Source organism: Treponema sp. OMZ 855, assembly GCF_024181145.1.
In the GTDB taxonomy this organism is placed as follows: domain Bacteria; phylum Spirochaetota; class Spirochaetia; order Treponematales; family Treponemataceae; genus Treponema.
This window is the reverse complement of the sequence record NZ_CP051194.1, coordinates 286,036-343,706: the sequence shown is the minus strand read 5'-3', so window position 1 is coordinate 343,706 and position 57,671 is coordinate 286,036. Positions and strand designations below refer to the sequence as shown.

Sequence of the window (57,671 nt, the reverse complement as noted above, 5' to 3'; positions counted from 1 at the left end):
GCGGCAGCTTGAAAAACTGGCGGATAATCAGGAAGCGTTACAGGAATTAATCACGATAAAAAAACACAATAAGGAGCAGCTTGCTGAATTCCTCAAGCGGACGCAGGGAGTTGTGATCGATCCTAACTCGATTTTTGACGTACAGATAAAACGGCTCCACGAATACAAACGCCAACTCTTAAACATCCTGCATGTGATGACACTCTATAACAGAATTATCGAAGACCCGACGTATGATCCTATTCCGCACACCTTTATCTTCGGCGCAAAAGCAGCGTCGGGCTATCGGCGGGCAAAGCTCATCATTAAGCTGATTAATACCGTCGCCGACCGCATCAACAACGATCACCGTGTACGGGGAAAATTAAAGGTTGTGTTTGCGGCAAACTATTGCGTCTCGACTGCCGAAAAGATTTTCCCCGCTTCGGATATTTCCGAACAGATTTCCACTGCGGGTAAGGAAGCATCGGGAACCGGCAACATGAAGTTTATGCTGAACGGCGCAATCACGCTCGGAACGCTGGACGGCGCCAATATCGAAATTGTGGAAGAAGTAGGCGCTGAAAATGCCGTTATTTTCGGTATCACCGCCGATGAGATTCACACGATTGAGCACGAGCACAGCTATAATCCGCAAGAATACCTTAACCGTAATCCTGCATTGGCGAGGGCATTGACCCAGCTTATCGACGGGACGTATACGCCGCCCTTTGACAACAGCTTTAGAGAATTGTATGATTCGCTGGTATACGGCGTGGAAGGCCAGCGGCCGGACGTCTATTACGTACTGGCGGACTTCGACGCTTATGCAGCAGCGCAGGAGCGGATTGTCGGATGTTACCGCGACCAGATGAAATGGGCTAGGATGTGTCTTCTGAACATCGCCCGATCGGGTAAGTTCAGTTCAGACCGTACCATCGAAGACTATGTGCGGGATATCTGGAAGCTGGAAAAAGTGAGTGTCAATTAAGGGGAATGTCGAAAAAGAAAACACTTTTAAGACATCGCCAAAAATGGGAGAAAATAGATTATGGAAAGAACATTTGTAATGATGAAGCCCGGTGTAGTTCAGCGGCGGATTGCAGGAGAAGTGCTAAGCCGCTTTGAAAAAAAGGGACTCAAACTGGTTGCCTTGAAACTGATGCGTATCAGTCCCGAACTTGCAAAGAAGCATTATGCCGAACACGCCGATAAGCCGTTCTTCGGCGAACTGGTGCAATATATCACCTCCGGCCCCGTGGTTGCGATGGCTTTTGAAGGCGATGAAGCTGTTGCCATTGTGCGGAAACTCTGCGGAGCAACAAAGGTTTTGAATGCGGAGCCGGGAACCATCCGGGGCGATTATGCTTTGCATACCAATATCAACGTTGTCCATTCGTCGGACTCTGCCGAAAGCGCCGCGCGGGAGCTTGGCCTGTTTTTTCAGCCGGAGGAGTTTTTTAGCTGGGAAGACGGCAATAAAGATTGGTTTTAGCAAAAGCGGGGGTTCAGCTCGTTTGCTTTAACTGATAAACATTGATCACCTTTTAACACTCAATCAGCGTACCCCCGCAGGAATAAGGATTAAAAATGCTTGAAAAAATTACCAATACGTTTAGCGGCATTGTCCGCAAGATAAGCGGCAAGGCAACCATTACCGAAAAGAATATTGAAGAAGCGGTAGAGGAAATAAAAATTGCGCTGCTCGAAGCGGATGTCAACCTCCGCGTGGTGCGCCGCTTTATCAATGCAACAATAGAAGAAGCAAAGGGAGAAACCGTATTAAAATCGGTTAATCCCGGTCAGCAGTTTATCAAGATTGTCCACGATAAAATCCTGTCGTTTTTAGGCGATGAAAAGAAAAGCCTGCAACTGAAAGGCCCCGACACCCAGTCGGTTATTCTCTTCCTTGGTTTGCAGGGTTCCGGTAAAACGACATCCGCCGCGAAACTGGCCGCCCGGTTAAAGAAAGAAGGCCGTAAGCCCCTGCTCGTTGCCTGCGACCTCGTCCGTCCCGCAGCTGTGGAACAGCTCTCCTCTTTAGGGGAGCGTATCGACGTGCCGGTGTATAAAGAAGACACCAAGGATGCGGTACGGGTTGCACAAAACGCGGTTATCTATGCACGGAAAAACGATTTTGATACCGTTATCGTCGATACGGCGGGACGGCTGCAAATTGACGAAGCGATGATGCAGGAGATTGCTGCGGTAAAAAAAGCAGTAAATCCGGTAGAAACCCTCCTCGTCGCCGATGCGATGACGGGACAAAATGCCGCCGAGGTTGCAAAAGCCTTTGATGAACAGGCGGGGCTGACCGGTGTTATTTTAACCAAGTTCGACTCCGATGCCCGCGGCGGTGCGGCGCTGTCTCTTAAAACCGTAACCGGCAAGCCTATCCTGTATGTCGGTATCGGTGAAAAAATTGAAGATTTTGAACCGTTCTATCCCGACCGTATTGCCGGAAGAATCCTCGGTATGGGCGATATTGTTTCGCTCGTCGAAAAAGCGCAGGAAAATATCGATGCGGAAGAAGCCGCCCGCTTGCAGAAAAAGATGGCGACGGAAACTTTCACCCTTTCCGATATGCTCGACCAGCTTGAAAATGTCGAAAAGATGGGTTCAATTGAATCCATGCTCGATATGATGCCGGGACTTGCCGGTCAAATTTCCGCCGAGGATATCGATAAGGCAGGCTTTAAGCGGCAAAAGGCGATTATCCAGTCGATGACGCTTAAAGAGCGTGAAAATCACCACATCATCGGGCCGCCCCGCCGCAAGCGTATTGCGAAAGGTTCCGGTACCTCCGTTGCCGAAGTAAACAAGCTGTTAAAGCAGTTTGAAAAGACCCGTCAAACAATGCGGAAGGTCGCAAAGAGCAAGGGGCTTCAAGCGCGGCTTATGGGACTGATGGGGTAAAAATCTGCTTCCATAAAATTTTTTTAAAGGAGACCTCTATGGACAGTGTATTAAAAAGAGTTTTGATTCCGGCTATTCTCTGTGTAGTCTGCCTCACAGCCTGTACGACATTGCCGTCTAAGGCATTGTACACGGAACCGGCAGTTGCAGGGGTTACGGTTAATACAACAAATAATCAGTTTGACGTTGTATACGCTATTGACTCTTGTGTAATGCCCAAAGCAAAAGACGATTTTATTAGTTTCAAAGTCGATACGATGCTGTATACCTACCGGTTTGATTTTTCCGTCAATAACGGAATGAAAACTATACTCGACCGCTTTTTCACCATAAGCAATATAGCTGATTCCCAGCAGAGGCAAAACGGTCAGCGTTACCTTGGTGAAATGACCCTCTATGCTTATGCATTATCAGAAGAGACGACAAGCAGACTTATTGCCAAAGGAAAAATTGCAAATCATGTACGGTTTAGCTTTTTACTGAAAGACGGAAAAAAATATCTGGTGCTCGATGGTTTTCAGGTACAAACCCTCGATGGAAAATTAGCAGTTGACGACTTTATCGATAGTATTCCGTTTCATTACGGCGATATAAAAAAAGTATATGACTTCTTTAATGATGCGGAAGGACTCGAAGCAACACGGCAAAAGCAGTTGCAAATAGCCCTTGCAGCAGCGCAAGCTGAAAAAGAAAGACAAGCGGCACAAACAGAACCGGGAAACACGGACGTTATCGTAAATTCTGAAAAATCTTCTACCGAAGCCCAGTAAAAACCAGCCATTTTCTTTCGCGTGCTATATAACTTTCTTATCAAGGCTCTGAGAACTGCTACGAACTGATGTTTTTAGCAGTTCTCTACAAAATCTTGACCTTGCATAAGGAGGTTATATGAAGCGTATACTATTCTTACATCAGGCAAAAAATATCGTACGTAAAATTTACAGCGATCTCTTGTTTCCGCAACCGTGCCGTCTCTGCGGAAACATAAGTGAAGCAGGATTGCCGCTCTGTAATCATTGCATTCAAACCGAATTCATACCGTATATCACCGCTGATGCGGAGCACTCACAACAAACCGAAGCCCGCTGTAGACAGTGTGGAAAGATACTTATTTCCGAACATGAATATTGTACCCATTGCAGGCCGGCAGAGGATGATACGGAAAGGCAAAAACCAGCCTGCGATCGTATTTTTACGCTTTTCCCATACATTGGGCTTGGGCAAAAATTGCTGCCTGTGTGGAAGAACAATAATATCCGCACTTTTTCCACGGTATTTGCACCGCTTATCCACCGTTTTCTCACAGGATATCCGGAATTGATGAATATTCCGCTTGTGCCGGTACCGCCGCGCCCTCAAAAATTGCGAGAGAAAGGCTGGGATCAAATTGAAGATCTTGTAAAAGATTTATCGGTTTATCCGGAACTGACGATACATCGATGTTTAAAGCGGCAGAACGGCATTCCGCAAAAGAAGCTGTCCAAGACAGCCCGTGCAGTGAATTTACAGGGAAAAATCGAACTCTCGGAAAATACCGTCCCAGATAGGCTCATTCTGCTCGACGATGTAATGACCACCGGTGCAACACTCGAAGCTTGCGCACGTACATTAAAGGCAGCAGGCTGCACAGAAGTTTACGGTCTCTGCCTCTTTTTTGACTAAAAAGGAGCTAAAAGAAAAGCCTCTAAAAACTCAAGGTTTTTAGAGGCTTTCAACTTCTAAAGACGTATCTTTTAATTACACCGTTACACCTATACTGTTACTTCAGGAGTAGCTTTTGGGGCATTATTGAGCAATAAATCACCTGCACGTTTTTTTCCGGAAAAGAAGGTAATACAAGCACCGGCAATGTAGATTGTCGAATAGACACCACTTGTCATACCCACCAATAAAGCAAGCGCAAAGTCTTTCATATTACCGGAGGTAAAGACATAGAGCGACACAGCCGCAAGCATTGTCGTAACAGTGGTGATAATGGTTCGGCTCAGCACTTCGGTTTGGGCAAGATCCAAAACGTCAACCAAAGAAAGCTTCGGATTAAGCCGGATGTTTTCGCGGATACGGTCAAACACAACAACCGTGTCGTTGATTGAATACCCGACGATCGTCAAAATTGCCGCAATGGTGGTGGAATTGAATTCCATCTGCGTCCACACAATAAAGGTAATCATAATCAAAACGTCGTGAACCAACGCAAGCACGGCGCCTAAAGCAAATGTCCAGCGGAACCGTATGAGAGCGTAAATAAAGATTAAGAACAACGCCATAATTACCAGAACCACCGCTTGGAGAGCAAGTGAACCGGAGAAGCGAGATCCGACAAAGTCGGTACTTAATACGGCAAAATTATCCGCTTCATAAGCAGCTACCAATGCGGTGTTAATCAATGCCCGCAGTTCGGTATTTGCATTGGTGTACGTACCGTTATCGGGTAACCGAATTTGGAACATACGGTCGCGCGCTTCACCGACTTGCTGCACTGAAACCGAAGGAACGGAAGCAAGGGCATGACGCACTTCGTCGGCATCGATCGGCTGTATTTGGCCGGGAATATAATGTGCGCGGAACGGCTCCGTTGTAAGGCGGGAAGTTTCCGAGGTGATAAACACACTTTGCAATGCGGTATCGGCTTTTGCAAGTATTTTTGCCTTTACCCCCTCAATTTGCTGCTGCACAGCCTCGACAAACTGTCCAACGGTGGGGTATTCACTATACTTAAAAGACAGAACTTTATTTTCAGTGTCCACCGAAATAATGGTAACATCAATTCCTTGGGAATTTTGTGCTACCTGTATGTTTTTCTCACCATCATACGTTAAAATAAAGGCAGAAGGCGCAAACCGCACTTTCTCGATAAATCCTGCCTGAAAGTCAATACCGAAGTTAATGCCTTTCGTAAAAAGACCTACAAGACCGGAAATAATAAGAGCGGAGCTCACGAGAACCATAACACCGAAAAGCTTACTGAATTTTATCGTTTTTTTCATACGAGCGACCTCCAAGTAATATGCAGCTTCTTCTGGTGCAATGTTTCCGTGCCGAAATCAAAGATAAGCCGTGAAACAAAAAGGGCAGTAAATACGGAAGAAACAACACCGATTGTCAAGCTGTAAGCAAATCCCTTGATCGGTCCGGTTCCCAATATTGATAAGAACAGAGCTGCAATAAAGGTAGTGATATTGGAGTCCATAATCGCCCAGAAAGCGTGGGCAAAACCGGTTTGAATGGCAGCTTCTCTACTTTTGTGCAAAGCAAGCTCTTCTTTAATTCTTTCAAAGATAACAACGTTTGCGTCAACCGCCATACCGATTGTTAAAATCATACCGGCAATACTCGGAAGCGTAAGCGTAAGATTGAAAGCTGAAAGCACGCTGAATACGATATAAAGGTTCAATATCTGCGCGATACAAGCATTAATACCGGCAGAGCGGTACCAAATCAGCATGAACGCCAAAACAGCGATTAATCCCCATCGCAGCGCCATTAATCCCTGATTGATCGCTTGCTCGCCCATGCTGGCGCCTATTACCTGCTGGTTTTCCAGTTCGAGCGGCACATTAAGCCATGCGGTACGTAAAATCGTTTTAAGGTTTTCCGCCTCCTCCGCACTGAATCCGCTGATAGTTCCCGTACCGCCGGTAATCGGTTCTTTGATATTCGGCGCCGACTTTATCTTATCATCGGACACAATAGCCAGCCGTTTATCTTTATTTACAGTGGTAACCGTTGCAAAGATTTCTGCGCCTTCCTTATCGAGTTCGAATACAACCAGCGGCTCGTTGGTTTGACTGGTTGTCGTGCTTACCCGTTGCAGGTGCTTGCCTTCAAGGGCAGCTTCTTTCTTGATAACGAGGAATCCTTGCCGCTCATCCAAACCGTATGCATCCTTGCTATATACGCCAAGCACCTTGGTGTCTGCAGGGATAATTGAAGGATCGATGAGATTATAATCGGCATCAAATGTCCGTGTAGGATTAGCTGTATAGTAAGAATAAAAAGCCTGCGTTGCATCATCGTCTACAATATGGAATGCCAGCAACCCGCGCCCCATAATAATCGAGTTGATTTTATCGGCATCCGCTGCACCGGGGATTTCAACATAGATACGATCTTCACCCTGCTGTCTAATAACGGGCTCGGTCAGACCGAACTTATCGATGCGGTTGGAAATGGTATCGATGGCTAAATTCATCGCTTCTTTTTTTGCCGAAGTACTGCTATCGCCGCTGTCGCCGGTTACCGCGCTTAAATCGGCTTTGATGATGATGCTCATACCGCCGGAAAGGTCGAGACCGAGCTTGACCGCATTTGCCTGTGCATTTTTAATGCTCAGTATCTTACTCCGGTATGAATCTTCCATAATGGGACTCATTGTTGCCCGTGCTTTATCCTCAGAATTTTCAGGGAATGCTGCCAGCAATGCACCCGCCGTCCACACCGAAGGCTGCTCTTTGCCGAGACTTTTTAAGTTTTTCTTTGCAGCCTTAATGAGCGGATCATATTTTGCCGGAACCGGCTCGGAACTCCCCTGTTTTGCAGATGCAATCAATGCGTCAATGTCGGTTTTTGTCATATTTATGACATAATCTTTAATTTTTTCTCTGGAACCGAGAGCCAGCGCCTTATCGTCTTTACCTGTCCAAAAATACCATTTAAGGGTAGGATATAAAAATGCAAAGCAAAGGCCTAACACAGCCAGAACAATCACGAATCGAGTTCGCTTTCTCATGTCTATCTCCTCGTCTAACGGAAATAAACGTTCATACTGGGGTTAGGCACAGCACGAACGATTTATAAGCCGATACGCTCTTATACGGAACGTTTATTCCGCATCGCCGGAAAAATTGGGCGGCTGCGGTTTTTCGGAGCTGGAATCTTCAGCTTTCTTTTCTTTCTTTTTAAAGAGCGCAGAAAACAGAGAAGTCTTTTCCGGCACATTTGCCAGACGGCTTGCTTTTGTTTTTTCATCCAAAATAACACTGCCGATTGCGGAACGATTCATTTCGAGCTTACAATTATCGTCAACTTTAAGAATGATCGTTGTTTCTTTTACAGAAGACACGACACCGTGAATACCGCCGATTGTGATAATTTTATCACCCTTCTGAACGGAGGCAATCATTTCTTGCGTTTTCTTCTGCTCTTTCTTTTGAGGGCCGATAATAAAAACGTAGAAAATTACAAAGATAAGACCAAGAGCGAGCAGCGGAATAAAACTACCTCCCGATGCGGCTTGCTGCAATAATGGAATCGCATTCATTATTTACATCCTTATTTATGATAAATATCCTTAAAATACTAGCACAAAAAAAATGCGTAGTCAATTCACAGGTTATTCTGCCGGTTATTTTACCGACAGTAATTCAAGTTCAAAAACCAAATAAGCATCAGGAGGAATAACCCCGCCTGCGCCGCGTGAACCGTATCCAAGCTCCGGCGGAATAACAATCGTCCGTTTTTCACCGGCAGCCATTTGTACGGCCTGCTGGTCGAATCCGGCAATAAGCTGCCCTGCACCGGCGACAAACTTGAGCGGTTCGTGCATATCGGAATCATCAAACACCGTACCGTCAAGCAAAGATCCCTTATATTTCATAGTCAGAGTTTTGCCTGTTTGAGCTTTAACGCCCTTACCTTCTTTTACAATTGTATAGAAGACACCGTTTTCATTCTTAACGGCATTGGGAAATTTTTGTTTTATCAAAGCCTCATATTTTTCCCGCTTCTGAGCAGCACGCTGCTTTGCCCGTTCCGTAGCTCCTGCAAGATAGGCATTAAAATCTTTCTGGGTTGCCGTAAACTTCTGGGCTTCGGCTCCCTTGCGGATAATCGATATGGAATTCATACGATCACCCTGTACGATTTTATTGACAACATCTTGGCCTTTTACGACCCGACCAAACACCGTATGTTTTCCATCAAGCCACGGCGTAGGCACATGGGTAATAAAGAACTGCGACCCGTTTGTCCCCGGCCCGGCATTTGCCATGGAAAGGATACCGGCGGTATTATGCTTGAGGTTATCGACAAACTCATCGGGGAAGCGGTATCCCGGTCCGCCGGTACCCTTACCGTCAGGATCGCCGCCTTGAATCATAAAGTTTGCAATGACACGGTGGAAGGTCAGCCCGTCATAAAAAGGCTTTCCTTTCGCTGCATCCAATGTTCCTTCTGCCAACCCGACAAAGTTACATACCGTCATGGGTGTTTCTTTATAGAACAATTCCAAAACGATATCGCCCTTGTTCGTATCGATAACGGCATAGACGCCGTCCTTCTGTAATTCAGCACTTATCGCATTCATTTTTTTTCCTTTTTCAGAATCTCCCGTTAAAATAATTGCAGCAGCAGTCGCTGTCGCGATAATCAAAAAAGTAATCGGTAAAACCAATACCGCAATCTTATTCAACCGCATAGCTCCTCCATCAAGGTATTACACTATTCTCGTATTGCGCAATGAACCATCCGTACACCGCTTCTCCCCGTGTCCTAAACGAATTTTGTACCCGCTCCCTAAAAACGGAAGGAGCGCTAAAATCGGCACGTGTCAGCATATGTATCAGCAGATACTCTCCGAGATCGGTTACCGCAATCGAAGCCTCTAAATTTTCAGGTTCCATTGCTTTAAATATCGAATACTTTAAGACATCGACATTTGTAGATATGAAACCGGCAGAATCGGTGTCAGAACAGAAACGGTAACGATAAATATTTTTATCGAAGGTTAAATCCTTTTGCAGTACATAGACCGAAAAATCCGGTTCCGGATTGTCAACAGGATCGGCAATCCGGCCTTGCGTTTTAGGATCGTCAATAACATACGACGTCTCGTAGAGGGTCCGCATCTTCTTGCGGCTGCTCGAATAATATTGCAGTCCTTCCAGCTTTGAAACAGAGCGGAGAATGCGGGAGATTTTCTCTATGTCTTTTGTATTGCCTTGCATTTTTTTATGCACATACAACGCTTCTATCAAAAAAGTAGGATTGCCCTTGTTCCAGTTTTCCGCAAATGTTTGCGGCACGGCAAAAAGCGGCGCAAGCCGAGGCGCAGCGTTTTCTTTATTATACACCGACCGGAAAAGATGTCCTTGCTTAAGCAATTCTATCCGCTGCTCAGCGGATAAAAACGAATCAAGTACGGAAATCACCGAATCGGGTACATTGCCGACATCCTGTGCAAAAAGAGAACCGGCTGTTAAAAGGGTAAGAAGAATAAGACAACGCCTCATCCGCTACAGCCCCTTATACAGCACACGCACTTGTTTGTATAAGCCGTCACCTTCACTCTTTGTGTCAACATCCCGAATATCTGCAAGCGTACTGTGGATCAGTCTACGTTCATAGGGATTCATCGGCTCAAGCAAGACTGAAGCCTTTGTCGTTACAACTTGATCAGCGGTGGTATAGGCAAGCCGCACCAGCGATTCCTCACGGCGAAGCCGATAATTTTCACAATCGAGCATAATCCGTTCGGAAATACCGATTTTACCGGCATACACATTGGCAATCAGCTGGAGTGCATCCAGATTTTTCCCCTTCTTTCCGATTAAAATCGCAGAATCCTCGGAGGAAAGCCGTATAAGCAGCTTATGTTCTTCGTGTGAAAGGATTTCGATATTTGCGGTATAGCCCATCGCATGAATGAGCTCACCGATAAATTTCACCAAATCAGCCTCTTTCTCCGTAGAAGCTTCGCGTGAAAGCGCCGGTTGACGGGGCGTATCGGCAGTAGGCTTCCCTGCTGCGGCTTTATCGTCAATATGCACACGAATTTTGGCATACCCTTTCTTAAAAAGCGAGTTTTTTTGAATTTCAACAATTTCCACATCAAACTGATCGGACTCTACCCCAAGCTCGGCGATTGCTTTATCTATAGCATCACGTTCGGTTTTTCCTTCAAATTCATAGATCATTTCCGAACCTCCTTTTTCTGCTTCATCATTGCCTTAATGATCATCTGCTGAACGAGCATTAAGAAGTTCGTGCATGTCCAGTAGAGCAGCAACCCTGACGGCGCATTATAGAACATAAAGAAGAAGAATAACGGCATCCCGTAAAGCATAATTTTCATTGTGCTGTTTTGCTGCTGATCGCTTGTTGGAGTTTGCGTTATCTTTCCGAATACCATCTGCGAAATCACATAGACAATCGGTAAAATACGCAGATCCGTCCATCCGAGGAAAGGAATAGGACTGGGGAACTGCAAAATACTGTCACCGACCGATAAGTCCGGTATCCAATGAGGAATAAACATTGCACCGCGGAATTCAAAATAGTTATTAAACAGCCGATACATTGCAAACAAGATCGGTAATTGGATCAATAAAGGCAGACAACCGGAAAGCGGGTTATAACCGGCTTCTTTGTAGAGCTTTGCCATCTCCTCATTCAGCTTCTGCGGTTTTCCTTTATATTTTGCCTGCAATTCTTGAATCTTAGGCTGCATTTTTTGCATCTGCTGCGTTGATTCAGAGCTTTTCTTGGTAAGCGGGAAAAATACAGCCTTTATCAAGATTGTTACAAGGATAATCGAAACACCCCAGTTCGGAATAAGTTTATAGAAGAATTGCAGCAGCCATTTCAGCAATATCTCTAACGGGCGCCAAATACCGCTGGAAACGGCTACGGTATCAATCCGCAGATTATCATAGTTGTAGTTGTTTTTTGACGGAATATTATAGGCACTTAAAATATTTTCAGAACAGGGGCCGAGATAAATACGGTATACGTCGGTTACCTTATTGCCGGTAATCACAGGCCGCGAAAAAAACAGCTGTCCGTCTTGAACGGTATCCGCATTAGGCTGTGCGGCAGAATACAATATCTGTTGTGCGGGAACCGAAGGAATAACGATAAGGCTGAAGTATTTTCCCGAAATACCGGCCCACGGAACGGAATCCGTAATCAACTTGGTCTGATTTGCTTTTAACGCAGTATCTTTTTTCTTTCCGCCTATATAGGAGAAAAAGTTCCGGTATTCGTAGCGGTCTGCTTTGGCATCCCAATCCGGACCGATTTGAGGCATTGTTCTCAGCGTATAGCCTGCATTATCAAAATTCAGCCCTTTCATATCGGCATCGCCGCTGACCGTAACAGCCAGTTCAAACATATAGTCATCAGGCAGAAAGGTGTATCGTTTTGCAAGTGTAAATGAGGATATGGAACCGTCTTGGTTTTTTATCGAAATTGTCTTAAAAAAGCCGACAATCTGCTTTCCATTTACAGTTTCTTCTTTGACATTAAAGAATTGATTTAAAGCGGGCGCCTGAGCACCGCCAAGCGCAATAGAAAACGCTCTATTCCGATCGGTGAGGTTTTTTACCATTTCTACATAAGAATCACCCTTGGAATTATTGCGTTCCAACAGCTTATACGAAATGATATCGCCGCCTCGATTTGTAAGTGTAATCTCCGCAATATCGGTTTTAACGGTAACGGTCTGTTCACCGATAACGGTTTCATCAGGGGTTTCCAGCACTCCGAAATCGGCAGGAGCAGTTTCCGCTACAAAGGTATTTTGCGGGACTTCTGCCTGCTGCTCCGTGGTAGAAACGGCAGTAGACGGCTGTTGCTGCACCGGCGCAGGCGGAAAAAATTTGTATTGCACAAACATCGAAGCTGCAATGACGAGACCGGAAAGCACCATTGCAATAACGGTATTCTTATTCATAAACGAATCTCCTAGGGGACGGGATCATACCCTCCCTTGTGAAAAGGATGACATCTAAGGATTCGTCTTACCGCTAAATACCCTCCCTTAACCGGCCCATATTTAGTTAGGCTTTCAAGGGCGTAATGAGAACAGGTGGGATAATATCTGCAACAAGGCGGAAACAAGGGAGAAATACACTTTTGGTATACCTTTACCCCCGCACATAATAAAAACGTAAAAAAACGCTCAATTGTTTTCAGATAATGGTGTTTCATATTGTTGAGATCGAACAGAGAACATATCCGCTTTTTTAAACAAACAATCCAGCTGAGCCGTACGCAAAGAAAAAGTATCATGCCCAGGGAATACAAGCAGAAGAATATCCTTTCCTATTATGAGCCGGGATTTCATCTGCCGGTACACCTCTTTAGATAAACGGCGCGCCTTATTCCTTTGTACGGCAGAACCGTAATGTCGTTTAAATGTACAAACAAAACGATTATATGGTAACTTATTCGGTAAAACGAACAACTTTGCGCCGTCGCAGCTATAGCGGTGTCCTATTTTAAACATACTTCGTATCCGCACGGCGCCGCAAAGACGCTCTTCTTTAGGCAAACAAGAGCGTTCCATGTGTTAAAACTCTTAGTAACTCTTTTTTTCGTCGGACACGGAAAGCTTATAGCGTCCTTTTGCACGGCGGCTCTTTAAAACCGCGCGTCCTCCGCGTGTTGCCATACGCGCACGAAATCCATGACGGCGCAAACGTTTTGTTCTGCTCGGTTGAAATGTCCGTTTCATAAAACTAGACTCCTTCTATATATAGTTATCAGGCGTATTAACCGCCTAAAAGATCTCGGGATAACGAGGAAAGCAAAATTTCCTTTAGCGGCTGAAAATAAACCTTCCTCAAAATACTAGACAGACGACTATACTATACCACCATAAAAAAGTCAATCAACGAGAAATGATTTTCAGAGCAAAACCTTGAGTAAAATTTCGCGGATCAAAAAAAAGGCATCCTTAAATTAAGGATGCCTTTTCAAACTTAGCAGGGGTAGGACTTGAACCTACGACTTCCGGGTTATGAGCCCGACGAGCTGCCAACTGCTCTACCCTGCGATGTACGGGGTGTAAGATAAACCACAATCGGAAAAATGTCAAGTATTATTGTACATCCAATTTAAACGGGTACTCGACGCGCGATACCGAGGATAGTCAAATCATCGTATTGAATATCTTCTTTTATTTGTTTGTAGTAAAAATATTCATCATAAATAGGATGCGGTGCCTTATCACAACAGTAAATATCATATTGTAGGAAGCACTTACTCAAGAATGCATCAATTTTTTTATCGACCTGCACACAATCAAAAGACTGTGCGGAACTATCCTTATACATTCTAAAGGCTTTCTCAACAGAAATAAGTGCCAGAACGGCATCTTCAATCGTTCCGTTACACGAAGAGAAATCAAAATCCATCTGCTCATACATAAGATCGCTTTGACGTTTTTTGAGCGTAAATTTTTTCCGGGCAAAGACCGCCTCAATAATCTCTTCAACCCTGTCTTTTCCCAATGTTTCGCTGTCGGTACCGATCAGATGGCTGTTGTCGTCTTTATCCTCCGGCAATACAGCAGCTGAATCATTCTTCGGTTTCGAAATCGGCACACGCAGCTTCCGTTTTGACTCTTCGATACCGTCAGTATAAAGAAACAGTATATCTCCGCAATTCAGGTGTATTTTTTCAATCGGATACCCACCGTTAAGACTTATCATCTCTGAAGAGAACACCCCTGCAGCCGACCCTGAACGTAAGGTATAGCTTTTCAAACGTCGTGCCTGTTTGTCGTAGATATGAACGATATTATCGCCTGCATTACAGAAATACGCATCACCGACACGCATATTGATAATACAAAGGCTAAATGCAGCAAAACGCCCCACAAATCCGTGCGATTCGATAACGTCATTAATCCGCATAACGATAGTGCTGAGGTTATAACCGTCTCGTTTATAGTTCCAGTTTTGAAAATAGCTTTGGAACAACGTCGCTACTTCTACCATAATAAGGGCGGCGGGAACCCCCTTCCCTGCAACATCGCACTTTATAACGGCATAATGGAAGGCATCCAATTTTCTATAATCAAAATAATCACCCGAAACACCGTGCGCACCTTCATAATAACCGAAAAATTCGGAATAAACGTCACGATGACTGCCCGTTGTCAGCTTCCTGCCGGAAGAACTAAGATCCAGCGGGATAAACATTTTTTGTATCTCTTTGCCAACCTTTAAATCTTTAGAAATAGCAGCGGCAGCAGCCAATCTTTCCGTCATATCGTTAATCGTCGTACCAAGCATCCCGAATTCGTCCCGCGAGGTAACTTGAACCGACCTACCGGCCAGCTTCTCTTTATCTTCCGTATCACGGATTAACGCAACGTGCGCCGCCAAAAGACCGAGCGGCCGTACAAATAATGAGCTGAGGAACCATGCGGTAGAGATACCTGCAATCAACACGATTAATGAGATCTTCGCAATAATACGAATCAATCGGTTTTGCTGGTCGTTTATTTTTTCCAAAAGACCTTCTACCGAAATATTAACAAATACGATTCCCTGCACACATTCCTGCGGATTATCGGGATTATAATAGATAATCGGTTCGTAGAATAAATATTCCGTCCTTTTTTTTGAAAGACTCTGTATTGAATAATCCGGATATGAACCGAAACCTTGATCGGCCAATGCCGAAAGATTGGATTGCAGTTTTGCTTCCAGATGTCTGATACTTGCCTGAATTTCAGTTTGGCGCTTGAGTATATACGGATCTCGATGTGTATCGAGCGCTTCCATTTCATCCATAAGCAGTTGAATCGAATCGATGTGCTGATGGACGATTAGCGTGGCTTCGCTATTGATATACGTCAACTTTTGCAGGATTTCTTCGATTCCTTCAGGATAAAACTGAGATTCTCCAGGGATATACCGATGAGTATTAATCACTTTAGTGATATCTTGATAGTCAGTTGCGAGAACATAGTGAAGCCCCGTCTGCCCGGGAAGGCTGCTTTTTCCCGTAACAACGACATATTTTGCTTCGGGGAAGGTAACACGATTCAATAATAAAATGTCCAAATCTTCCTGATTGGGATTTGAAAAATGTGTCTGAACTCGCAATTCAAGGTTATCAAGCAATATTTTTGTTTGCAGCAAAAGACTGTTTGAAAGTAAATCTTTATATGGACGGATAATAGCAATAGCGAGAGCCATAGCAACACTGGCAATAACAACAAGCAGAATAGTAACGATGATAACGATAAATTTTATACGGACACTACTCCATAAACTTACCGTTGGTTTGTATTTTTTTATGTTATCAAGGGCCTTTTTGCTTGCTTCCATGCTCGCTCCCGGTAAACTGCTTCATTGTTTTCGTTATTCTTGATTGAATAAAAAATATTATACAGCAAATACGCCACAAACAAAAGAGGGTATCTATAAAAAAAGAAGCAAAATTGTAACAAAACAAACCTTTTAATATAGGAAACCTCTAAAAACATCACCAAGTTTTCAGAGATGCCCTATATTTAAAATTTATTGTGAAATATAGCTGCCCGCAAAATCCATTACGGTAACGGCGCCGTAAGGTGCATTTCCGGTCTTGTTAAAGCCGATACCGACCTTCTTAAACGCTTGTTGTAGAATATTAATCCGGTGTCCACGACTCTGCACTCCGTCATCGATCAAAAGCTGAACAACGATTTCCCGTGCCGTCACACTGCCATACGCGCAATTTTCGCCGCAAAGAATACCCCACGTTCCGTAGCGGCTGATACGGGTAACAAGGTCGGAACCGTCGCTCCCCGTATGCCCCATTCCTCCGGTACGTGCCTGATCATCCGCAAGCCATTGCGCCGAACGGCACAACCCTGTTTCCAAAGTTAGCGGATCCACCGCAGCTGTAGTCTTTAGTACCCGTATACATTCCTGCAACGGTGCGATGCCTTCTTGAGTTAACAGCCGGACTTTTCCCGGTTCGGCATACATATTCCCATCGAAATATCTAAGCCGCGGTTCCAATACTTCGGCCGCATACCGCTTAGGATTTGTTCTTACAAAATTCAGTTCCTTTACGACTTCTTCCGCAAGGTATCTCGTGTCACTTAACGGCGTATCCGGCACCATCATATTATTGCCGGTAGTACAAGAAAACAAAAACAGCACAAATGCTGTCAGTAAAACAAATAGTCTCTTTTCCATATATTATACTGTATTCAATTTGCAATAAATAAGCAAGATTTCCATAGACCCCGGTTATTATATAGGTTATAATTGCCCTCTATGAAACGGCTGTTGATTGTTTTTGCATTTGTTACTGTGATGTCGGTTCATGCGCAGGATTTCCTGTTGGCAGGTACGCAGGACGGATTATATAAGCTTACCTCGGTGTCCGCACAAAAGATTTGGGATACGGCCGCGGTGCGCAAAATTATCAGAAGCGGCAATACATGGTTTTTTCTCACCGATAACGGCATTGCGCGATCGGATAATGTAACGCAGTTTGAGTATATCAACGACGGCCTTCCGATAAAAGTGATAAAAAAGATAACCGGCGGCGAAAAGTCCTTTATTAAAAAGCCTCAGATGTTGAAAGATTTGGAAGCGCATCCGTCCCGCCCCGATACCCTTATTACTGCTACAAACAGTGCTGTGTTTTTAAGTGAAGACGGCGGACGGCATTGGCGCAATCTCGGCTGCCATACTCCGGTCAATGGGTTAAAGGCCGTCTGTGTACTCGATCTGCCGGATGCACAGGGAAATCTGCAGCTGACCGTCCTTGCCTCCCACTCCATCTACGGCGTAGCATGGAAACAGCCGTCCATTTCAGACAAATGGCAGCCTTTAAGCGAAGGGCTTATCCCCGGGCCGGAAAGTGACGAAGAAATTTCCGATATTGTCGTATATACCCACCAGCAAAAACAGGAAGTGTATGCCGCGCAAACATTTACCGGCAAATTGTACCAACTTGATTGGCCGACAAAGAGCTTCCATGCCGTTTCGGAGTGGACGGACAGCATTGCAGGTGCGCGCTGCATCGACGGGCTCAGCCCTGCTGCCGTATCCATTATCGGCTGTAAAAACGGCGGTTTGTTTGAGATACCGCTGATGCTGCCAGCTCCTGCTCCCAACCGGCTAAAAGGAATAGAGCTGAGCCTTAAACGCATCGCTGCAAATCCGCTTTCGGCGTGGATACCGCAGCGGATGACGCGGCTCGGCAAAGCGGTGAGCCTTTCAGAATTGTGGCTGTTCGGCGAGGGTAAAAAAACACGAAAAACGGACTATCTCCGCCGCGCTACGGGACGGAAAGGTGTGTATCTACCGGCACATCAGGCAAGGACAGCCGCCGGTTTGCAGCGTTATTTTGACCTACTTGAACAAAATAAGCTCGATACGCTCGTTATCGATATGAAAGATGATTTCGGCTTTGTCCGCTACGACTCACAGGATGAAGAAATACAGGCAGTGGGAGCGGTGCGTCCCTTTATTCAGCTGGAAGATTTTACTGCAAAAGCGAAAGAACGCAAGGTCTACCTCGTCGCCCGCATCGTTGTGTTCAAGGATAAGCAGCTGTATCGATACCGAAAAAACGTGTATGCAGTAAAAGACAAAAGCGGCAACCCGTGGCAGGGTTATAAAACCGTTGACGAAACGGCAGAGCCGATTGAAGAATATTGGGTAGACCCCTACAACGAAAACGTATGGAAGTACAATACGGCAATTGCGGAAGAACTGATCCGGAGAGGTTTTGATGAAGTTCAGTTCGACTATATCCGCTTTCCCACCGATGGGGAAAATCTCTATGCGGCACGGTACCCTGCGCAGGAGCAGGGCATGGATAAGGAAAGCGCCATCATGTCCTTTCTTGCCTACGCCCGGGAAAAAATTCATGCGCCGATTTCAATCGATATTTACGGGGCGAACGGATGGTACCGCACCGGAGCGCGCACGGGACAGGAAGTAGAAGTGCTTGCCGATTACGTGGATGTGATATGCCCGATGTTTTATCCCAGCCATTTCCGGCAAAGCTTTCTTGCGCAACAACCGGCAGAGGAACGCCCGTACCGCATTTATCAGCAAGGCTCCTACCGGAATAAGATTATTGCGCACAATAAGGTGATTATCCGGCCGTGGACACAGGCGTTTTATATTCCCGTATCCTACGATAAAAAGTATTATAATGAAGATTATGTGCAGCGGCAGATTATCGGCATTAAGGATTCCATTGATGAAGGCTATGCCTATTGGAATAATTCCGGCCGTTACGCCGACATCCGCCCCGACGGCCTCTCACTGCCGAAATAAACTTTCCCTGCTATAGTTGTTCGCCGGAGCGGATTTTTTCTTCAAAGCGTTCCAGCTCTTTACCTTTAAGTCCGCTTTCTTTGCCTTGCAGTAGATTGCGCACAGCTTCCAATTCGGCGCCGGAAAGATGCACACCGGTTAAGCTATGCTTTTCAAACGATTTTGTTGCAAGAGGCGCCACATTTCGGCAAATCTCCAGCAGCACAAAAGCGTAATCGCGGATTTCCTTTTGAGCATGGCTATCGCAACGGAGCTTTAAGAAGTGAAAGAGGTTGTGTAAATCGATTTGCCAATACATTTCCGTGTACGCTGAAAGAGGTAAATTGATACGGGCAAGTTCCCGCGCCAGTTTTGTATCGATAAGCGCACTATATTCACGATAGGCAGTCTCCTGCTGTGCGTGCAAGGCATCCCGTATCTGCGTCCGCACCTCAAGCGGAGCAGGTTCGCTCATACGTCCTTGCCGGTTATCCGTACTTTGGAACGCGATATCCTCGGACGCAGGCAGATAACACTCATCCCGCATAATCGAATACCGTCCGGAAATTTCGTTGAGCCGTGCCGTCCGGTGCCGCACCCACTGCCGCGCAACAAAAATCGGCATTTTTATATGGAAGGTCAGCACAACCTGCTCAAACGGGGACGTATGCTGATGCCGCAACAGATAATCGATCAGCCCCGCATCTTCGCGAACGCTTTTTGTGCCATCTCCATACGACACCCGTGCCGCTTGTACAATACGCGCATCTCCGCCGAGATAATCAACCAACCGGACAAAGCCTTTGTCCAACACCTTATATTCTTTATCAAGAATTTCTTCCGCCGTGGGAACAATACAATGAGCCATATCTTATGTATCGGTATTTTTCTGCTGTGTAATTAATAGACCTATTCCGAAACGGAAGTTTCCGAACAGGTTTAATTAATACCGTCAAGCGGGAGATGTCCCTGCGGCTTAAAATCGCCGAGCAATACACCGAAACCCGCGGTAAACGAGACCGGCGCGTAGCTGTAAAGCGCAATCGCAGTGGGGATTTCCGGAATGCCCGACAAGAATACCGGCGAGAGGCAAGAAAAAATAATATACCGCTTTTTGGGATAGGCTTTATAAAGCTGCTGTAAGACTTTGAGCGATGAATCGTTTGAAAGACAGAAGATAACGGTATCGCTTGCAGCGGTCTTGGTAAAAATACCGTCCGACAGATTACTCGTTTGAGCGGCAGGAAAGCGTTTTAAGCCCGCCTGTAAAAAAGCGGAATATGAACCGGCAAGCAATATCTTTTCTCCGGTTTTTGTTGTATACGGAATATATTTGCCGCGGACAACGGTAACCGCCCGTGCGGCAAGGGAAAGAAAGAAAGCCTGTCCTTCGGCATCGGGCAGCTTTTCGGGAATAGTGTATATATCGGGATACAGCGGAACTGCATTGCCGCTTTTAAAATACCGGAGTTTTGCTTCGATAATTCTGTATGCCGCGTCCTTAACCCGCAGCCTGAATGCTTCGTTGGTTTGCATCCGCTGTAAATTTTCAGTCCAAAATGCATCGTAGAGGCGCGGCGTGGTAGAGGATTCGATAATATCGTTTCCGGCCTCAAGTGCGAGCTGTACCGCTTTGGCAATTGTACCGGCATAGCGGATGGCCCCGTGCATCATCATGTCGTCAGTGATAACCAAGCCTTTAAAGCCGAGCTGGCCGCGCAGCACGGTTTGCAGTAAATACTGAGAAAACGAGGCAGGCTCTCCGTGTTCGGATACGGCGGGAAAGTGTAAATGTCCGGTCATAATTGCCGGTACATCCGCTTCGATGAGGTATTGAAACGGTACCAGTTCGCGGTTATAGAAGGTCTCTTTGGAGATGGCAATGCTCGGCAGCTTTCCATGACTGTCAAGCGCGGTATCTCCATGTCCGGGGAAATGCTTGGCAGTTGTCAGTACGCCTGCCTTTTTACTCCCCTGCATAAAGGCACGGGCTAAAATTCCCGCCGCCTCCGGCGATTGCCCGAAAGAACGCGGCCCGATAATAGAAGATTCATGGTTGGTATAGAGGTCTACCGTCGGTGCAAAATTGAGATTGATGCCAAGAGCCGAAAGCTCCCGGGCAATATAAAAGCCTTCGTAGTAGGCGTCTATCGGATAACCGGAGGCGCCGATGGCGAGGTTACCGGGCGTTTCCGACGTACGTCCTTTAACATGGCGTATCCAGCCCCCTTCCTGATCGGTTGCAACAAAAAGCGGGATACGGAAGCGGGTACTGTTGGCCTTTTTTTGTAAAAGGCTGATAGCCTTTGCCAGTTCAACGCTATCCTCAGTATTCCAGCCGAATATTTTGATACTGCCGAGACTCCGTTCGGTAATCCAGCTCATTAAAAGATCGGTCGGCGCCTGCCCCGCCCATCCGAACATAAACGTTTGAGACAGCAGCTCTTCGTCGGTCATCGCCTCCGTGATCTGGCCGGCAAGTTCCGCGGCGGGGACGGGATCGTAAAAATCGGGCAGCGTTTTAAGGCCGGCGGCTTGAGCTTGAGCATTCAGTTGAGTATTGACCTGCAGTAAAATCGGCAGTGCGGCGCCGAATAGGACGGCGGCGAAAAGATGTTTACGGCGCAAAGCGGTTAACTGTGCAGGCTATCGATGTAAGCTGCTGCCGTATGAGCGGCAATCGCGCCGTCTGCAACTGCAGTAACCACCTGCCGGAAAGACTTAGCGCGCACATCGCCTGCCGCGTAAAGCCCTTCGATAGAGGTTCGCATATCCTCATCGGTAACGATATATCCCGTTGCATCCTTTGTTGCGTCGGGGAATAATTCCGTTTTAGGATTCATACCGACAAAAAAGAAGACTGCATCACAGGCAAGTTCCCGTTCTTCCTGCGTCTTTACATTCCGCAGTACAACGGCCGTTACCTTATCGGCTCCTTTAATCTCCGTGACGGTCGTATCGAATACCGCCGTTATATGAGGATTATTCAATGTCCGGGTAACGAGCGCCTTTTGCGCACGGAAGGTGTCGCGGCGGTGTACCATCGTAACGGTATCCGTCAGATTGGCAAGAAAGAGCGCTTCATCGCAAGCGGCATCCCCTCCGCCGACCACAACGATATGCTTATTTCTAAAGAAGGGGCCGTCGCAGGTAGCGCAGTATGAAACACCTTTCCCCTGTAGCTCTTTTTCGCCCTTTACACCGAGGCTGCGATGCTCCGCCCCCGTCGCAAGGATGACGGCAAGCGCCGTGTAAGTTGCTCCGGCGGTTTGCACGGTAAAGGTTTTATCTCCGTTTTTTGTAACGGCTTCTACCTTGTCGGAAGCAAACTCCGCCCCGAAGCCCGCCGCCTGTTTACGCATATTTTCTGAAAATTCAAAGCCGTTAATCGGTTCGGCATATCCGGGATAATTTTCAAGCGAATCGATTAAAATCGCCTGTCCGCCCGGCGCTTTTTCTTCAAGCACTAATACGTTTAAGTTCGATCGGCACGCATATTGCGCCGCAGCCATACCCGCCGCGCCGGCACCGATAACGATGATATCATAATTTGTATTCATTATTATAGTGTACGAAAAAAGAAAGTCTTGGTCAATTGAACGCGCGCCTTGCAGAAAAGAGAGCAAAATAGTACACTCATGCCTACATTTATGATTCGGAGGTTTTATTATGCGTTTTGTTCAAATAATGAAAGACAAAGCGAAAGAATATCACAATCGCTTGGTTTTGCCTGAAGCGACGGAAGCTCGTACTTTACGTGCGGCTCGTATGCTTGTCGATCAACAAATTCCCGCGGAATTATTTTTAGTCGGAAAGAAAGCCGAGGTTGAAGGAGCCTGCAAAAAGTTAGGTGTATTGACCGATGGTTTTACCATTATCGATCCTGAACATTCCGAATGGACGGAAGATTTTGCTGCAGCGTTATACGAAAAACGGAAAGCTAAGGGAATGACGCCAGAGGAAGCAAAAAAAGAGATGCACGATCCTTTACGGTTTGGCGCGATGATGCTCGCACAAGACAAAGCCGATGCAATGGTCGCCGGTGCGGAAAACACAACAGCAAACGTATTGCGTGCGGGGCTCACTATCGTCGGCGTAAAGAAAGGTGTTAAAACCGCTTCTTCCTGCTTTATCGTGGATACCAAGAGTACCGAGTGGGGAACGAACGGTGTATTGATTTTCTCGGATTCTGCGGTTATACCCAACCCTACCGCCGAACAGTTAGCGGATATCGCAACTGCGGCAGCAGAAAGTTATCGTGCCTTTGTCGGCCATGAACCTGTCGTTGCACTCCTTTCATACTCGACAAAAGGTTCAGGCGGCGATAAAGATGAAAGCCTCATCAAAGTACGCGAAGCCGTTAAGTTGCTGGATGAGCGGAAAGTAAATTTCTGCTATGACGGTGAGCTGCAGCTTGATGCCGCGCTCATACCGGAAGTAACCGATAGAAAAGCGCCCGGCAGTCCTATCCGCGATAAGGTAAACACGTTGATATTCCCCGATCTTAATTCGGGAAATATCGGGTATAAGTTGGTACAGCGCTTTGCAAAAGCAGATGCTTACGGTCCCTTTATGCAGGGCTTTGCAAAACCGTTATCGGACTTGTCCCGCGGCTGTTCGACCGAAGATATTGTTGTAACGGCAGTTGTAACACTCGTACAGGCAGGTAAAAAATAAACGTGAGCCGTTTATTCGTGCGGAGAACTCATTACCCCGACACGCTGTGCGCCGGGGTAGGTTGATTTCAGCAGAAGGACACCGGACGGCCACATCAATACCGCAGCGCAATGTCTGATGCGTTCATGCTGTTGTACGGATTAAAATTCGTTATCAAAAATAGGCGATTCGAATAAACGGTCTAATTCCCGTTCAGAATACCGTTTGGAATTTAAAAAATTTTCTTTTACCAGTTCTCGTGTTTCTTTATCTAAAACCAGCTTCTTTTCATCCCGTAGATAAACGACCAAATCTTCAAATACCGATAAAGGAAGCCACGGGAAGGCAATATCAAAAATATTATACCATGCATAGTATTGCTTCATATTTTCATCGGTTAACAACACCCCTTGATCTTTTAACCGATCGCGGGTTACGGGGTGAATAGTAAATACCTTTTCATTTAATAGATTGCAATAATCCTCGGCAGAGAAAAAGGCGCCTGTTTTTCTAATCAGTTCGGTTTTTTCAACAGATGGAACATCAGCTAAGATAGAAGCTGTTACAAAATTAAGCCCTTCCTGGCTGATTTTGCTTAGTTCCTTACCTTCGCTTTCTGCCAAAGTAAGGCTTTCCTTTAACAGTCCTTTTTCCAAAAGCGGCTTTAAAATATCTATGGCTTCCATAATTTTTAGTATAACCGAAAGAGCAATAAAAAACCAGCCTATCTTCTTTTTGTGCACAATTTTTTTTTACATTTTATACTTTTAGAAAAGACCGGCAGCCGCAGCGCAGCCGCCGTAAAGGGCGGTTGTTCTACGCGGAGCAATACAAAAATACGTCCGGTTCAGTATCCCTGATACTCATCGGAGGGCATCGGCTTTTAAAAGCCAGCGGTAAAACTCCATGCCGCTAACCGGTTTGTCGGGTTCAAAGTTTTTACCGTCTGTAAGCGGTACAACGTCTTCTTCTACCGTACCGACAATAGCATCAAAGTAAACACCGTCCATCATCACATCGGGAATCGGCAGCCGCCGTTTGCTGGTATAATAGCGTGTGTATTTCTTTAAACGGACTTCATCATTACCTACAATTAAGCGCCATAAAAACAGTGCCGCATCTTTTTTTGATGCAAAGTCTTTGAGGACATCCCGCTCCGGATGATACCACCCGTTTTTTTGCAGATAATCGGCAAGCATCGGCGGTTTCCACTCTGCAGTACCGGTTATAAAATCGAGTGCGTTTATAGAATCTTGTGTCAGTATCGCCATTTCTACCAATGAAAGAGGGGATGCTTGTAATATTTTTTCGGAAGATTTCCGGATAGAAGCGCCGTCTAGTGTGTAAAGTTGTAAACTCTGCTCGCGCTGTTCACCGTAGAGCTGCTGATATTCTTCAGGCAAAAATGAAAGTGAAGCGTCAAAAGCTGCGAGCGCCTTCCGGTAGTCTTTTACGGCAAAATAGAGCCCACCGAGTTCCGCTTTCAGCCGATAATAGGCTGGATTTTGTACAAGCCGCTCTTCCAAATAGGCTCTCCGCTTTTCCTGATCGGAAATAAGCCGCGCCGAAACCAATTGGACGTATTCATCATATTCATTTTGCTGCTTGGCCGCAGCTAACCGCTTCCGTGCTTCATTCGGCTGTTGCTGCAATAGGTATACGTCTGCAGAAAGTGCATACAGCCGTGCCAAATACGAAGAATCGGTAGACGGCTCCCGCAAAAAAGCATCGATATCCGTCTGTATCCGCTTGAGCTGTTCCGAGTTGTACCGTATCCGCTGCGAAACGATAGCCGATTCAAGCGTTGCAAGTGTTTTTTCACGAGCAGCTCCCACACCGCCTGAATAGCGGATATCCGTTTGCATGGAAGCACAAGAGATACCGCACAAAGTACAGAAAAGGATCATCGCGGCCATAATCGGCGTTAACCGTATCCGAAGCTTTGTTATAGCAGTATTCTTGACAATCGGGTAGCAAAAAAATTGAGCATTATGGTTAATCATAGCTCGGCTCCTTTCCATATAATAACAGACGTTATAATAGCAGACTTTGCCGCAATTTTTCATTGACTTCTATCTTATAGAGGAACGAATTTTTTTGCAATGATGTAATTTTGTTTAAAAGGAAGACATACGTTAACACATACGAATATGGAAGTTTTTAGAGGTTTCATGATGCCGTCTTACGCTGCGGCCACAGCATGGGCGGCAGGTTAAAAATTAAGAAACTTATATCAGGCATCCCTAAAAATGTCGTTTTTTAGGGATGTCCCGATCCTTTGTATAAATTAATTAGGGATAAGTGCGGCGGGGTTTCTCCTGAGCGACATTAACGCGGAGACGGCGTCCTTCAAATTCCTTTTCATTTAATTCTGCAATAGCATTTTGTGCAGCGCTTTCATCGGCCATTTCAACAAATCCGAAACCCTTTGAACGGTTGCTGAACTTGTCTTTAATTACAGCTGCCGAGACGACTTCGCCATAAGCTCCAAACAAGTTTGACAAACCTTCTTCCGTGGTTGCGTAGTTTAAATTTCCTACATAGATTTTCTGAGCCATACTCAAATCCTTTTTACCTTTTACGGTACTAAATAATGAATCCATACGGAAACAAGTTCTATGAGACCTTTATTTGATTATGTAAGCTGAACTTTCGGCTCTATCATTAATGGAAACAACGATCACGTAGATAAGCTACTGTAACATAGTTTTGCTAAGCGGTCAACCGACCAATACACGTATAAAAAAAGGCTTACGCACTTTTGTGTGTAAGCCTTCATTAAAATACAATAGCCGAACAAAGTATGAGCTCAGAGCTTTGTATAATCACCTGCTTGTAAATGTTATGCAAAAAAGCGTTTAAGGTCTTCGTCCACAGAGGTAATTCCCGCAAGCCCGAATTTGCTCACCAAGACTTCCGCTACATTTTTTGACAGGAAGCCCGGAAGCGTCGGGCCGAGATGGATATTTTTTACCCCAAGCGATAAAAGCGCTAAAAGAACAATAACAGCCTTTTGTTCATACCACGCGATATTAAAGATAATCGGCAAATCATTGATATCGCTCAATCCGAAGATTTCTTTCAGCTTTAAGGCAATCAGCGCAAGCGAATAACTGTCGTTACACTGCCCTGCATCCAATACACGCGGGATACCGTTTATATCGCCGAGATTCAGCTTGTTATAGCGGTACTTGGCGCAGCCTGCCGTTAAAATAACCGTATCTTTCGGAAGGGCTTGCGCAAAGTCGGTATAGTATGACCGCGCACCCTGCCGTCCGTCACAGCCGCCCATAACGACAAACTTTTTAATAGCGCCGCTCTTTACCGCTTCGACCACTTTATCCGCAAGGGCAAACACTTGTGCGTGGGCAAAACCGCCGATGATTTTCCCTGTTTCTATTTCTTGAGGCGGCGGACAGGTTTTTGCCTGCGCAATAATGGCGGAAAAGTCCTTGTGTCCGTCTTTATCAGCTTCGATATGTACACAGCCGGGATGTCCTGCCGCATTTGTCGTGTACATTCTTGTTACGTAGGAGGCTTTCGTCGGAATGATACAGTTGGTTGTCATTAGGATGGGGCCGTTAAAACTCGCAAAGTCGGAAGTTTGGCGCGCCCATGAACCGCCGTAGTTTCCTGCCAGATGCTTGTATTTCTTAAGCTTGGGATAATAATGTGCGGGAAGCATTTCGGAATGTGTATAAACGTCTACGCCCTGGCCTTCGGTTTGCTCAAGGAGCATTTCAATATCGCGCAAATCATGACCGGAAACCAATATACCGGGATTTTTCCGTACCCCGATAGAAACCTCCGTCATTTCGGGGTTGCCGTAGGTTCCGCTATTGGCGCCGTCCAGTAAAGCCATTCCTTTTACGCCGAATTCTCCCGTTTTAAGTGTGAGCGCAACCAACTCATCAACGGAAAGCGTTTCGTCGATTAATACGGAGAGCGTTTTTTGGATAAACGCATCTACTTCTTCATTCTCATGCTTTAGGATATTGGCATGCTTCATATATGCACAAAGCCCTTTCAGCCCGTAGATAATCAACTCTTTAAGAGCCCGCTTATCTTCATCCTTGGTTTGTAAAATACCGATGGTCAGTGCCTTTGCAAGCCGCGCAGAAGTATCGGCACCGATAAGAGTATCGATTTCGGCGTCCGCTTCAAGTTTTGCCTCTTTTCGCAAAGCGGCAATTGTTTCAAGGGTAAGCGTATTTTTTTTCTCAATCGCATCGGGATCAAAGTTGGCATTGGTAATTGTAACAAAGAGGTTGGTAGTTACGAGGTGGTTCACCTCTTTTGTCACCTTCATCCCATGCTCGCGCATATAGGAGGTAACAACAGAGAGCTTCTTTGTTGCCCAGATAAGGAAATCCTGTAGTCCTGCGACAACGGGATTCTTTCCGCAAACGCCGACCTTTATACAGCCGGTATTCTTAAATGTCTCTTGACATTGAAAACAAAACATCGAATCCATACATAACTCCTTGTGTGAAATTCTGAATGATACGGATTAAAGGCGAGCTTCTGTAACTTCGGCTTTTTACAGACCGTCTACAATAATCTCGATTTTAATCCCATACTCTGGAGCTATTGTATCGTAAGATGGTATGCCGGTCGGTAACATGGGTTACGGTATGGCCGATATTTTGGTTTATAGGGATAAAAAAAGGCTTACGCACTTTTGTGTGTAAGCCTTTGTGTTATGCACAGGATTGATGTGTGCGGAGACTTTAATCCCCCGGCGCTCTTCGTCTACGCGCTGCACCGGGGTTGTGGACTAATACATTCCGCCCATACCACCCATGTCGGGGGCGGGAGTCGCCGGAGCGTGCTTTTCAGGGAGATTGGTGATAGCACACTCGGTGGTCAGCAGGAGGCTCGCAATGGAGGCTGCGTTCTGCAATGCGGAGCGGGTTACCTTTGCGGGGTCGATAATTCCGACCTTCATCATATCTACCCATTCCATTTTTGCAGCGTCAAAGCCGATACCGCGCTTCTCTTTTGCTTTTTCCGCAACGACAGCACCGTCAATACCGGCGTTTTCCGCAATCTGGCGGATAGGCTCTTCAAGTGCACGCTTGACAATCTTAAAGCCGATTTTTTCATCTTCAGTCAGTTTGGAAAGATCAGCCTTGTTGAGCGCTTCCGCAGCTTGAATCAACGCAAGACCGCCGCCCGGTACAATACCTTCTTCGATAGCAGCGCGGGTCGCATTCAAGGCATCCTCTACGCGGTGCTTCTTTTCCTTCATCTCAACTTCGGTAACGGCGCCGATTTTAATAACCGCAACACCGCCGGCAAGTTTTGCAAGGCGTTCCTTGAGTTTTTCGGTGTCGTATTCGGAAGAAGAATTTTCAATCTGCTTCTTGATTTGGGCAACGCGGTCGCCGATGTGCTTTTTATCGCCTGCGCCGTCGATAATCGTCGTATTCTCTTTATCGATTTTAATACTCTTGGCCTGACCAAGCTGGCTAAGATCAGCTGTTTCCAGCTTTAAGCCCAATTCTTCGGAGATAACCTGTCCGCCGGTCAAAATAGCGATATCTTCGAGCATTTCCTTGCGGCGGTCGCCGAAACCGGGAGCCTTTACCGCACAGGTCTTTAAGGCGCCGCGGAGGCTGTTTACAACTAAGGTTGCCAATGCTTCGCCTTCAACATCTTCTGCGATAATCAAAAGCGGGCGGCCTGACTGTGCGACTTTTTCCAAAAGAGGCAGCAGATCTTTCATCGTAGAAATGGTCTTGTCGTGAATTAAGATATACGGATTGTCGTATACGGTTTCCATGCGGTCGCGGTCGGTTACAAAATAGGAAGAAATATAGCCGCGGTCAAACTGCATACCTTCAACATATTCGGTAACGGTTTCCATCGTCTGTGCTTCGCCGACATCGATAACGCCGTCTTTTCCTACACGGGCAATCGCATCGGCAAGAATTTTACCGATTTCCTGATCGTTGTTTGCGGAAACGGAAGCAACATGCGCAACTTCTTCGGAGCCTTTAATCTCTTTTGCGTTTTTCTGAATGTCGTCTACAGCGATTGCAACAGCCTTATCCATACCGCGCTTTAATTCAAGCGGTGTCATACCGGCGGCAACGGCTTTTAAGCCTTCGCGTACCATAGAGTAGGCCAGCACGGTTGCAGTCGTGGTTCCGTCACCGGCTACATCGTTGGTTTTTGTCGCAACTTCTTTTAAAAGCTGTGCTCCCATATTCTCAAACGGATCTTCCAATTCAACTTCCCGGGCAACCGATACACCGTCTTTGGTAACGGTCGGAGCGCCGAAGCTCTTGTCGAGCAGGACATTGCGTCCCTTAGGTCCTAATGTTACTTTTACCGCACTTGAAATTTGTTCAACACCGGAAAGCAGTTTTTTCCGTGCTTCTTCATTAAACAGCAGTTGTTTTGCCATCTTATGAACTCCTTCATCATTATAAGTGAAATTATGCTACGTACTGTAGTTTTTAACGATACAACGTCCACTTGGTTCAAAAATCACGTAAACGTTTAAAATGATATGATAGTAAAATACAAAAAAAAAGGTAAACCGGCAAGTGATTCCAGAAACCAGTTATAAAATAAACGGACAGTTCTAAAAATCTAACCGAGTTTTTAGAGCTGTCCGCTGAATTTTAGGAATACCTTGCTATATGCAAATCGGCTTTACCTGAGTGCCGCGCCCCGATATGCATGGACTTTTGAATCGATACCATGCGTAATCAGTTCAGGAATCGAATCTCCATCAATGTCGAGTAAGTACGGCGTTCCCGTGCCGGCAAGCGGGAAACCGTCCAGAGGGGCAAAACCGGAGGTATACCCGTAAAGGGCGTTTCCTCCTCCCGAAATAAATATTTCGTCTTTCCCGTCACCGGTTACATCGAGCAACGTGATGCAGTAATCATCCGCAGCACCTGTCTTTAACGGTAACGAGTCGGTTATCGCGCCCGCAGTGTTGAATTTAAACAGGTGTCCATCTTGAGAAACAACAAAGAACGCCCGCAACGATGCAGAATACGTCAAATCCGCCTTACACACGGTATTAAGATCACACGAGGCGATCTCCGCATAATCCTTCGATAAACTGCGGATAGAAAACCTGCCGTCTTCACTTACAAAAGCAGCGGCATAGTTTCCCTTTGTTTCTTCAAAGAATACCGGCGCTGCAGCAAAGATTCCTTCAAGCTCAATGGGATACCCTTCAACGATTTTTCCTTCTTTATTAAATAGGTATAAACAGCTTTCAAACGAGCGCGGAAGCGCTGCAATACCGTCTTTAAATATAACGGGAGCAGCACGCAGTTTAGCATTCATTGTGTCGGAAGTAGACCAATTATCGGTTGTACCGGCAAAGAGCAGTGCGGAGTCGGCAGAAAGCGGCACCGCTATACCGCCGTTAAAAGCAACCGGTTTGGGAAGGAGCTTTTCTGCCGTCAATACGGGATAGCCTGCAAAGGGTTCCAAGTTTTCGTTTGCCCGATAGATAGAACCGCGAGCCGAAACCGCCCACAGCGATTGGAGCTTTGAGTGTTTTATTTCGGCGGCAATGCCCGCCTTTCCATCGAGTGAAAGTGTTGATTCGCTGCCGTTTAAAAGATTCATACTCTGCACATTTGAACCGTTTGTCCAAAAGACATAGGGAACATTGTCCACAGTCTTTGCGCAGATAATATCGGATTCGGGCCGCTGAGAAAGGGAACGCGGAAAGGCGGGGATTTCTTCCAGTTTACGCGCATCGGTTTTTTGGGTATAGAAATCCAAATGAACTTGGCGTCCGGCCACAAAACGAAGCGACAGTACGCCTTTACCGTAATTCTTAAAGGCGGTTTTAAGCAGTGCATTTTGTTCCAAAAAGAACGGAATACTCCGATCCAGCGAATAGTATACTAAGAAAGACGTTTCGGCGGAAACGGCCTTTGCAATCTTCTTCCATTCATCGGTTTTTACCAAGAGTTTACCCGTATCAGTCTCTTTTTTGCACATACCGAGCGCTTCTGCACTATTAGAAAGATACAAATAGCCGTCTTGTATCATATAAAACGGTTCCGGCAAATCGATTCGAAAGGCTCGTAACAGTCCTGACAACCATGAGGGGAATACAATACGCGGGATACGGTTGTCATCAACCACTGCAGCGGTGCTGCGATCGATGAATATCGTATTAAACAGATCTTCCAATAGATAGCGGCACTTTGCCTCATCTTTTAATGAAATAAAGAAAACAGGTGTTTGAGAATCCCGATGACCGAATACACCGATTTCACTCCCCATCCATTCAAAGATAAGCTGATTCAAATCTTTGTTAAAAAAGAATGAGCTGTTTTTATTCGTTGAATTGAACGTCTTTGTCAGATCCGGAGGGAAAAAAGCTTTGGTGTTCTCGTAGAGGAATTGAGGATCGCCGAGGTTGAGCAGCGTTAAATAGGCAGTTCCTTCCGGCAGACGGGATAAAATAGACGGCAGTGTTGAGCGCCGCTGCAGGATAGTATTTACTTCGGAGCGTTCCGAAATCCAATTGATGATGCTATGAAAAGAAACCGTGTTTTCATCAAAGTTGACGTTGAGTGCCGCCGGTTCGGGGAATGCAAGCTCTCGCACCATGTTGCCGACGATATCCTGTTTTGCCGCGATACCGGAAAGAAAATACGACGGTTCCGCATATACGCTGACCGCTCCCCGGTTGGAAGCACGCAGTAGAGCCGTTAGCCGTTTACCGCTCTCTTCGGAGTTTTCGGCTAAACAGGAATAGAGCAAATCTTCCGAGGTCGCGGCGATAATAAGATTTTTATAAAAACAGATATAAAGCCGCTGGTCTTGGGTCAGCTTAAACAGGAATCCTCCTTTTGCATTACCGTTTATATCAAATTCGGTTTGCGAAAGGTTCGGTATCGAATCAAACAGTTCCGGCTTAACGGCAGTAATAAGGGGAAGCAACTGAACGGCAGCGGAGCGGACACCGATATCCGCAACAAGCGCTGCGTTATTGCCCTCATAAACAGCGATATTAATAGGAACATTCAGCAGTCGCTTAAACCAGTCGGATTGGAGTGTTGTGTTAGACCGCAATGCGCGGAGATTCCCCTGTAAAGCGGCCGTTTCGGGCGAAGAAAGAATCGAATCGACGGCGCTGAGGTACAGCCCTTTTTGCAGTGTATCGCTTGCAGAGCGAATAGTAACCGCAGCATAATATCCGTCGGCAATATGCCGCGCAGGATTCGTCCGGTTTATCAATGAATATCCGATTAACCCGACAAGCGGAATGAGAATAATCAAAATAAGGACGAGGAGAAAGATACCGGCTTTTTTGAAAAATCCGCTCTTCTTCCGCTTTTTTTTCGTGGGCGGAGGTGGAGGGGCATGTACCGTATCGGTGTCCGGTGCCGCCGTCTGCCGCTCTACCGTGTCAGCGTTTTCAATAGGCGGCATATCATGCCCTGCTGTTGAGTGAATGTGTTCATTGGTATTTAAATCGTCGGTATCCATAGAGCCTCGTTTCGCAGGGCAAATGCATCAGCTTTTACAGTACGCCCGCAGAATATATAGGCTGTTCAACCAGAATTTCGCCGCATTGCGGCTCAAATGGTTGCCCTGCCTATATATTCTGCGGAATCTGCTTTATTTCTCTGATGTATTTGCCCTTCTTCTAAGATAAACTGCGCAAAATTTTATTCAAAATTTTGCGCAAAAGGAAAGCAATCGCTTTAAATCTTTCCGATGCGGTTGCTCAGATCGCTTCGTTACTGTAGTTTTTGTTTGAGTGCATTAATTTGCTGTGCGTTCAGTCCGACGGTCTTGGTCAGATAGGTTTCCGCAACGGCTTTTAAATTGGCATCGGTAATAGCTTTGCCGCCGTTCATCTTTACGAACATATCGGTGATAATCTTCGCAATAACCGGATACCGCGCATCGGTTTTCTTGACGTTAAAATAATTCATATATGACAGCATATAGTCGTCGGCAACCTGCTGCACTGTGGCGCCCATCAAGGCTTCCAGTACGGCGGCAACCATACCTGCGCGGTCTTTGCCTTCATTACAATGAACATAGAACGGTCCTTTGTGCTGCCCCATAAAGATCAGTCCATCTTTCAGTTTTGCGATAAATGCAGGGTCGTTAAAGTCAATTCCCATATTAAGGGTGATAACCTGTCCATCTTTTACCAGCCGTTCATAGTAAGGAGCTGCGGCAAGATACGGCGCCATGCTTTCGGCATTGTCTGCAAGATTGATAACAGTTACGATTTTTGCTGCTTCAACGAGCTTTGCCGCATACGGGGCGCGAGCATCTCCGAATACCGGATTGCATCCTCTGTATAGCCGGTTAGCTGCAATGGAACCCGCTTGAACGGCGCGGAAGTTTGCGAATATTGCATCGGAAGCATAATCCTCACGTTTTTCGGATTTAACCAAGTGGCGCATTTCGTATTCCTGTAAATAGGCGCCTTTCTTGGAAAGAGACAGCGTTACCGGAGTTCCCTCGACTGCGCCGGTTTTGCCGCTACAGTTATCATAGCTCATCGCGATAGCGGTAAATCCGTGTGACATTCTAATCAGATAATCGCCTCTATTAACATCACTGTAGGTTGCAACAAAGGGAGCCGTTACGGTTTTGTCTCCCAGCTTTGCGAGCAATACATCGCCAAGCTCATACCCTTTTTCTTTTAACGCCGCTTCGGTAATGTCCGTTGTAAGATTGCCGTACTTATCAACCGACGAAACGGTTCCCTGCAGCGGCTCATATACCGGCTCCTGTGAACGGTTTCCGTCCGTAGTAGCACATGACATCAGCACGGAAAGGCTGAACAATAATGCAATCGATAGACGCATAAAACGTTTGTGAATCATAAAACCTCCAAAATATAGAAGCCTCACGCAGAAAAAGTGCAAACTTCTTTCTTAATAATGTACTATAAGTATATATGCTAATGGGGCGATAAACAAGACTTTTAACAATATACCGGACATCCGTACCGTCAAAAAGGTAGTCTTTGTTCCGCGAAAAGCCATACCCATCTGAGCCTTCTGCTCTTTTATTGAAAATACAAAAAATTTTAAAAAATTTTGCATAAAGACTAAAGTTTTTAGCTTATACCACCGATAAAAGATACGGAGATATTCTGTCTTGAGTCTCTAAAAATCGAACCGAACTTTTAGAGATTCTCTATTTTCCTGAAAAGCACGGATGCTTTTCAGTACCACATTTCATGGAGGAAATGCTATGGTTATCAACCACAACATGAGTGCAATGTTTGCACAGCGTACATTGGGTGTTACTGATGTACGTATCGGTAAGGACATCGAAAAACTGTCCAGCGGTCTGCGTATCAACCGTGCAGGCGACGATGCTTCCGGACTCGCAGTTTCCGAAAAAATGCGTGCTCAAATCCGCGGCTTAAACCAAGCTTCGGCAAACGCATCGAACGGAATCAGCTTTATTCAAGTTGCCGAAGCATATTTGCAGGAAACGACTGATATTATGCAGCGTATCCGCGAGCTGGCGGTACAAGCGTCAAACGGCATTTACAGCGCGGAAGACCGGATGCAAATTCAGGTCGAAGTCTCCCAGCTTGTTGCCGAAGTTGACCGCATTGCGAGTTCCGCTCAATTTAACGGCATGAATATGCTGACCGGACGTTTTGCACGTGAAGGCGGAGAAAACGCCGTAACAGGATCAATGTGGTTCCACATCGGCGCCAACATGGATCAGCGCATCCGCGTGTACATCGGTACCATGACTGCTCATGCCCTCGGCGTGCGCGATCTGAGCGATAACCGCACAATGACGATCGAAACCGCAGAAGAAGCAAACCACAGCATCGGTACAATCGATGAGGCATTAAAGAAAATCAACAAGCAGCGGGCAGACCTCGGCGCATACCAGAATAGACTGGAAATGGCTGTTGTCGGAATCGATATTGCCGCAGAAAACATGCAGGCATCCGAATCACGCATCCGCGATGCCGATATGGCCAAGCAGATGGTCGAGTATACGAGAAATCAGATACTCAATCAGTCCGGTACGGCAATGTTGGCACAGGCAAATTCAAATACCCAGCTTGTGCTCTCATTATTGCGGTAATTTCTTGTATAACTCTCTTGTCTTTTTTTCGGCAAGAGGGTATACTTGGCATCGTAGTAACGAGAACCGGCGGGATGCTTCCGGTGTCCCGCTCACATGATCTTTGAAAAACACCCTTAAGAAGCCCTGTATAACAGTATTATTGGTCTTCGGTTAGTACATCGAAAGCCAATAATACTGTGTAAAAAACCGAAGGAAAAGGCGCAACCAATTTCCGTAACGTTTTTATACAGTGATAATTTCCGGCATGGATGCCGGAAGCAGACTTCAAGGAGGGTTATATGATTATTAACCACAATATGAGCGCTATGTACTCACAGCGCAACACAGGCATCGTCGAGACCAACATCGTAAAAGACATAGAAAAGCTTTCCAGCGGTATGCGCATTAACCGCGCAGGCGATGATGCTTCCGGACTTGCAGTTTCCGAAAAAATGAGAAGCCAGATCCGCGGTTTAAATCAAGCAGGCCAGAACATACAGAATGGTGTTTCCTTTATCCAAGCAACAGAAGGATATTTAGCTGAAACCACTGATATTATGCAGCGCTTACGCGAGTTAGCAGTTCAGGCTGCCAACGGTATTTACTCCGCAGAAGACCGTATGCAAATTCAGGTTGAAGTTTCTCAGCTCGTAGATGAAGTAGACCGCATTGCAAGCCATGCTCAATTCAACGGTATGAACTTGCTTACCGGACGCTTTGCAAAGGATTCCGCAGCAGGTCCGATGCAGTTACATGTTGGTGCGAACATGGATCAGTCCGAAAAGCTCTTTATCGGTACAATGACTGCAGTAGCTCTCGGTCTTACCGGCGGTATGCAGGGCGGCGAAGGCGATATGATCACCATTTCTTCTGTGGAAGGTGCTAATATGGCTATCGGTACTATCGACAATGCGTTGAAGCAGATCAACAAGCAGAGAGCTGACCTCGGTGCATACCAGAACCGTTTCGAACTTGCATACAATGGTGTTGCAATTGCTGCTGAAAACCTGCAGGCTGCTGAATCACGCATCCGCGATGCTGATATGGCAAAGCAGATCGTTGAGTACACCAAGAATCAAATCTTGATGCAGTCCGGCACCGCAATGCTTGCACAGGCGAACACACAACCCCAGTCGGTTATCCGCCTCCTTCAATAGCGCTCAAAAGAATCGGGAAAAATAACGCAAACCTAAATCAACAGTGAGGGTTTGAGTAAAAGAGATTTCTGGATGTTATCTCTTTTTCCCGCGACTTAAGAGGAAGAAGAAGCCGCGCCCTTCTTCTTCCTTTTTTTTATCTAAGAACCTCCAAACGGTTGGAATCCATAAATTTAATACACAAAACACGTAACTAATTCGGTTTCATAAAGATTATTGATATTATAGCCGACAATGCTAGTAGCAAAGGTTTATCCGGCTTGACGGTAAAGGGGTTAGAGTGTCCGATATGAATATTCCCGGCATAGGAGCCGGTAAATATGATAATCTCATTGAAACGCTGATGAAAAAAGAGCGTGCCCCGCGCGATTCAGCTGCTGAAGATTTAAAAAAATACGAACGTCAAAATGCGATTTGGCGAAAGATAAACCAGTTCTCTACCGAAATCCGCGAAAAAACACGGGATCTCTATTCCTTTAACAATCCTTTTGTAGAAAAGACTGTTACCTCTTCCAACGAACGAGCCGTAACGGCAACTGCTTCACGGGATGCCCGCGAACAGACGTTTAAAATTTCCATTAATCAAATTGCCCAAGCAGATTCTTTTTTATCGAACGAGATATCCAAAGATTTTCAAGTTCCCAAAGGCGTATACACCTTTACCGTCGGCAAGAAAAATTTTTCGGTAAATTGGCAAGGCGGAAAATACCGGAACTTTATCGATGCCGTCAATAAAAAAGGAAAAGATATTGTTAGAATTTCGGAAATAAAAACTTCACCCAACGCGGTTTCATTGCTTGTTGAATCGCAGTTGACGGGAGAGGCGAATAAACTGGAGTTTTCCGATGATGCGTTATCTTTTGCGCTCGAAAACGGCCTGATAAAAAAGAATGACCGGCCTGCAGTAGATGCCGAAAAGACGGAAGCTGCAATCCCGGCACAGAAAACCGAACGCATCATGTTTTCAAAACCGGTACGCGGCTCACAGCAATATGTACTGGAATATACCGTATCCTTACAAAGCAATGCCGAAGCCTCCGGGACACCTTCTTCTCAAGGAGAGGCATCATCATCCAACGGGGAACCGATTTATGAACAAGTCGGTTCCGCATCATACAAGGGTGTAACCGTTAGTAATGCACCAAGCGATTCAAGCATCCTGCCAGAAACCCTTGGGTTAAATCAACAGACAGCTGCCCCTGTGGAAGATTATAATGTCCTTTCATTGGTTTCTCCGCGCGGAACGCTTATTCCGCTGCCGGCTCTGGCTGATACGGCCGAAGTTCAAACCTTTAGTATTCCGCTCAGCGAATACGGCGACATTAGCGGAATTACCGTGCATAACAACAACACCGATAAGACCGTATCGATAGAACAGATCAAAGTATATGACCCAAAAGCCACGGGCGAATACATACCGGTTAATCCTGTCTCACAGGCGCAGGAGGCTGCTCTTATCTTTGAAGGTATCCCCGTAAAGCGGAGTACCAATAAGATTGACGATCTTATTCCGGGAGTAACGCTCCAGCTTGAAGATAAAACCGATAAACAGGAGAGCATCAGTATTAAACCGGATCCGCAGCCGGCAAAAGATGCCATTATCGAATTTGTAGCAAAATACAACCGGCTTTTGACGGAAATCAATATTGTAACGAGCAACCAGCAAGCGGTTATCGATGAAATCGAATATTTTACTGATGATGAACGTAAGACGGCGGAAGAAAACCTCGGAGCTCTTTTCGGCGATACGACACTATCTTCCTTAAAGAATAATCTGCGCCAAATCGTTGCGAATGTTTACCGCAAAAATACCGATACCCCGATAAGAACCTTATCACAAATCGGTATATCGACAAAGTCGGACACAAGTTCGGGACTTAACGAAGCTCGGCTGCGTGGATATTTGGAAATTGATGAAAAGAAACTCGATGAGGCGTTAAAAAATTCCATTGAAGATGTCCGTTATCTGTTCGGCTATGATAGTGATAACGATGTACTCATCGATGACGGTGTTGCGTTTCAGGTGTTCAAACAGATAGATCCTTATGTACAGCGGGGAGGCATTTTTTCGACCCGGACAAACGGTTTGACTGCTCAGATTAAAACGAGCAAAGATAAAATCGCACGGTACGACAAAGCGCTTGAAAAAAAAGAGCTGGAGCTGCGGCAAAAATACGGGAATATGGACGGGGCTCTCCGGAATTTGCAAAAACAGTCGGATATGATCAATAATTTCAGCAGACAAAATAGAGGCGGTTCCGACAACTAATGCACAATACATTATTCGCATAGCCGCCGGAAAAGATAATAACTTGAGGAGTATGACTATAAATGGTAATAAAAATTAACGGCGAAGAACTTTCATACACACTGGAAAATGAAAAGACCCTCGGCGAGGTATTGGGCAGTATTGAAGAAGCATGCTGCCGCGAACACGAAACAATCGTGCAAGTAGCGGTTGACGGTAAAGTCCTGTCTTCCCAAGAACTCGACCAACTTTTTAAACAGTCTGTTGATACTGATATTACTCTTGAACTTTCAACATTCTCCGGAGCGGAAATCCGCAATTATATGAAGGGTTTAACGCAAGAACTATCCGATTATGCGGAAGACTTTGAGCAGGTTCCGGTATATATGCAAACCGGAAAAGATATGCAGGCACTCGAATTGTTTGGAGTATTTTCGGAAAAACTGAATGAACTGTACCGGTCATTACTCTTATCCGATATAACGGAACTCCCCATCGATATACAAATTGAAGGAAAATCAGTTCATGAGTATCAGAAAGAAATAACAGCATTATTGCGTGATATTGTTTCGAGTATCGAAGAAAAAGATATTATTCAAGTCGGTGATTTAGCCGAATATGAATTGGCTCCCCTTGTCAAAACTTTGATAAATGGGGTATCATCGGCTATACATTAGACGGAGACGGAAGCAGTGCTTGTAGAGGATATTATCGATATTGAAAAAAAGAATTCTCTCATTTATTATCGAGAAGAATTTGAGGCTACCGCCGTTTACAATATTCTGGAAAGAGAACAAAAAGGAAAAATAGACTTTTTAATCGAAGTTAATCCTATCGGTCAAAAACAACTCTTCGTACAGCTTATCGATAAGCCGGATTACCCTGTGTTGCCTATTCGTCTTGCATTAAAAGAAAAAATACAGCATTTGATTGACTCTGCCGCACTCCCTCTGTAGGAAAAAAATGCTGAAGATGCAGACTATCTTTAAGATAGTGTTGCCCCTTTTAAGTAGTTTACCGTTAGGCGATGAGCGCAGGGAATTTATCAAGGACGTAAAGTTATCCTAAAAGCGATTTTTTTTAGGATAGACACGATGCGTCCTATCATGTTTGGAGCAGCTCATGTATGAATATCATATTGAAGGCGGTTTCCCCGTAAAGGGTACCATCAAGGCAAGCGGAAATAAAAATGCTGCATTGCCCTGTATCGCCGCCGCCGTCCTTACCGACCAGCCCGTTACCTTAAAGAATCTTCCCGAAATCGAAGATGTTTTCGTAATGTTTAAAATCTTTGAATCCTTCGGCGGAACAATTGTTAAAGTTGCACCAAATGAATATACGCTGCAATTAAAAACCGTAACCGGTTATGAAGTACCGGCGCCGCTGGCTCAAAAGATACGGGCTTCTATTTTATTTGCAGGTCCGCTGCTTGCACGCCACGGAAAAGTTATGATGACTCCTCCCGGCGGCGACGTTATCGGACGGCGGCGGTTAGATACCCATTTTTTGGCACTGACAGAACTCGGTGCGCAGGTAAAAATAAACGGTCATTTTTTATTTACGGCAAATAAGCTCATCGGGCAGGATATTTTTTTGGATGAAGCATCCGTAACCGCTACCGAGAATGCAGTGATGGCCGCGGTAACCGCCGAGGGCGAAACCGTTATCACCAATGCGGCAAGCGAACCGCACATTCAAGACCTCTGCAAGCTGTTAAATGCAATGGGGGCAAAGATAAGCGGTATCGGCTCTAATATTCTGACTATTCACGGAGTACCCCAGCTGCACGGCGCGGAGTACCGTATCGGTGCGGATTACATGGAAGTCGGTTCGTTTATCGGGCTTGCGGCAGTTACCCGCGGCTCGCTTACCATTACCGATATCAACCCGCCCGATATGCGTCCGATAAAACTTGCGTTTAACAAGCTGGGTATCCGTTGGGAAATCGATGGGACAAGCCTTACCGTACCTGCACAGCAGAGTTTAAAAGTAAACTGCGACCTTGGCGGCATGATCCCTAAAATCGATGATGCGCCGTGGCCGGGATTCCCCGCAGACCTTACCAGCATTATGGCGGTTATTGCGACACAGGTGGAAGGCACGGTGCTTATCCACGAAAAAATGTTTGAATCCCGAATGTTCTTTGTCGATAAACTGATCGGTATGGGGGCGCGTATTACGCTTTGCGACCCGCACCGTGCCGTGGTTACCGGCCCCAGCACCCTGCACGGTTCCGAATTGGTTTCGCCCGATGTGCGCGCGGGGATGGCGCTTGTTATTGCAGCCTGCTGCGCCCGCGGTGAAAGCCTCATCCGTAATGTATACCAAATCGAACGCGGCTACGAACACCTCGTCGACCGGTTTAAAGCACTCGGCGTACAGATTGAACGCAAGCCGATCTGCGTATAACATTGCATACAAATGCTTACTTCGCTATACTTTTTCCGATTATGAAATATACACAGCTGCCTGTTTATGAACAAAAGGCACGGATTTTAGAGAGTTTAGAACGCCATCAGGTTATTGTCGTTGAAAGCCCTACCGGGTCGGGTAAGACTACCCAGCTGCCGGTAATTTTACATGAGGCGGGATATACGCAGACCGGTATGATCGGCGTTACCCAGCCGCGGCGGATTGCCGCTCTTTCCGTCAGCGAGTTTATCGCAAACCAACTAAAAGTTCCGCTCGGCGATTTAGTCGGCTACAAGATGCGGTTTGAAGATCATACCTCGCCGGAAACCAAGATAAAGATTATGACCGACGGGATTCTCTTGCAGGAGCTCAAACTTGACCCATGGCTCAGCAAGTATTCCGTTATTATGGTAGATGAGGCGCATGAGCGCAGTTTGAATATCGATTTTATCCTCGGGCTGCTCAAGCGGATTTTACAGGAGCGGCATGATTTTAAAGTGATTATCTCGTCGGCAACCATCAATACCGATATGTTTTCGATGTATTTTAACGAGTGTCCGGTTATTAAAATCGATGCGATGACCTATCCGGTTACTCTCATCTTTGATCCTCCTGCCATCACCGCTTCCACAGAGACGCTTGCTGCCGAAACCGCGCTGCTCGATAAAATCGCGATGATTGTCGGGCGAATTTTAAGCGAAGGCCGCCCCGGCGCCATTCTCGTGTTTCTCCCCGGTGAACGGGCGATTAAGAACTGCATCGAGCGGCTCTCGCATGAGCCGTGGTTCCGCAAGCTCTATCCGCTGCCGCTGTACGGGCGCTTGAGCAAGGAAGAGCAGGAGCGGGTGTTTAAGTCCCCGCCGTTCGGGAAAAAGAAGATTGTTATCGCAACAAATATTGCCGAAACCTCCATCACCATCAACGATATTGCTGCCGTTATCGACTCAGGCTTGTCAAAGCTGAATTTTTACAATCCCTTTACCTACACATCCAGCTTGGATGAAGCGCCGGTGTCGAAGGCATCGTGTAATCAACGGCGGGGACGCGCCGGACGGACACAGGAGGGGGTATGCTACCGCCTCTACACCCGCAAGGATTTTGAAACCCGCGTTATGTACACCACGGAAGAAATCTACCGCACCGACCTCTCGGAGGTGGTAATGCGGATGGCGGAGCTCGGTATCTACGACTTTGCGAACTTCGATTTTATCTCCCCGCCCGGCAAGAAGGGTATTATCGGTGCGGTGGATACGCTCAATATGCTCGGCGCGTTGGAGAGCGATAACAGCCTGAGTAAAATCGGGCAGATGATGTGCCTTTTCCCGCTCAGCCCGCGCCAATCCCGTATGATTGTAGAGGCAGTGCTCTATTATCCCGAATCGATTGAGGATGTATTGATTGCCGCGGGCTTTTTATCGGCACGCAGCCCCTTCCTCTTCCCCGACGGGCAGGAGCTTGAAGCGAGAAAAGCCCACGCAGCATTCCGCGATCCGCTCGGAGACTTTGTGTCCTTCCTTAAAGTGTACCGGCAGTATATGCAAGCAGAAAACCAAAAGAAGTTTTGCGACCGCTTTTACCTCGACGAGCGGATTATGGCGGAAATTGCCAATATCAAAGAGCAGCTGGAGCTGATTGTCTCCGATATGGGCGTGCCGATTCTCTCCGGTGGAAAACCGGCGGATTATTTGACGGCGGTTGCCCGCGGCATGATCCAATTTGTGTGCGCTGCGCAGGGGCGGGATGTGTACCGCAGCCTGACAACCGAAAAGATTTCCATCCATCCGGGTTCCTGTATGTATAAGGAGCATCAAGCCTTTATCGTCGCAGGAGAGATTGTGCATACGTCGCGGATGTATGCCATGTCAGTCTCGCCCCTTTCCAAAGACATTGTAGCGCTAGTCGCCCCTGCGCTCCTTGACAAAAAAGCGGCGCAGGAAGCGCGGGCAAAGGCCGGCACTGCTGAAGGCAGGGCTGATCGGTCTGCCGTCGGAACCGGAAGAGCCGGAGGTAAAAACGCGCAGGGAGCCGGTGCGTCCGGAAAGCTCTCCGGCAGCGCAGGAAGGGCTGCACCACACGGTTCCGCAGCGGCATCGGAAACCGCAGACAGAAAAGGCTCCGGCAGCACCGGTACCGCAGCTGAAAAACAGGCGCAGACGGTATCCATCTGCGGCACCCCGTACATTATACAAAAGATGAAAGGGAAAAAGCAGCTCTTGCTGCCGTGGGAACAGTTCAGCCATACGGTGGAGCAGCTGCGGGCAGAGGCCAGTGGTATCGTCTATGACGGCCAGCTTGAACAGCTGAAAAACCTGCGCGCAAAGATTACCTTCGGCAGCTATGAACTGCTTGCCGGAGAGAAACTCGGCTTGGTGTTAAGCATCGCCGAAGCTTTTCCGCTGCAGCCGCTCGAATCCGATACGCCATTCCCGCGCACCAAGAATTTCACGTTGCCTGATGACACAGTCGCCCTGCTGGAGCAGCTGCCGCTCATCTTCCGGACGGTAACGGCAAAGCAGAAGAGCAAACAGCTCGGCTTTATCACCCTGTTCAACGACGGCAACGGTACTTTCTGGCTTAAAACTTCGCGCGGGTTTCACACTGCGCTGCACGAAAACCTTGCTTCCTTGCAGCAGCTTATCGACAGTGCAGGGGCAGGACTGGATGAAGCGCAAACTGCTGCGGTTAATAGCCTCTACAGCAAGATCGCGAAGCTGATATAGGTAAAAAGCAGCCATATTGATACGGGCTTTACATCACCTGTAAAATGTGTAATAGTTGCGAATACGAGGAGTCAATGATGGAAAAATTTGTTTCGTGGGATGTCAGCTATGATGTGGGGGTACCGAGTGTCGATAAACAGCACCGCCACCTCGTTGATTTGATCAATAACTTATACAATGCTTGTCTTGGTGAAAAAGCAGAACTTGAAGAGACCTTTAGAGATGTAATGAAAGAATTGGTAGACTATGTAATGATTCACTTTAAAGATGAAGAAGTTATCATGGAAGAAATGAACTATCCGGCGTTAAAAGAACACAAACAAAAACATGAACTGTTTGTTAAAGAAATTTTAAAATCAGTTAATGCCTATAAAAACGGCAAACAATTCGTTCCCAACTCATTTGTCCGCTTTTTGCGCGACTGGCTGTTTAATCATATCTTAATCGACGATAAAGCGTGGGCACGCTATTACTTTTCACTCAAACAATAAAACAACAAAGGGCAGTCTTAAAAGCTGCATACTTTTCAAACTGCCCTTTGCATATTGCCAAACTTAGCGGGTAACGATACGGCTAAACCGCTTTTTACCGGCACGGAGAATAAGTTCTCCTGTTTCATCCAAGGCGGCGGCGGTAATGACCGCTTTAAAATCGGTAACCGATTCGCCTGCAACAAGTGCCCCTCCCTGCTCTATTAAACGGCGGGCATCACTTTTAGTGGCGCATAAACCGCTTTGTACAAATAGATCGACAATCGAAATCCCCTGCTCAAAAACACTACGGTTCATTTCTACGGTCGGCATAGCGCTTTTATCGCCGCCGCCGCCGAATGCGGCTTTAGCACCGGCAAGCGCTGTATCTGCTTCATCCTTACCGTGTATTTCTTTGGTAACTTCCCATGCAAGCCGCTCTTTTGCCTCATTAATATTGCCTGCACAGATACGGTCAATCTCTTCGATCGGCAAAAAGGTAAACAGCAGCATAAAGCGGCGCACATCGGCGTCATCAACATTCCGCCAATACTGGAAAAAGTCGAATACGGGGGTCATCTCTTTGTTTAAGAAGAGTGCGCCTTTTTCGCTCTTTCCCATTTTTTTACCGTCGCTGCGGGTAATGAGCGGGAAGGTAAGCCCGAATACTTCATCACCGGTCTTGCGCCGAACGAGGTCAACCCCTGCGACGATATTGCCCCACTGGTCGTCTCCGCCTATTTGCAGGCAGCAGTGATGTTTTTGGTGAAGCATTAAAAAGTCGTAACTTTGCAGCAACTGATAGTTAAATTCGAGGAAGGATAGCCCTGTTTCCATACGGATTTTGTATGCCTCAAACGAAAGCATCTTATTAACCGAAAAACAGGAGCCGATGTCCCGAAGAAAATCGATATAATTCAGATCCGCCAGCCAATTTTTATTGTTTTCTGGAAAGGCGGTTTTTCCGTCAAAACCGATAAACCGGTCAAGTTGTGCTTTTATCTTTTCAACATTTTCATCAAGCTGTTGATAATCCAGCATCTTGCGCATTTCAGTCTTGCCGGAAGGGTCGCCGATGCGCCCCGTACCTCCGCCAAGCAGCGCAATACCGATATGCCCCACATCGCGTAAATGCCGGAGTGCAAACTGCGGCACAAGGTGCCCGATGTGCAAACTACCGCCGGTAGGATCGGTACCGATGTAAAACGTAACCGGTCCTTTATCCATTAACGCGGACAGTGCTTCCACATTAGTACATTGCTGAAAAAATCCGCGGTCTATTAACGTCTGTAAAGCTTTATTCATAACGGGATGATACTCTTTTTTATAAATAAATGCAACTTTTACCACAAAACACACGAATCAGAGAGTTTTTGAGATTCCCTATAGTTGCTCTGTCTTCCAGTCTTTAATTGTCCGCGCTTGTTCATCAAAAGAGCTGCCGATCAATACAATCTTCTTTCCGTCTGCCTTGTACTGCGCGGCATAGCGGTTCTCCTTTATCTGATTAATTGCATCTTCCGCACTACCGTTGCTAAAAAGCTTAAACTCGAAGATATAGATGCTATCGACGGTTTGTATGACGCAATCACTGCGCCCAGTTGAGCAATGCACTTCCGTTTGTACGAACTGTCCCATCAGTGTGAAGACGAGATACACTGCGGTCTGGTAATTTTGTTCTCGCAGCTTCAAATTTTTCTCGGTGAAGTTATCGTACGGAATACCGGCGATGATCGACTGTATCCGTTCCATAAAGCCGTTTACATCACCCTTGCGGATATCTTCCACAAATCGCCATATCGACTTTCCTGTTTCAGCAGGTTGCACCGATGAATATGCAGGCAGTAAATTCTTTAAAAAGCCGTACCGTACCTCATCATTTGGAAAGCCAAGCCGGTACAACCGCGCTTCCTTTATATACTCTTTAATCGTCAAATACCCTGATTGAAAAAGAATCGGAAACGGTTCCTTTGCAACGGCTCGGTATGTTTGTAAACCTTCTTCATCAAGTTCTACCTTTCCGTCCAGATCGGGAATATAATAGTGCGCGTCTTTAAGGTAATTAACTAAAAAAGTCGGCGTCCCGGTTGCAAACCAGTAGCTTTGGAAAATCTGTCCGTCAAATACTCGCAACAGGCTGAACGGGTTATACATGTTTTCAGCTGCTTGAGCAAAACAGTAACCGTCATAATTTTGCTTTAGCTGTTTAAGTGTTTCATCGTAGGTAAGCTCATTTGCCTGTGCAAGCGCTTCAATTTCCGGAGCAAAGGTATTTTCCAATTCACTTTGGCTGATACCGCAGATACCGGCATATTTGGGTAGTAGACTTATATCGTTTAGATTATTCAGATCGCTGAAAATACTGATTTTACTGAACTTTGTTACCCCCGTCAAAAACGCAAACCGGATATATTCATCACAGGTTTTAATCACAGAGTAAAAAGCTTTGAGCGTATTACGGTACTGTTCATTGAGTTCTGCATTTTCCCCCATCGTTTGCAGCAAAGGCTTATCGTATTCGTCTACGAGAATAACAGCTTGTTTGCCGGTTTTTTGATATACAGCCTTTATGAGCCGTTCAAAACGTGAGGCAAAAAAAGACTTTTCTTCTTTTGTTACTTGTATACCGTATAGACTTTCCGGTTCTTTTAATAAAGAATCGAGCCGCTCGTTCAAAACTCCGTTTTCCAGATACTGCCCAATGTTAAAGTCAAAATACAGCACCGGATATTCTTGCCACGCAGCTCTGGCTTCTTGTACCGCTTGCGCTTCTTCAGCTTTTTCGATATAGAGGTCTTTAAACAGCTCTTTTTGCCCGCGGAAATATGCAGCCAAGGTTGAAAGAAAAAGGCTTTTGCCGAACCGCCGCGGACGGCTGAGGAAATAAACCTTACTGTTACTGATTAATTGAAAAAGATATTCGGTTTTATCCACATATAGAAAACCTTTTTCTCGTAAATCTTTAAAACTCTGTACACCGATCGGTAGTTTGCGCGGAATGTTCATATCGATAGTATAACAGGGTTTTCCGATTCAGCCTATCCTCAACTTTCCACCAACCGCATTATCAACAAAAAAAGCCTGCCCCGCGCAGTGCGGAACAGGCTTTTAAGTGTAGCTGTTAGGCCGAATACGGCTTAGTAGCTAACTTTGAGTGAAAGAACGAATGCACCGTAGTGTTGCCCATCGATAACAGACTTATTAATAACACCAAGGTATTTATTCTTGGTAATTGAACCATGATTCCACTTGGCTTGTACTTCAACCTTTTCAACCGGGCTGAATTTTACACCGAGGTCATAGGCAAGACCAACTGCAGAAGATCCATGGTTGGTTTCAAGCCAGACATCAGCAAAGGGTTTTAACCACATAGAATCGTTGATATTAATCTTGTATGCACCCCAAACCTTTGCAAAGAGCGGGAATTTCGAAGCACCAAGCAGTTGATACATACCGACATAGACACCTGCATCCAAACCTTCAACCAGATTGGTTGCATCTTTCTTATCACCCTTTGTTACAAACTGTGCAAACACAGCCATATCAGTACGACCATTTCCAATAGGTGTACCAGCTGAACCGACATACACACCGGCACCTATCCATTTATACTCAGCAGTAAATACAGTGTCCCAATTAAATACACGAGATGTATATTTAAGTCCACCATCAAAAGCAGCTCTTAACTTTAAGCCATCCATCGGCTCAGAAGTTACTTCAGCACCAATGCTGAGGTTATGATTAGTATCATACTGGTTGCTAAGTGTTGTGTTAACGGTAAGAGCAAAAGCAAGCATCTTATCAAGCGGCTTCATAGAAAGATCAAAACCGAGACCATAGTAGAAATCTGTTTTAGAATCTCCATCGGCCTTTGTCACGAAGGGGTAATAGCCGGGTTCAGGGAACCAGAGCGGTGCGGGAGGAGTACCGTGCAGAGAACCGCCTTCTACCCAACCGCCAAGCTCTTCGCTATATATGAACTCACCTTCATCTAACATGGTATTACCATCAAAATACTTCATGGTTTGAGCTTGAGACTTAGAAGCAGGTTTCCAATTGCTGCTGGAACCAAGTTTTAAGCCAACATCCAAATCCATAAAGTCCTTGTTTGCATAGCCGATCTTGGTACCATAACCGCTAAATCCTGGTTTAAATTTATAGTCATCTTTACGATATTTCTTATTTTTATCGACCGGCAACCATATTTCGGCATAATTGGCTTTAAAACTGGGCGTATCAAATACGGTCAAATAAGCGCCATAGATAAATAATGTAGCTTCAAGACCATCTACTTTCCCGTCCAGCGCAAAGTGTCCACCACTGTCTTTTTCGCTGAGGATATTCAGCTCCACATCTGTTAAACTAACTTCTCCATATACGGGGACGTCGTTCTTTGTGGATGTTTTATCAGCCTTCTTGAGAAGCGGGAATTTTACGCTCCAAGAAGCTTCGTTTTTAAATCCGTGTTTTACACCGCCCGGACCGAGGTCAACACCCCAGCTCAAGGTTGCGTCGGCTTCGATATCGACGCTCGGTTCTGCAGTTGCAGCATTTTGCGCCCACACAAAAGTAGCAGCAAAAAGAATAGTCAAGCTTACGAGTAGATATTTTTTCATAATGAAAAATACCTCCTTTAATACTTTCTTGGCCAAAGCGTAACACGCTTTTGTGCGGCCAAACTTAATTAAAAATATGCTAGCTGATTTTTTTTTATTTGTCAATCACTTATTTTGTAACTTTTTTGCTTTTTTTTTGTTACGGACAACCTCTCTTCCATATAATTATTACATATAATATAGAAGCAATAATCAACCCTGTTTTTGTAAAATCGCAGGGGATACCGCGAATAATGCGTAGTTACTGAAGCGCTTCCACTTCTGCTTGAGGGAGTCCTACAATTTTACAAATATCATTGAGTGGATAACCCATTGTAAGCATGGTTTTTGCCGTTTCGAGCGCTTTTTGGCGGGAGCCGCGCTCAAGGCCTTTACGCTCAGACTCGCTTATCATCGAGAGCCGGTCGCTTTCATATTCCCACGCTGCCTCATACCGCTTCCGTTCTTGCTCATCCAGATAAAAGATGTCCATCACCTTATTTGCCTTCGCCATTACCGGATTTCCTTGTGCGAGCACTTACCTTACCTCCTATCTTTTGAAAATATGTGGGCACCTACTTCGTTATTTCACAAAAATTAGTCCTCAACGTATCAGAAGCGGCACGGATGCCGCTGGTTTTAGTCTGCTACGTGTTTGTCTTGCAAACACGTAGGTAAAAAATGTGCAGGGATGTACATTTTTTACCGTGCTTGCGGGTAATTTTTGTTCACGCCTCGTATCTGCTCCACCTCTTTTCAAAAGAGTTAGTTCGTATAAATCGTAGTCAGTCTATCAGTTTTTGTTCTTTACCGGTAGAGACTTTTTTCTTTGCTCCGCCATGGATGGCGGGGGTTTCAAGCAGAAGCGATGGGGCCGTCCAAAAACTGAAAACCTATCGGCTTACAAAAATGCGGTGAGTGCGGTATACTGTATAAAACTCGGATACCCGTGTTCGAGTTTCACCGGTGGTAAACATCGCATACCGAAAGATAAAAGCAAGGAGGTGCCGATGAAAAAGAGCTTTGATGACTTGACGATAGCCGATGATTATATGTTCTGTACCGTAATGCAGGATGAAGAACTGTGCAAAGAACTATTGTCAATGATTCTTAGAAACAAGGTCGGTAAAATTGTACGGCTTTTTAGACAAAAACCTATCGAAAATCAAATAGCTTCCAAGGGCGTGAGGCTTGATATAATGATAGAAGATGAGACAGGAAAACTCTATGATATAGAAATGCAAACCACGAACGAACGAAACTTACCAGAGAGAATGCGCTATTACCAATGTGCGATAGACAACAGCGCAATTAACAAGGGCGGTGACTACAATGATTTGCCTGACACTTTTATCATCTTTTTATGTACCTTTGATTACTTGGAAAAAGGCTTACCCGTTTACACGATAAAACCTTACTGTAGCGAAGCGGAACAGGAATTTACTGATGGAACTACAAAAATAATCATCAACAGTACTGCTTCGGAACAGGCGGAAGAAAACCTAAAAGCCTTTTTATCTTACATGAACGGACAAAGTCCGAATACGGTATTCACTAGAAAGCTGGAGGAGAAAGTAAATGAAACCAAAGAAGACGAAGAGAAACGGAGGGAGTATATGTTATTAAAATCATTTGAAATGGACGCACGCAGAGCCGGTATAGCCCAAGGAATGCAAGCCGGTATAGCCCAAGGTAGAAGCGAAGGCATAGCCCAAGGTGCATATCAAAAAGCGCTTGAAACGGCAAAGAATTTACTCGGTTTAGGACTATCGATTGAGAAGATCGCACAAGCAACCGGCCTATCCCAAGCGGAAGTAGAAAAGCTGTAAGGCGAAATGAGGAGGCGCCGATGAAAAAGAGCTTCGATGGACAGCATCGAGCTGCCATGGGATTTGCTCATTTTCACACCTCCTACAGTCCCTATGTGACTTTTGGAAGAAAATGGCTGGAAAAATTCATCATTTCTTAAATTAAAATTTATTTAAGTGCTTCCACTTCTGCTTGAGGGAGTCCTACAATTTTACAAATATCGCCGAGGGGATAGCCCATTGTAAGCATGTTTTTTGCTGTTTCAAGCGCTTTTTGGCGGGAGCCGCGCTCAAGGCCTTTACGCTCAGACTCGCTTATCATCGAGAGCCGGTCGCTTTCATATTCCCATGCTGCCTCATACCGCTTCCGTTCTTGCTCATCCAGATAAAAGATGTCCATCACCTTATTTGCCTTCGCCATTACCGGATTTCCTTGTGCGAGCATAGACCGCTCCTCCTTACTGTCTGTTTTGATAAACATAAGCCATTTTTCTAGGCTTGTCAAACTCTCTTTTTGCAGCTTTGTTAAGTCTAAAAAGTGAATCTCCAAAAGCTCATCCAAGAGTGTTTGTTCTTCCGTTTCCCGTATCTGATAGATTGAATGTATCTTTTCGCTCAGCTTAAACGGGCTATTCAGCACATTGATTGCAATACACTTTTTCAACTGCGCATACTGGAAGCCGCTCATAAAATGTTCATGGATCAGTTTAGAACAGTAAAAGATACTGCGTTTAGGATAATAATCAAAATAGGTATTCTGCATCTCTACATCGATTTTACGGCCGTCGCGTAAGCGGATTTTAATGTCGAGCCGCCCGGTTTTATCGTTGTAGAATCGGGGAATCTGTTCGCTATTTTCGATACGAACATCGTCAAAATCATCTTTGCTCAACAGGGTAACCAAAGAGAGAAATTCGATCATGATATCCTTATTCTCTTCAGTACCAAAGAGCTTTTTGAATGCATAGTCGTTTCGAGCGGTGAAATGCATTGAGCTGTTATGGGATTTGCTCATTTTCACACCTCCTACAGTCCTTATGCGACTTTTGGAGGAAAATGGCTGGAAAAAACACTATAATTTACATCAAAAATTCATCATTTCTTAAATTAAAATTTATCGCTGAGAAACCTCTGAGAGCTTCTCCCCTCCCAGCAAATCCCGCTCATCCTATTCACTAAAATCGCTAAATGAGGTATCATTTTAGCCGTTTTATGAAAAAAAGGGGGAATCCGTTATGGATATTCAATCGGTATTAAAAAGTCTGCACCCGCTTGAGATCAAGGTATTAAAGAACTTTAAGATAGGCGAAGGATTATATGCGAAAAAACTGCAAGAGGTTTTGCAGTATAAAGAAGGTCATGCAAATCAGGCCTTTTCGTGGCTCAAGCTCAAGGAATTGGTAGAAGAAAAAACGAGAAAGACAACCGTTGTCTATGAATTGACGGAGCTTGGCAAGGATTATGCACAAAACGGATTGCCTACCGAGCGGATTATCCTATTGTTAAAGGAAGCAGGGCCACTCAAGCTGCCCGAAATTGCGCAAAAACTCGGTTTACAGAATAAGGATGTCGGCTCTTCCTTCGGGGAACTTTCCAAGGCGGGCTGTGCCGCGATGAATGATGAAAAAAAAGCGGCATATATAAAAGACCCTGACGATAAAAACTTCTTGCTGAAAAAAGCGCTGCTGAAACGTGCCGCGGAGGCTGCCGAGTGCCGTCTGCCTGAAGACTCTTTAACGGATGACGAAAAGACCTGCATTGCCGATATTGCGAAAAAGCGCGGCGCTGCGGATACCGCATTCAAGATTATCGAACGGGACGAGATTGTTTACGCCTTTACGGATATGGTTGCCGCAGTGCAGAAAGCCTTGAATGCGGCGGGCATTACCGGCGATGAAACGGGACAACTGACATCCGAAAGTCTTAAAACAGGCGCATGGAAAACGCAAACCTTCCGCAGCTACAATATCCAGCTGCCGCCAGCCCGCGTTATCCCCGGCAGAACAAACCCCTACGTTGATTTTTTGGAGAGCGTCAAAGATAAACTCACGTCGCTCGGCTTCGAGGAATTTGACGGGCCGCTGGTCGAAACGGATTTCTGGAACTCTGATGCGCTCTTTATGCCGCAGTTCCACGCAGCCCGCGACATTCACGATGTGTATTACCTAAAAAATCCCACGCACGCCAAAGCGATTGAGGAACCCTTCCTTTCCCGCGTTGCGGAAATTCATGAAACGGGCGGGGACAGCGGCAGCCGCGGCTGGAATTATCACTTTGATCGCGATTTTACTCGACAGCTTTTGCTCCGCAGCCAAGGCACGGTATTGTCCGCTCATCAGCTGGCAAAGGCAAAAATCCCGGGTAAATACTTCGGTATTGCGCGCTGCTTCCGCTACGATAAAGTAGACGCAACGCACCTTTCCGACTTTTACCAGACGGAAGGTATCGTCCTCGGCGAACAGGTCAACCTGCGAACGCTGCTCGGTATCCTCAAGATGTTTGCCGTCGAAATTGCCGGCGCCACCGAAGTGAAATATGTCGGAGGGTACTTCCCCTTTACGGAACCTTCTATAGAGGTGCATATCAAGCATCCGGTACTCGGCTGGTTTGAACTGGGCGGATCCGGCATCTTTCGCCCCGAAGTTACCAAGGCGATGGGCATCGACGTTCCCGTTCTGGCATGGGGTATCGGAATTGACCGTATGGCGCTGATGGCATTGGGGCTCAACGATTTACGCGAGTTGTTCAGCACCGATATTGAAGGCGTCCGGCTCCGCAGATAGCGCAAAGCGGGGATGCTTCAAAAGCCGGTTGCTTTTTCGACATTCCCAAGCGTACATAACACAAAAACGATAATCTATGAACCGGAAATCTTCTTTACTCAAAAGCGGTATTAGCCTGTCCGTACTCACCCTCATCTCGCGGATTTTGGGGCTGATACGGGAAATGACCAAATCAGCCTTCCTCGGCACCGGCCCCCTTGCGGACGCCTTTACCGTTGCGTTTATGATTCCCAATCTGCTTAGGCGCATCTTTGCCGAAAACAGCATGACCGTTGCGTTTATACCTACTTTCCAAACGTATCTGGAGGAAGAAAAACGCAATACGCCGGATGCAAAGGCGACGATGAAGGAGTTCCTTTCCGCAACATTCACTATGCTGTCTTTTGCCGTAACGGGCACCGTCATCATCGGGATTTTGTGCAGCGGTCTGATTGTTGCGGTGTTCTTTCCGAAAATCGGCGACTTTTCCGCAACGGTGCTCTTAACGCGCATCATGTTTCCGTACCTGCTACTTATCTCCGTGGCAGCATTCTTTCAAGGAATATTGAACGGCGTCCGCAGCTTTTTACCGACAGGGATTACGCCGATTTTGTTTAACCTGTCCGTTATCGGCTGCACCTTTGTACTCGCAAAGCCCTGCGGCAATCCGGCTCTTGCAATGGCAATCGGCGTGGTAATCGGCGGATCCTTCCAGATGCTGTTTCAACTCCCCTTTGTACTGCGCGCAGGCTTTTCGTTTAAGCTGATATCGTTCCGGCGCTGTGTCCGGAACGCCGGAGCGCGGAAAATCCTACGGCTGATTGTGCCGACCTTGATAGGTACGGCGGTGTATCAGATTAACGACCTCGTTTCCACGGCGCTTGCGACATACTCCGGAGTCGGAGTCGCGGCAAGTTTGCAGTATTCAATCCGTTTACAAGAACTTATTCTCGGCATCTTCGCCGTTTCTGTCGGCACGGTTATCCTGCCCGACCTGTCCGCCCATGCGGTTAATAAGCAATGGGAGGTATTTCAAAAACTGCTCTTGAATGCCGCAAAGATTATTGCGCTCGTAACCGTTCCTGCAACGATTTTCCTGCTCTGTTCGGGCGAACATATTATCATTTTGGTGTATAAGAGCCGCCGCTTCACTGACGAGTCTGTCCGGCTTACTTTGCAGGCCTTTCAGTGGCATATCGCAGGGTTGTTTTTTATTGCATTAAACAGGATTTTAACCTCGGCTTTTTATGCGCAAAGCGATACCAAACGTCCCACGATTGCAGGTATTGCGTGTTTCGGAATCAATATTGTGCTTGCGGCAGCTCTGGCGGGTATTATGCAAGGCGGCGGTATCGCGTTGGCACTGACCGTTGCGAGTGCTGTCAATACCGGCCTTCTGCTGTATTTTCTTACCAAAAGCGATTCGATCGATGTGCGTACCTTGCTTGTATCGGCAACAGGTTTTACCGTTAAGATGCTGCTTTTTTCGCTGATTGCCGCCGCCCCGCTGTATTTTTTCGGTGCACGGCTCTACGATCCGTTAGCGGCGTACCCCCGCATTATCGCACAAGGACTTCCGCTCTTTATCAGCGCCGCGCTTTTCGCACTGATTATTTTAACGCTGCTTTTGATAACGGGTGATTCTTTGTTAAAAACTGCCGTACAAAAAATACGGCGGCGGTAAACGCATTAGGCCTTACCCTTGACAGCCCCGCAGAATGATTGTGGCTGCTCAACCTTTCCTTTTGAAAATATGCGGGCATCTACTTCGTTATTTCACAAAAATTAATCCTCGACGTGCAAAAAGCACGCCTGTGGGTAATTTTTGTTCATGCCTCGTATCTGCCTCACCTCTTTTCAAAAGGCTAACGCAAAAATTATTTTTAACCATCAGCCTCAATTTTTCTGCGATTTTTATATACTCGGCCTAATGCGTTTACCACCTGTTAGAAAAAATATGCAAAATTTTATTTCCGTAAAATGCAACGGTTGAACAAAATATGAATTTTGGAAACTGTTGCATTCGTGCGCGAAAAGCGCACACATCAATGCGCAAGTTTTCGAAAGAAAACTTGACGGTTAAGGTGAGCGGCGTCATTGTAGACGCTCACCTTATACCTATGAAATTTCGCATAGAAGGAAAACACCCACTTAAAATATTTCTGATGCAGTTGCGGTGGTCGCGGCAGTTTTTGTCTTGAAAACTTACCCGATTGCGTTTAAGACTTTGTTCAATCGGTTCTTATCAAAAAGATCCAACGGGCGGCCTTCCGTAAAGCGGCGTGCTTCTTCCGTAAAGGTACCGGCAGTCATACAAATCCCCTTACCGGCCTTCATCTCTTTAATTCTTCCGTGAAAGTCGCGCAACACCAACTCACCGACCGAGCCTTGAGAGCGGAAGAAGCGGTATATCACGAGATCCGCCCATTTGGGCGTATCGATTTCCGCAACAATATCGGTATAGGTTGCAAGAACACTGATATCAAGTATCTTCACTTTAGCGTTAGGAAAGAAACGAGAAACGATTTTGCGGCACAATCCGACAAATTCACTCTGCCCTGCCATCAAATATGTATGGAGGTTTTTATTCTGATTTAATTCCTGATACCGCATAATAAGGGAAGCAACATCTTTATAGCCCGGACTGACGGTCTGGATTTCTTTTAATTGGATCAGTGCTTTTTGTAAATCTTGCGTTTTAATCCGTGCAGCAGCTAAATTATAGCGCAGCTCGTTCATGATATCCAACGGAATGCTGTCATGTTTTAGACCGATTTCAAAATCTTCAATTGCCTTATCCAATTGACTCGCACGCATCCGTATTAACCCTGCATAGAGCGCTGCACGAGGCCCCACTTCGGGAGATACCCGCAAATGCGTAAAGATTTTTAATGCTTGATCATTCGAGCCGACTTCATAAAAACATTCTCCCATTGCAAAGAGTGCTTCCTTATTATCCGGCTGCACATCTAAGACTTTTTTCAAGCTGGGAAGCGCCTCTTGATATTTCCGTAAACTTTGGAGCGTATAGCCAAGATATTTTAACGCCATCACGTTATCAGGTTGAGTGAGCAATGCTTTCCGCAAAAACGGAACCGCTTTTTCATATTCTTTTTGAATATAGTAAATATATCCGAGGTTATAGTTTATTTCAAAATGGTTGGGATTAATATTTTTTGCCAGCAAAAGCCCTTTCTTCGCTTCTGCAAACCGGTCTGTTTTCATTGCGCTGATGCCGTACCGTAAGCTGATTTCAAATTGCTCCGATGGAATACGCCCGCTCATCTGATCCAACAGCGGCGCATAAGAAGCATAGGCCTTTTCCCAGTCTTGATCCTGAAAGTATATATCTCCGACCATTAAAAGTGCGGCGCTGTCGTTCGGATTTTGCGCAAGCCGCTTTGTTGCTTCGCGTATTACTGCGGCCTTATTTTTTTTGCCGATCGATAATGTTCCGCGGCCTTTAAGCCCCGTCATAACAACTGTTACGACGGCAACAACTGCGATAATGATGAAAATAGAGATAATTACAACAGACATACTGTATGTATTATCTTATCTATTTGGATAACTGTCAAGATAAGCCCCGTTTCCGAAATATTGCTTATTTACGAGTGCGGTGTCGTACGATATTCACAAAAAAATTCCACAGCGGGATTAAGTACAGAAAAAAGGCTGCTACAAGCACTACCGACGGCGCACCGATTGAAGTCAACGGAACGCTTACCGCTATCGACCACGGCATCAGAGGCGCAACAACAACGGCGGTATTCTCCAAGTAAGATGCAAGGGTGTTTTTATCTTCTATAAGATCGTCGCATACTTGATGAGTAAGTATAATCGCCAATGTTTGATTGCAGGCAATCGCCGAAGCAAATACGGATGCAGTA

The 57,671-nt window shown here is 45.9% G+C and carries 47 protein-coding genes and 1 tRNA gene (2 of these 48 only partly in view); 18 read left to right on the top strand and 30 right to left on the bottom strand.

All coding sequences use genetic code 11. The features are described 5' to 3' along the window. The 5 genes from E4N65_RS01720 to E4N65_RS01700 all read left to right on the top strand — a co-directional run. On the top strand, nt 1-970 hold the final stretch of the coding sequence (locus E4N65_RS01720; protein WP_253673784.1) for a glycogen/starch/alpha-glucan phosphorylase. The gene continues 1,481 nt to the left of window position 1, outside the view; the window shows 970 of its 2,451 coding nt (coding positions 1,482-2,451); its start codon lies off the left edge, out of view; it ends in the stop codon at nt 968-970. Nucleotides 971-1,030: 60 nt separating this feature from the next. Further along, nucleotides 1,031-1,474 (top strand): nucleoside-diphosphate kinase, encoded by a 444-nt coding sequence (gene ndk, locus E4N65_RS01715; protein ID WP_253673783.1) that lies wholly within the window; start codon nt 1,031-1,033, stop codon nt 1,472-1,474. A 95-nt stretch (nt 1,475-1,569) separates the two neighbouring features. After that, on the top strand, nt 1,570-2,895 hold the full coding sequence (ffh, locus tag E4N65_RS01710) for a signal recognition particle protein (RefSeq protein WP_253673782.1): 1,326 nt from the start codon (nt 1,570-1,572) through the stop codon (nt 2,893-2,895). Nucleotides 2,896-2,933: 38 nt separating this feature from the next. Further along, nucleotides 2,934-3,665 carry a hypothetical protein gene (locus E4N65_RS01705; protein WP_253673780.1) on the top strand — a complete coding sequence of 244 codons (732 nt, stop codon included), beginning with the start codon at nt 2,934-2,936 and terminating at the stop codon, nt 3,663-3,665. 118 nt (nt 3,666-3,783) lie between these two features. After that, complete coding sequence (locus E4N65_RS01700; RefSeq protein WP_253673778.1) at nt 3,784-4,557, top strand: ComF family protein; 774 nt, start codon at nt 3,784-3,786, stop codon at nt 4,555-4,557. 89 nt (nt 4,558-4,646) lie between these two features. Here the strand turns inward: E4N65_RS01700 and secF are convergent, their stop codons facing one another. The 13 genes from secF to E4N65_RS01635 form a co-directional block, all read right to left on the bottom strand. Continuing rightward, the gene (gene secF / locus E4N65_RS01695; protein WP_044013872.1) at nt 4,647-5,882 is read right to left on the bottom strand and encodes a protein translocase subunit SecF; all 1,236 of its coding nucleotides are present in this window, start codon (nt 5,880-5,882) and stop codon (nt 4,647-4,649) included. Further along, nucleotides 5,879-7,624, bottom strand: coding sequence for a protein translocase subunit SecD (gene secD / locus E4N65_RS01690; RefSeq protein ID WP_253673776.1), 1,746 nt, complete (start codon nt 7,622-7,624; stop codon nt 5,879-5,881). Before secD ends, secF begins: the two co-directional genes overlap by 4 nt. Nucleotides 7,625-7,717: 93 nt before the next feature. Next, entirely contained in the window at nt 7,718-8,155 is a 438-nt protein-coding gene (gene yajC / locus E4N65_RS01685) for a preprotein translocase subunit YajC (RefSeq protein WP_253673774.1), read from the bottom strand. A gap of 84 nt (nt 8,156-8,239) precedes the next feature. After that, a complete protein-coding gene (locus E4N65_RS01680) occupies nt 8,240-9,310 on the bottom strand; it encodes a peptidylprolyl isomerase (RefSeq protein ID WP_253673772.1) in 1,071 nt (356 codons plus the stop codon). A 10-nt stretch (nt 9,311-9,320) separates the two neighbouring features. Beyond that, nucleotides 9,321-10,124 (bottom strand): DUF6675 family protein, encoded by an 804-nt coding sequence (locus E4N65_RS01675; protein ID WP_253673770.1) that lies wholly within the window; start codon nt 10,122-10,124, stop codon nt 9,321-9,323. Between the two features lie 3 nt (nt 10,125-10,127). Continuing rightward, entirely contained in the window at nt 10,128-10,808 is a 681-nt protein-coding gene (jag, locus tag E4N65_RS01670; RefSeq protein WP_253673768.1) for an RNA-binding cell elongation regulator Jag/EloR, read from the bottom strand. Next, a complete protein-coding gene (yidC, locus tag E4N65_RS01665; RefSeq protein WP_253673766.1) occupies nt 10,805-12,565 on the bottom strand; it encodes a membrane protein insertase YidC in 1,761 nt (586 codons plus the stop codon). The genes jag and yidC overlap by 4 nt, the downstream gene beginning before the upstream one ends. 11 nt (nt 12,566-12,576) lie before the next feature. After that, nucleotides 12,577-12,822: a membrane protein insertion efficiency factor YidD gene (gene yidD / locus E4N65_RS01660; RefSeq protein ID WP_253673764.1), complete on the bottom strand. Its 246-nt coding sequence runs from the start codon at nt 12,820-12,822 to the stop codon at nt 12,577-12,579. Next, on the bottom strand, nt 12,794-13,180 hold the full coding sequence (locus E4N65_RS01655) for a ribonuclease P protein component (RefSeq protein ID WP_044013887.1): 387 nt from the start codon (nt 13,178-13,180) through the stop codon (nt 12,794-12,796). The genes yidD and E4N65_RS01655 overlap by 29 nt, the downstream gene beginning before the upstream one ends. Before the next feature lie 12 nt (nt 13,181-13,192). Beyond that, nucleotides 13,193-13,348 carry a 50S ribosomal protein L34 gene (rpmH, locus tag E4N65_RS01650; protein ID WP_006188846.1) on the bottom strand — a complete coding sequence of 52 codons (156 nt, stop codon included), beginning with the start codon at nt 13,346-13,348 and terminating at the stop codon, nt 13,193-13,195. Between the two features lie 248 nt (nt 13,349-13,596). After that, nucleotides 13,597-13,669, bottom strand: a tRNA-Met gene (locus E4N65_RS01645). Nucleotides 13,670-13,730: 61 nt separating this feature from the next. Further along, nucleotides 13,731-15,956 (bottom strand): SpoIIE family protein phosphatase, encoded by a 2,226-nt coding sequence (locus E4N65_RS01640; protein WP_044013889.1) that lies wholly within the window; start codon nt 15,954-15,956, stop codon nt 13,731-13,733. A 192-nt stretch (nt 15,957-16,148) separates the two neighbouring features. After that, nucleotides 16,149-16,814, bottom strand: coding sequence for a CAP domain-containing protein (locus E4N65_RS01635; RefSeq protein WP_044013891.1), 666 nt, complete (start codon nt 16,812-16,814; stop codon nt 16,149-16,151). Between the two features lie 81 nt (nt 16,815-16,895). On the opposite strand from E4N65_RS01635, the gene E4N65_RS01630 reads away from it, so the two are divergent. Next, nucleotides 16,896-18,917 (top strand): putative glycoside hydrolase, encoded by a 2,022-nt coding sequence (locus E4N65_RS01630; protein WP_253673762.1) that lies wholly within the window; start codon nt 16,896-16,898, stop codon nt 18,915-18,917. Nucleotides 18,918-18,927: 10 nt separating this feature from the next. On the opposite strand, the gene thyX is transcribed toward E4N65_RS01630, so the two are convergent. The 3 genes from thyX to trxB form a co-directional block, all read right to left on the bottom strand. Beyond that, nucleotides 18,928-19,764, bottom strand: a complete 837-nt coding sequence (gene thyX, locus E4N65_RS01625) for an FAD-dependent thymidylate synthase (protein WP_253673761.1) — start codon at nt 19,762-19,764, stop codon at nt 18,928-18,930. A 71-nt stretch (nt 19,765-19,835) separates the two neighbouring features. Further along, nucleotides 19,836-21,524 (bottom strand): glycoside hydrolase family 3 protein, encoded by a 1,689-nt coding sequence (locus E4N65_RS01620; protein ID WP_253673760.1) that lies wholly within the window; start codon nt 21,522-21,524, stop codon nt 19,836-19,838. 5 nt (nt 21,525-21,529) lie between these two features. Next, on the bottom strand, nt 21,530-22,456 hold the full coding sequence (gene trxB / locus E4N65_RS01615; protein ID WP_253673759.1) for a thioredoxin-disulfide reductase: 927 nt from the start codon (nt 22,454-22,456) through the stop codon (nt 21,530-21,532). Nucleotides 22,457-22,565: 109 nt separating this feature from the next. Between trxB and pta the strand changes: the two genes are divergently transcribed. Further along, nucleotides 22,566-23,573 carry a phosphate acetyltransferase gene (gene pta / locus E4N65_RS01610; protein ID WP_253673758.1) on the top strand — a complete coding sequence of 336 codons (1,008 nt, stop codon included), beginning with the start codon at nt 22,566-22,568 and terminating at the stop codon, nt 23,571-23,573. Nucleotides 23,574-23,713: 140 nt separating this feature from the next. On the opposite strand, the gene E4N65_RS01605 is transcribed toward pta, so the two are convergent. The 7 genes from E4N65_RS01605 to E4N65_RS01575 form a co-directional block, all read right to left on the bottom strand. Beyond that, entirely contained in the window at nt 23,714-24,238 is a 525-nt protein-coding gene (locus E4N65_RS01605; protein WP_044016983.1) for a hypothetical protein, read from the bottom strand. Between the two features lie 177 nt (nt 24,239-24,415). Next, complete coding sequence (locus E4N65_RS01600) at nt 24,416-25,555, bottom strand: tetratricopeptide repeat protein (RefSeq protein WP_253673757.1); 1,140 nt, start codon at nt 25,553-25,555, stop codon at nt 24,416-24,418. Between the two features lie 288 nt (nt 25,556-25,843). Continuing rightward, a complete protein-coding gene (locus tag E4N65_RS01595) occupies nt 25,844-26,110 on the bottom strand; it encodes an RNA-binding regulator (protein WP_044013900.1) in 267 nt (88 codons plus the stop codon). A 284-nt stretch (nt 26,111-26,394) separates the two neighbouring features. Then, nucleotides 26,395-28,026: a hydroxylamine reductase gene (gene hcp / locus E4N65_RS01590; RefSeq protein ID WP_253673756.1), complete on the bottom strand. Its 1,632-nt coding sequence runs from the start codon at nt 28,024-28,026 to the stop codon at nt 26,395-26,397. 303 nt (nt 28,027-28,329) lie between these two features. After that, complete coding sequence (gene groL, locus E4N65_RS01585) at nt 28,330-29,964, bottom strand: chaperonin GroEL (protein ID WP_253673755.1); 1,635 nt, start codon at nt 29,962-29,964, stop codon at nt 28,330-28,332. 251 nt (nt 29,965-30,215) lie between these two features. Beyond that, complete coding sequence (locus tag E4N65_RS01580) at nt 30,216-33,032, bottom strand: VCBS repeat-containing protein (RefSeq protein WP_253673754.1); 2,817 nt, start codon at nt 33,030-33,032, stop codon at nt 30,216-30,218. Between the two features lie 254 nt (nt 33,033-33,286). Then, the gene (locus E4N65_RS01575) at nt 33,287-34,393 is read right to left on the bottom strand and encodes a tyrosine-protein phosphatase (protein ID WP_253673753.1); all 1,107 of its coding nucleotides are present in this window, start codon (nt 34,391-34,393) and stop codon (nt 33,287-33,289) included. 373 nt (nt 34,394-34,766) lie between these two features. Between E4N65_RS01575 and E4N65_RS01570 the strand changes: the two genes are divergently transcribed. From E4N65_RS01570 to E4N65_RS01535, 8 genes are all read left to right on the top strand, one after another. Beyond that, nucleotides 34,767-35,627 carry a flagellin N-terminal helical domain-containing protein gene (locus E4N65_RS01570; protein ID WP_044013907.1) on the top strand — a complete coding sequence of 287 codons (861 nt, stop codon included), beginning with the start codon at nt 34,767-34,769 and terminating at the stop codon, nt 35,625-35,627. A gap of 281 nt (nt 35,628-35,908) precedes the next feature. Further along, complete coding sequence (locus E4N65_RS01565) at nt 35,909-36,766, top strand: flagellin N-terminal helical domain-containing protein (RefSeq protein WP_044013910.1); 858 nt, start codon at nt 35,909-35,911, stop codon at nt 36,764-36,766. Between the two features lie 289 nt (nt 36,767-37,055). After that, nucleotides 37,056-39,035 carry a flagellar filament capping protein FliD gene (fliD, locus tag E4N65_RS01560; RefSeq protein ID WP_044016989.1) on the top strand — a complete coding sequence of 660 codons (1,980 nt, stop codon included), beginning with the start codon at nt 37,056-37,058 and terminating at the stop codon, nt 39,033-39,035. A 62-nt stretch (nt 39,036-39,097) separates the two neighbouring features. After that, nucleotides 39,098-39,691 (top strand): hypothetical protein, encoded by a 594-nt coding sequence (locus E4N65_RS01555; protein ID WP_044013912.1) that lies wholly within the window; start codon nt 39,098-39,100, stop codon nt 39,689-39,691. A gap of 15 nt (nt 39,692-39,706) precedes the next feature. Then, complete coding sequence (locus E4N65_RS01550; protein ID WP_044013914.1) at nt 39,707-39,970, top strand: hypothetical protein; 264 nt, start codon at nt 39,707-39,709, stop codon at nt 39,968-39,970. 166 nt (nt 39,971-40,136) lie between these two features. Further along, on the top strand, nt 40,137-41,423 hold the full coding sequence (gene murA / locus E4N65_RS01545) for a UDP-N-acetylglucosamine 1-carboxyvinyltransferase (protein WP_044013916.1): 1,287 nt from the start codon (nt 40,137-40,139) through the stop codon (nt 41,421-41,423). A 41-nt stretch (nt 41,424-41,464) separates the two neighbouring features. Further along, nucleotides 41,465-44,146: a helicase-related protein gene (locus E4N65_RS01540; RefSeq protein WP_253673751.1), complete on the top strand. Its 2,682-nt coding sequence runs from the start codon at nt 41,465-41,467 to the stop codon at nt 44,144-44,146. Nucleotides 44,147-44,223: 77 nt separating this feature from the next. Continuing rightward, nucleotides 44,224-44,637, top strand: coding sequence for a bacteriohemerythrin (locus E4N65_RS01535; RefSeq protein ID WP_371921846.1), 414 nt, complete (start codon nt 44,224-44,226; stop codon nt 44,635-44,637). Nucleotides 44,638-44,700: 63 nt separating this feature from the next. Here the strand turns inward: E4N65_RS01535 and tyrS are convergent, their stop codons facing one another. The 4 genes from tyrS to E4N65_RS01515 all read right to left on the bottom strand — a co-directional run bounded on the left by tyrS (nt 44,701) and on the right by E4N65_RS01515 (nt 49,749). After that, entirely contained in the window at nt 44,701-45,921 is a 1,221-nt protein-coding gene (gene tyrS / locus E4N65_RS01530; RefSeq protein ID WP_253673748.1) for a tyrosine--tRNA ligase, read from the bottom strand. 78 nt (nt 45,922-45,999) lie between these two features. Beyond that, nucleotides 46,000-47,622 (bottom strand): ATP-binding protein, encoded by a 1,623-nt coding sequence (locus E4N65_RS01525; RefSeq protein ID WP_253673746.1) that lies wholly within the window; start codon nt 47,620-47,622, stop codon nt 46,000-46,002. A gap of 131 nt (nt 47,623-47,753) precedes the next feature. Beyond that, a complete protein-coding gene (locus E4N65_RS01520) occupies nt 47,754-49,232 on the bottom strand; it encodes a major outer sheath protein Msp (protein ID WP_253673744.1) in 1,479 nt (492 codons plus the stop codon). A 241-nt stretch (nt 49,233-49,473) separates the two neighbouring features. Continuing rightward, nucleotides 49,474-49,749 carry an Rpn family recombination-promoting nuclease/putative transposase gene (locus tag E4N65_RS01515; protein WP_253673742.1) on the bottom strand — a complete coding sequence of 92 codons (276 nt, stop codon included), beginning with the start codon at nt 49,747-49,749 and terminating at the stop codon, nt 49,474-49,476. A 472-nt stretch (nt 49,750-50,221) separates the two neighbouring features. Here E4N65_RS01515 and E4N65_RS01510 point away from each other — a divergent pair, with 472 nt between their 5' ends. After that, nucleotides 50,222-51,040: an Rpn family recombination-promoting nuclease/putative transposase gene (locus E4N65_RS01510; protein ID WP_253673740.1), complete on the top strand. Its 819-nt coding sequence runs from the start codon at nt 50,222-50,224 to the stop codon at nt 51,038-51,040. 148 nt (nt 51,041-51,188) lie between these two features. On the opposite strand, the gene E4N65_RS01505 is transcribed toward E4N65_RS01510, so the two are convergent. Further along, nucleotides 51,189-52,034, bottom strand: a complete 846-nt coding sequence (locus E4N65_RS01505) for an Rpn family recombination-promoting nuclease/putative transposase (protein WP_253673738.1) — start codon at nt 52,032-52,034, stop codon at nt 51,189-51,191. A gap of 220 nt (nt 52,035-52,254) precedes the next feature. Here E4N65_RS01505 and E4N65_RS01500 point away from each other — a divergent pair, with 220 nt between their 5' ends. After that, entirely contained in the window at nt 52,255-53,802 is a 1,548-nt protein-coding gene (locus E4N65_RS01500; RefSeq protein ID WP_044013932.1) for a phenylalanine--tRNA ligase subunit alpha, read from the top strand. Between the two features lie 76 nt (nt 53,803-53,878). Continuing rightward, complete coding sequence (gene murJ, locus E4N65_RS01495; protein WP_044013934.1) at nt 53,879-55,465, top strand: murein biosynthesis integral membrane protein MurJ; 1,587 nt, start codon at nt 53,879-53,881, stop codon at nt 55,463-55,465. Nucleotides 55,466-55,986: 521 nt separating this feature from the next. On the opposite strand, the gene E4N65_RS01490 is transcribed toward murJ, so the two are convergent. Both E4N65_RS01490 and E4N65_RS01485 read right to left on the bottom strand, forming a co-directional pair. Continuing rightward, a complete protein-coding gene (locus E4N65_RS01490) occupies nt 55,987-57,321 on the bottom strand; it encodes a tetratricopeptide repeat protein (protein WP_044013936.1) in 1,335 nt (444 codons plus the stop codon). 64 nt (nt 57,322-57,385) lie between these two features. Next, nucleotides 57,386-57,671, bottom strand: the final stretch of a protein-coding gene (locus tag E4N65_RS01485) for a Na+/H+ antiporter NhaC family protein (RefSeq protein WP_044013938.1). The gene runs 1,019 nt beyond the window's last position; the window shows 286 of its 1,305 coding nt (coding positions 1,020-1,305); its start codon lies off the right edge, out of view — the gene reads right to left on this strand; its stop codon occupies nt 57,386-57,388.

Coding starts and splice junctions, on each gene's coding strand:
- ndk (WP_253673783.1), top strand. CDS start 1,031: ATGGAAAGAACATTTGTAATGATGAAGCCCGGTGTAGTTCAGCGGCGG.
- ffh (WP_253673782.1), top strand. CDS start 1,570: ATGCTTGAAAAAATTACCAATACGTTTAGCGGCATTGTCCGCAAGATA.
- E4N65_RS01705 (WP_253673780.1), top strand. CDS start 2,934: ATGGACAGTGTATTAAAAAGAGTTTTGATTCCGGCTATTCTCTGTGTA.
- E4N65_RS01700 (WP_253673778.1), top strand. CDS start 3,784: ATGAAGCGTATACTATTCTTACATCAGGCAAAAAATATCGTACGTAAA.
- secF (WP_044013872.1), bottom strand. CDS start 5,882: ATGAAAAAAACGATAAAATTCAGTAAGCTTTTCGGTGTTATGGTTCTC.
- secD (WP_253673776.1), bottom strand. CDS start 7,624: ATGAGAAAGCGAACTCGATTCGTGATTGTTCTGGCTGTGTTAGGCCTT.
- yajC (WP_253673774.1), bottom strand. CDS start 8,155: ATGAATGCGATTCCATTATTGCAGCAAGCCGCATCGGGAGGTAGTTTT.
- E4N65_RS01680 (WP_253673772.1), bottom strand. CDS start 9,310: ATGCGGTTGAATAAGATTGCGGTATTGGTTTTACCGATTACTTTTTTG.
- E4N65_RS01675 (WP_253673770.1), bottom strand. CDS start 10,124: ATGAGGCGTTGTCTTATTCTTCTTACCCTTTTAACAGCCGGTTCTCTT.
- jag (WP_253673768.1), bottom strand. CDS start 10,808: ATGATCTATGAATTTGAAGGAAAAACCGAACGTGATGCTATAGATAAA.
- yidC (WP_253673766.1), bottom strand. CDS start 12,565: ATGAATAAGAATACCGTTATTGCAATGGTGCTTTCCGGTCTCGTCATT.
- yidD (WP_253673764.1), bottom strand. CDS start 12,822: ATGAAACACCATTATCTGAAAACAATTGAGCGTTTTTTTACGTTTTTA.
- E4N65_RS01655 (WP_044013887.1), bottom strand. CDS start 13,180: ATGGAACGCTCTTGTTTGCCTAAAGAAGAGCGTCTTTGCGGCGCCGTG.
- rpmH (WP_006188846.1), bottom strand. CDS start 13,348: ATGAAACGGACATTTCAACCGAGCAGAACAAAACGTTTGCGCCGTCAT.
- E4N65_RS01640 (WP_044013889.1), bottom strand. CDS start 15,956: ATGGAAGCAAGCAAAAAGGCCCTTGATAACATAAAAAAATACAAACCA.
- E4N65_RS01635 (WP_044013891.1), bottom strand. CDS start 16,814: ATGGAAAAGAGACTATTTGTTTTACTGACAGCATTTGTGCTGTTTTTG.
- E4N65_RS01630 (WP_253673762.1), top strand. CDS start 16,896: ATGAAACGGCTGTTGATTGTTTTTGCATTTGTTACTGTGATGTCGGTT.
- thyX (WP_253673761.1), bottom strand. CDS start 19,764: ATGGCTCATTGTATTGTTCCCACGGCGGAAGAAATTCTTGATAAAGAA.
- trxB (WP_253673759.1), bottom strand. CDS start 22,456: ATGAATACAAATTATGATATCATCGTTATCGGTGCCGGCGCGGCGGGT.
- pta (WP_253673758.1), top strand. CDS start 22,566: ATGCGTTTTGTTCAAATAATGAAAGACAAAGCGAAAGAATATCACAAT.
- E4N65_RS01605 (WP_044016983.1), bottom strand. CDS start 24,238: ATGGAAGCCATAGATATTTTAAAGCCGCTTTTGGAAAAAGGACTGTTA.
- E4N65_RS01600 (WP_253673757.1), bottom strand. CDS start 25,555: ATGATTAACCATAATGCTCAATTTTTTTGCTACCCGATTGTCAAGAAT.
- E4N65_RS01595 (WP_044013900.1), bottom strand. CDS start 26,110: ATGGCTCAGAAAATCTATGTAGGAAATTTAAACTACGCAACCACGGAA.
- hcp (WP_253673756.1), bottom strand. CDS start 28,026: ATGGATTCGATGTTTTGTTTTCAATGTCAAGAGACATTTAAGAATACC.
- groL (WP_253673755.1), bottom strand. CDS start 29,964: ATGGCAAAACAACTGCTGTTTAATGAAGAAGCACGGAAAAAACTGCTT.
- E4N65_RS01580 (WP_253673754.1), bottom strand. CDS start 33,032: ATGGATACCGACGATTTAAATACCAATGAACACATTCACTCAACAGCA.
- E4N65_RS01575 (WP_253673753.1), bottom strand. CDS start 34,393: ATGATTCACAAACGTTTTATGCGTCTATCGATTGCATTATTGTTCAGC.
- E4N65_RS01570 (WP_044013907.1), top strand. CDS start 34,767: ATGGTTATCAACCACAACATGAGTGCAATGTTTGCACAGCGTACATTG.
- E4N65_RS01565 (WP_044013910.1), top strand. CDS start 35,909: ATGATTATTAACCACAATATGAGCGCTATGTACTCACAGCGCAACACA.
- fliD (WP_044016989.1), top strand. CDS start 37,056: ATGAATATTCCCGGCATAGGAGCCGGTAAATATGATAATCTCATTGAA.
- E4N65_RS01555 (WP_044013912.1), top strand. CDS start 39,098: ATGGTAATAAAAATTAACGGCGAAGAACTTTCATACACACTGGAAAAT.
- murA (WP_044013916.1), top strand. CDS start 40,137: ATGTATGAATATCATATTGAAGGCGGTTTCCCCGTAAAGGGTACCATC.
- E4N65_RS01540 (WP_253673751.1), top strand. CDS start 41,465: ATGAAATATACACAGCTGCCTGTTTATGAACAAAAGGCACGGATTTTA.
- E4N65_RS01535 (WP_371921846.1), top strand. CDS start 44,224: ATGGAAAAATTTGTTTCGTGGGATGTCAGCTATGATGTGGGGGTACCG.
- tyrS (WP_253673748.1), bottom strand. CDS start 45,921: ATGAATAAAGCTTTACAGACGTTAATAGACCGCGGATTTTTTCAGCAA.
- E4N65_RS01525 (WP_253673746.1), bottom strand. CDS start 47,622: ATGAACATTCCGCGCAAACTACCGATCGGTGTACAGAGTTTTAAAGAT.
- E4N65_RS01520 (WP_253673744.1), bottom strand. CDS start 49,232: ATGAAAAAATATCTACTCGTAAGCTTGACTATTCTTTTTGCTGCTACT.
- E4N65_RS01510 (WP_253673740.1), top strand. CDS start 50,222: ATGAAAAAGAGCTTTGATGACTTGACGATAGCCGATGATTATATGTTC.
- E4N65_RS01505 (WP_253673738.1), bottom strand. CDS start 52,034: ATGAGCAAATCCCATAACAGCTCAATGCATTTCACCGCTCGAAACGAC.
- E4N65_RS01500 (WP_044013932.1), top strand. CDS start 52,255: ATGGATATTCAATCGGTATTAAAAAGTCTGCACCCGCTTGAGATCAAG.
- murJ (WP_044013934.1), top strand. CDS start 53,879: ATGAACCGGAAATCTTCTTTACTCAAAAGCGGTATTAGCCTGTCCGTA.
- E4N65_RS01490 (WP_044013936.1), bottom strand. CDS start 57,321: ATGTCTGTTGTAATTATCTCTATTTTCATCATTATCGCAGTTGTTGCC.